This window comes from Enterovibrio norvegicus DSM 15893, from assembly GCF_900115495.1.
Lineage (GTDB): Bacteria > Pseudomonadota > Gammaproteobacteria > Enterobacterales > Vibrionaceae > Enterovibrio > Enterovibrio norvegicus.
In genome coordinates, this window is record NZ_FOWR01000001.1 from 103,340 (window position 1) to 161,010 (window position 57,671).

Sequence of the window (57,671 nt, forward strand, 5' to 3'; positions counted from 1 at the left end):
TGACGCACTTGATCAACTTGTCACGTCAACCAATCAGTTGGCCTGTGTTATCGATGAATACGGCGGTTTTGCGGGTGTGCTGACCATTGAAGATTTGGCGATGGAGATCGTTGGTGAAATCACTGACGAACACGATGCAGATAGCGGTGAAGCCGTTGTCTCTGAAAGTGACAACATTTGGTTGATGGAAGGGGATGTTCACATCGATGAGGTGGAACGTGCCATTGGTTATGACCTGCCAAGAGGTGATGTTGAAACCATCGCAGGTATGTTGATCTCTGAGCGCGGTGCGCTACCTGCTGAGGGCGAGACGGTAAACATTGAGCTACCTGTAGACCCGTCAGAATTCGCGTCTGGTGAACTGTTCAAGCGTCACCTTGAAGTTGAAGTATTGCGTATTGAGCGACATGTGCCGACAGAAGTGCGCGTAAAACTGGTAGAGAATCTTGTTGAGGAGGGTGAAGAATGATGACCGATCCGTTGATTGTCACACTCGTGACAACTGCCCTCATCGTTCTGAGTGGCTTCTTCGTTATTATCGAGTTTGCCTTGATGGGTGCTCGTCGTCACCGCCTAGAAGAAATGGCGGTGGAAAGTGCCTCAGCGCGAGCAGCATTGCGTGGTATGAATGATCTTACGTTGATGCTAGCGGGTGCTCAGTTAGGTATTACCTTCTGTACGTTTGCCTTGGGTGCGGTGACCAAGCCTGCGGTTGACCTTTGGGTCAGTCCTGTCTTTCTCGCGATGGGCTTGCCGGACTGGGCGGCTGGCGGTGCATCGTTTGGCTTTGCACTGTTTGTTGTTACCTTCCTTCACCTCGTTGTGGGGGAAATGGCACCAAAATCTTGGTCTATTGCGCACCCTGAAAAATCGGCACTTGCCATTGGTATTGTTGCACGCGCTTACGTTTGGCCGCTGCGTCCGTTGCTGAATTGGATTAACCGCATTGCAAACCATTTGGTGAAAGCGTCAGGCGTTGAACCTTATGAAAGTGCGGCGGTTGGTGGGCAAAACGTTGATACCATTCGCCAGCTCGTTGAGCATTCTGGCAAGGTGGGTACGCTGAAACCGAACATTCAAAAGCAACTCTCCGGCCTTATCGACTTGAGTACCATTCCGGTTGAAACCTTGGTAACAGAAGGGCAGGTAATGGCACACGTTGATAAGCATGCAACGGTTGCCGATGTGCGTGTTGCGGCGATGGAGTCGGGTCATTTGCGTATTCTGGTGTTTGGAAAGCGTGGCTTGAAGCCGCTTGTTGTTCACGTGCGAGATACTTTGCTAGAGCCTGCTGACAGGCCGGCTCGAGAGGTTGCGCGTAAAGCCTATGTACTGGATGCAAACACGCCTGTTTATGAGGCGCTGGCACGCATGCGTGAAGCGAGTGTTCAGTTAGCGGTTGTGAGCAAAGGCGACAAGATGATCGGTGTAGTGACCTTAGCAGATATCTTGAAATGCGTTCTACCGACGACAACTGCAAGTTAATCACACAGCCAGTCTGACGATAAAAAACGCCACCTGAAGGTGGCGTTTCTGTTTATCTATTGAAGTTTTGGCAATGTCGCCCAAATGGCGGCGAGCATGTCATGACCAAACATGGCGCTGCGCTCTGGCGACCAACCATAAAGCTCATCAGCTTGGCTGATATGATCTTTAAAGGGCATCTCAACGGTGTAAGACAAACATTTGAAGGTTTCACCCACCCAGTTTGAACACAGGGTAAGGTTAGCTTTACCGGGTTCGTCTTTGTCATACCCAAATTCATCTTGGAATTCTGGTGTGATGGTCAGCAATGCTTGTTTGAAGTGATTTTCCAGCGCTTCTAACTCTTTGCTGTAGGAAGGAATGCCTTCGCTACCCGCAACAAAGTTATAAGGGATGGCTTCATCGCCATGAATATCCAGCATCATATCAACGCCCGTTTCTAGCATGCGCTCACGCACGTAGTAAACTTCAGGGCTGTTTTCGACCGAAGGGGTTTCCCACTCGCGGTTCAAGTTCACGCCAATGGCATTGGTACGTAGGTGACCACGGATCGCGCCATCTGGATTCATGTTTGGCACCACGCGTATCACCGCGTTGTCTATCAAAGCACGTCCAACTGTGTCAGTTTCATCAAGAAGGCGTAGCAACAAACCTTCGATGAACCACTCAGCCATGGTCTCCCCTGGGTGTTGGCGACCGATGACCCAAATGTTCTTTTTGCCTTCAGCAGGTTCGCCGATTGTCAGCATGCTGATGTCATTACCATCAAGGGTTTGGCCCAGTGTTTCTAGCTGACAGGCGTAGTGTACTTGTGCGCTGTGAATGAGATCTTGGTGGCGGTCGTACGAGTAAGGTGCAAAGTAGGCAAAATACATCGAGCCGCACTCTGGAATGGCGGTGAAACTCAGTGTGTCGCCATCAAATTCTGCTGGAATACGGAACCATTCATCGCGGTCGTAAGAAGCAACAACATCGTAATCTTTCCACCCTTCTGGGTAGGCAGATTTCGCGAGATTTAAGATCTTAAAGGAATGTGGTGTTTGTGGCGTGCTTTCTAGACGGAAGTGAAACCATTGTGCGATATCGGTTTGATTATCAACGGGAATGGCGAGCTGAATGTCGTTAGCTGTATCGGCTTTAACAACTTGAATGTTACCGCTTTCGAAATTGCTGAATATTTTCATGTGAATGCACTGGTCAACTGAGAATAGTGACAGAGATTAGCACAGTTTTTGATGGTGAAAAGGGGGATGCCATCATTCGTTATAGACACATCAATAAAGCCGTATTTGAGTGTTCAATACTTGCTCTGATGGCGCAATACATACCGGTGTTTATTAGTACATTGTAATTAAGCGTCTAATATTGCGTCTTTCATGTCTCAAATAAAGGGCATGATTTTTTTAAGTTTTTGTGTCTACTGGTTATCTGGTTTAATGCTATCCACATAACCAGAAGGTACCGAACTCATCAGATTTGCATTATGACGTATAAATGCCAGTCACGTCAGGCTGCTGGGTATGGACGTATTCATAGAGAAAAATAGTTAGGGAAGTAGACATGCATTCATTAGACATTCATGGCAAGAAGATGGCATATCAGGACGTGGGTAACGGCCCCGTTTTGGTTTTTGGCCATAGTTTTCTCTGGGACAGTGCCATGTGGAAACCACAGGTTGATGTACTCAGTCAGCATTATCGCTGCATTGTGCCGGATCTCTGGGCGCACGGCGCGTCCGATTTCGCCCCTGACAGTACGACGAATCTTATAGATTATGCCGACGATGTGCTGGCATTGATTGATGCGCTTGAGATTGACACATTTTCGATCGTGGGTCTTTCTGTCGGAGGAATGTGGGGAGCAGAGCTTGCGATTACAGCGTCTTCCCGCGTCAATGCATTGGTGTTGATGGACACTTTCATTGGTTTTGAGCCTGAAGTTACGCATGCGAAATACTTTGCCATCATGGACATGATCGAGAGTGCAGAGATGGTTGCTCCACCGCTGGTGGATACGGTGGCGCCGATGTTTTTCTCGCGCAATGCCGCTGAAACTGCACCAGAGCTCGTTGCAGGGTTTCGTGAGAAATTATCAAACCTGAAAGGTGAGCAGGCAAAACAAGTGGTCAGAATTGGACGTATGGTGTTTGGCCGACGTGATACCTTTGATGATATCGCCAAGCTGACTGCACCGACGCTCATCTTAGTGGGTGATCAAGATATGCCGCGTCCACCGCTTGAATCCCAGTTGATGCACGATGAAATCAAGGGCAGCGAATACCACGTGATTCAAGGGGCAGGGCACATCAGCAACCTTGAACAAGTGGACAAAGTGACCGCTTATCTTTCTGATTTCTTGGCGCGTCAGCATGCGTAAATTGTCCTGTATAGCAATGAAATAGTGAGACACAAAAAAGGCCGAACATAGCGTTCGGCCTTTTTGTGTCTTGATGATCTTTAACGCTCTAAGAGAATGTTGTCGTCACTTAGTTATCATTCGAAATCCATGCCATGGCTTCTGCTTCTGTGGCAAAGGTTTTCATTTCCCCTGAGATAAACCAACTGCCCACTTTGGCTGCGGCTTCCTGCCAAGTTTTACTGCCAATCATGGCGATTTTGCTGAAGTTTCTGCCATGTTTGAGCCCAAGTTTGAAATCGTCCCACGCTGCTCGAAGCTCCCAACCTTCAAAATGTGTCAGATCAACCACCACGTTGACCTCGGTATTAGGTACTTCTTTGATGGCGGAATCTAGCATTGGGGTGAAGACTTCATAATCTTCATGGGTAAGTTTCCCCACGACTGACAGTTTGACAAACAACTCACCATTTACACGTTCAATGCCGACAGATAAACCATGATTGCTCGTTATCATATAAACCTCTGTGTTTGATGGTCGAAAAGAGAAAGGAAAAAACGTTTTCGTCTGATTAGTTAAACAGAGAGGTGGCATATTGCTATCTATACTCCTTGAAAATTTGATTCTCTGCGCATTTGTTACGGTGTCGCAGAGGGCGAATAAGCCCTTTTAGAAAACACTATGTAGGAGATAGGGATGTTTGTATTGCGCTGCTCTTTTGTGATGGCACTCAGTGCCAGCCTTGTATCTCTTCATGCCGTCGCAAGCATTGAAGATTTGACGGCTCACCGAGATAACTATTTTCTCCCTTTCTACAAAGAGCAAAAGGTGAACCAAGCACGTTTTGAGGCGCTAAATCCGAACGATACGCCTGCCAAAGACACCTTCATTCAATTCCAAATCAGTTTGAAATACCGCTTGCTTGACCTTGATAATGAGGGAGACAGCGGAAGAGGTGGCGACGGACTGTATGTCGCGTACACCCAACGTTCCAACTGGGAGGCCTATGATTCTTCAGCTTACTTTCGGGATTCCGACTACAACCCAGAATTGTTCTACCGACTGACCTTTGAAAACTGGCAGACATCCATTGGTTTTGAGCATCAATCAAATGGCGCGGGCGGCGATATCGAAGTGAGTTGGAACCGTGCATACATTGACGTTCAGTATGATTTTGAGCACGGTTTTGTTCGCTTCAAACCGTGGGCGCGGGTTGGTAGTGTGGACTACAACCCCGACATAGATGAATTTCTTGGCTATGGCGAAGTCGAACTTGGCTGGTTGCCGACACAAAATAATGAAATCAAATTGCTAGCGAGGAATGTTTTTACCCAGGACTTTGAGCGTGGTTACTACAACTTAAGCTGGAATTTCCCCATTTATCAGGGGTTAAGAGGGTATGTGAAAGCGGAGACAGGATACGGTTTGACGATTTCAAATTACAATTTCAGGGATTCTGCGTATGGCCTGGGAGTTGCGTTTGATCTCTAGTTTTACCTGCTGTTAAGCCAAGAAAAATGCCCTCCGAAGAGGGCATTTTTTTTCTAAACCAACACTGAACTAACGCTTAGAAATACGATGGCGCAGTAAACACCGTCACGCTATTGATAGCGAGTGGGTTACGCGTTGGTTTTGGCAAGTTGAGTGCAGCAACGGCCTTTTTACCTTCTGACGTTATACCGCCTGTGTACTTTGGTGTTTGTTAAATTGAAATAAGAGGTTGTCACCTTGTACGGGTGATGATTTTCTGTTTCTTTTTGGTGTGTTAGTCAGTGTCGGAGTGAGCGTGTTTAGTGTGAGAGCTTCGGTGTGAGAGTCGATGCTTTGGCAGAAGAAGGATATGAAATGACAACCGAGCTTTGTTAAACAATATCAATAGTTGTTACTAGTATCAAAATCAGAAGGTATGCCATTTGGTCATTACATGAATTGACGTTGATATCGTTGTTTTATTTTCGCTAAAAATGGATATTTACTAAATTGTCTATAGATAAATATGTTATTTAATTGTTTTCCCTATCTTCATTTTAAGTGCTGTGTTTCATAAATAATAAAGCGCGACTGAGGTCAGAGTTTTATATTTTACGACTATAATTTAGTACATTTGATCTTGTAGCGCATCGTATTCTTGACTCATTATAAGGCCGTGGTCTGATTGGGTGTGTTAGCTTACTTTTCATTGTTTCTCTCAGACTGATAAAAAATAATTAGAAAATTGATGGTGCACAGTGTCTGTGTTCCAAACAGAGCATCAAAAAGATGCCATTGTAGTATTTTTAAGTTTTTCAGGTTGGCAAGGTTCTTAGGTGGTATCCATTAAAGTTCATTTATAACAATGAGTTGCGATTTCGCTCTCATGCATGTAGTTGTTGGTCGTCGTTCTTTTTGAGATGCTCGATGAATTAGTGCTTTTTGTTTGCACCTACTGTTAAAAGTGAACAACCCCCCTTTTATATCCCTCTGCTTGCATATGCTAAAGCCTTTTTATGTTTCTAAGGTTTAGTTTCACTAATTCTTGATTTAGGCAATGTGAAGTTATCTTCGTCCTTGTATTGACTTTTTTGTTTGTTAAAAATGTAAGACATTTTTCCTTTTTAATACATGAAGTCTTTATTTGGTCTGGATATTTATTTTGTGATTAATGACTCAACTGACAAGTCGAATCATCCTCACCACCCGGTGATATTTCTCTAGAAAAAGGAGAGCGAAAAAATGGCGAAAGAGGGAAGTGTAGCGCCTAAAGAGCGTATTAATATTAAATACGTTCCAGCCACAGGCGATGCCCAAGCGGAAATCGAACTTCCGTTGAAACTCGTAGTTCTTGGCGACTTTAAAGGTCACCCAGAAGACACCTCTATCGAAGAGCGCGAAGCGGTCTCGGTAGACAAAAACAACTTCACATCGGTCATGCGCGAAAGTGACCTTTCAGTTTCGACGTCAGTGCCGAATGTGATGACTGAAGAGGAAGGTCAAGAGCTTCCTGTTGAACTTTCATTCAAATCTCTGGCTGATTTCTCACCAGACTCCATTGCCAGCCAAGTGCCTGAGCTCAACAAGCTTGTTGAACTTCGTGAAGCACTCGTGGCGCTAAAAGGCCCACTAGGCAATATCCCAGCCTTCCGTGCTCGTCTACAGGAGCTTCTCGCTTCTGAAGATTCTCGCGAGAAACTTCTTGCTGAACTCGATCTCGTGGGGGCTGAAGAGCAACCCGCAGACGACGCATAACCCACGAAGAAAGAGAAAAGGATTTTGTTAATGTCCGTAACAGAGAAAGCGCCCGAAAGCGCGGACTACGCTACTGGTAGTCTGCTCGACGACATCATGGCGCAAACCCGCATGGCTCCGAGCGAAGAAGGCTATGACATTGCCAAGAAAGGCGTGGCAGCTTTCATCGAAAACCTTATCGGTTCTGACCAAGATCAAGAGCCAGTAAACAAAGCATTGGTTGACCAAATGCTGGTTGAGCTGGACAAAAAAATCAGCTCACAGATGGATGAAATTCTTCACAGCGCGCCTGTGCAAGAAATGGAATCGTCTTGGCGTGGTCTGAAGCTGCTTGTTGACCGCACTGATTTCCGTGAAAACATCAAAGTCGAAGTGCTTCATGCAACCAAGCAAGAGCTTCTTGACGACTTCGAATTTGCGCCGGAAACGACCCAAGCGGGTCTTTACAAGCACGTTTATTCTGCTGGCTATGGTCAGTTTGGTGGCGAGCCTGTTGGCGCGCTAGTCGGTAACTACGCATTCACACCGTCTACCCCTGACATGAAGCTTCTTCAGTATGTTGGTGCGGTAGGTGCAATGGCTCACGCGCCGTTCCTTTCATCGGTTGCGCCAGAGTTCTTCGGTATCGATTCATTCGAAGAGTTGCCAAACCTGAAAGACGTTGCTGCAACGTTCGAAAGCCCGCGTTACACCAAGTGGCGTGCGCTGCGTGAATCAGAAGATGCACGTTACCTCGGTTTGACTGCTCCGCGTTTCCTACTGCGCGTACCTTACGATCCAGTAGAAAACCCAATCACGTCATTCAATTACCGTGAAAACGTGAGCGAATCACACGAAAGCTACCTATGGGGTAACACTGCGTTTGCCTTGGCGTCTCGTTTGACTGAAAGCTTCGCGAAGTACCGCTGGTGTCCGAACATTATCGGTCCTCAAAGCGGTGGTGCGATTGAAGATTTGCCTGTTCACCTGTTCGAATCTTTGGGAGCGCTACAAGCGAAAATCCCAACGGAAGTGCTGATCACTGACCGTAAAGAATTCGAATTGGCGGAAGAAGGCTTCATCTCGTTGACCATGCGTAAAGGCAGTGACAACGCAGCATTCTTCTCTGCAAATTCTATTCAAAAGCCAAAAGTGTTCCCGAACACCAAAGAAGGCAAAGAAGCGGAAACCAACTACAAGTTGGGTACGCAATTGCCTTATATGATGATCATCAACCGTTTGGCGCACTACATCAAAGTGCTGCAGCGTGAGCAGATCGGTTCTTGGAAAGAGCGTCAAGATCTCGAGCGCGAGCTGAACACGTGGATCCGTCAGTATGTTGCTGATCAGGAGAACCCGCCGGCAGAAGTTCGTAGCCGTCGTCCACTTCGCGCAGCGAAGGTTGAAGTGAGTGATGTTGAGGGTGATCCAGGTTGGTACCAGGTGTCACTAGCAGTACGTCCACACTTCAAGTACATGGGTGCCAACTTTGAGTTGTCACTGGTAGGGCGTTTGGACCAGGCCTAATAGATGGCACTTCCTGACGCAGAAGACAGTGCGTATGGCGTCAGTTTCTTCCAACGGTTAGAAGCTGACGCGCCAAAACGCTCTGTGACACAAGGGCCCGATCCGGCCGACGTGTTTGAGTCGTTGAAACACAATGTGTCGAACCTGCTTAACGCGCGCATTGGGGAATCCCTCAGTGCGCCCGAATTAGGCCTTATCGACTTCAACGATGCATCGCTAAGTTCTCACGATCTTGCTGTGCAAATCCGTCGTGCAATCCGGCATTGCTTGCAAACCTATGAACCCCGTCTCAAGAACATGGACATCATTGTTCAGCCTGATAACGGGTCACCGCTTAACTTGCGGTTTCAGATCGTCGCGTCGGTCAATGTGGGTGCGCTTCACCGCAAATTCCAGATTGATCTGCTTTTAGATAGCAATCGAAAATACAGAGTCGTATAAGTGTCAAGGAATCGATATTTCAGGGATGAGCTTGCTTTCCTAAGAGAGCAGGGACTCGAGTTTACGGAAGTCTATCCGCAGCTTGCCCGTTTTTTAAACAGTCGAAACACAGACCCGGATGTCGAGCGTTTGCTTGAGGGTTTTGCGTTTCTGACGGGACGGCTTCGCGAAAAAGTGGAAGACGAGTTCCCTGAGCTGACGCACTCCATCATTAACATGCTGTGGCCGAATTATCTTCGTCCTGTGCCCAGCATCAGCATCGTTCAGTTCTCGCCTGACGAAAAGGCGATCACCTACGGGCAAACGGTAGAAAAAGGCACGCAGCTTGATGCGAACCCTGTCTTTGGTACGGTTTGTCATTTCAGGACCTGTCGCGACACTGAGGTATACCCGCTGCGTCGCAATGGTGTGAGCACCGTGCACACTCGCGAAGCGTCGTTGGTTGATGTCGATATGACGATTCTGGGCGATCAAAGTGCCGGTCAAATCGGCTTAAAATCGTTACGCTTTTTCTTAGGTGGTGAAACCTACAGCGCAGAGATGTTGTATCTCTGGTTGAGTCACTACCTTGATAAAGTCGAAATACTGGTCGGTGACCACGTCGTTACCCTACCAAAAAACAGTTTCCGTGCCGTGGGCTTCGAATCTGAAGACGCCATTCTTCCTTACCCGAAAAACGTCTATGAAGGCTATCGCATTCTTCAGGAGTATCTGTCATTTCCTGAAGCCTTCTTGTTCTTTGAGGTGAAGGATTTAGGTAAGTATATTCCGCCGACAGCAACGGGTGATTTCACGTTGCGCTTTAGCTTCTCTAAGACGCTGCCACCGGATGTGCGTGTAAAAGATGACAGCTTTGAGCTGTATTGTGTACCGGTTATCAATCTCTTTACCCATGATGCAGACCCCATTGATCTCACAGGGAAAAGCACCGAATACAAAGTCACCCCATCCAGCCGTTATGCCTCACATTATGAGGTGTTCTGTGTCGATCAAGTGCAAGGGTGGCAAGAAAACAATGTTGGGCGCATTCGTGGGCAAATAAGAAATTACACCCCATTTGAGAGCTTCCAGCATGAAATCGAACGCGCGAGAGATCGTAAAGCGTTGTATTACCGCGTACGCGTTCGAGACAGTATTCACAGTGATGGGTTTGATCACCACATTTCATTTGTGCGCAGCGATGAAACCGAGTGTACGGGCTTCAGCGAAGCGATATCGCTCTCGCTGACTTGTACGAACCGCCAGCTCCCACTAGAGCTTGGTAAAGGTGACATTTGTGTGCCGACAGACACCTCACCTGCGTATGCCAAGTTCGCTAATTTGACCGAGCCGACGGCGCCAATGCGCCCAATGCTTGATGGCACCTTGCTTTGGACGTTGATTTCCAACCTATCGCTTAACTACCTGTCGTTGTTATCCAAAGATGCGTTGTCGTCAGTGCTTCGCGCATACGATTTTCGCGCCTTGGTGGATCGCCAGGCTGAGCGTGTTTCGCGTCATCGATTAGACGGGATTGTCGATATTCAATCGGCACCGATTGAAAAACTGATCCGAGGGCTACCGGTGCGTGGATTACGCTCCGAAATCACCTTGGCGCAATCCGCGTTTGGCTCCGAAGGCGAGCTTTACATTTTTGGCACAGTGTTAAGTCGATTCTTCTCGCTGTACGCCAGCATCAATTCGTTTCACGAGCTTGTCGTGATCAACGCAGATAACCAGGAAAGGTACACATGGGGTATTCAGAACGGTCAGCAACCTCTGATCTAGAGGGAACTGCGCCTCCCAATGTGCCGATGAAACCGGACGGCAGTGGAGGCGACAGCGTAACACCCGCGTTGCCTCGTGATGTGCGGGCATACAACTTTTATCAGTTGGTGGAGTTACTCCACCAAATCAAAGACGAAGACCCAGAAGGGGAATCGTCTGATTCGTCGAGCAAATTATTGTTCGCGTCAAACCCGAGCCTTGGTTTTGCATCAAGCGACGTAACTGCGCTGGATCACGTTGGGCTCGATAAGCTCCGTTTGGAGACCACCTTTTTCGGCATGAGCGGCGCGCAATCGCCGTTGCCGGGTTTCTTCTTAGAAGACATTTTGACGGAGGATGCGGAAACCGGGCTACGTAAGCCGTTTCTCGATTTCTTCAACCACCGACTGATTTCGCTGATTTACCAGATTTGGCGAAAGTATCGTTACTACATTCGCTTTCGCGAAGATGCATCCGATGCCTTCTCAGCACAGCTGTTTGCGCTGGTGGGGTTGGCCGACGAAAACCTGCGCGGTGATACGCCAATCAACTGGTGCAAGATGCTGTCTTACGCCGGCATGTTGGCAGGACGAAGCCGATCACCACAAGTGGTTTCAGGGATTGTTGCGCACTGTTTTGATTTAGAGGATGTCACGATTCGTCAATGGGAATTGCGACATGTCGAGATTCCTGACGATCAGAAAATGTGCTTAGGACGCGCCAATGCAAGCATTGGTATGGACTCCGTGATTGGCGACAAAGTGGGCGATCGCAGCGGGAAATTTGTGATTTGCATTAATGGGTTAACGCAAGAGAGATTCAAAGATTTCTTACCATCTGGCAAAGAGTATTTGCCGCTGTTGACCCTGGTGGAGTTCGTGCTGCGCGAGCAAATGGCGTTTGATTTGGAGTTAGGCCTTAAGCAAGCCGAAGCGCCACCGATGCAGTTGAGTTCATCCAATCCAGCCTCTCTAGGTTGGTCATCATTCACCGGAGAGGTGAAACACTCCCGTTTCGTGCGGATTCAGCTAAGGCAGTAGAGGGAAGTATGTCACAACAACTTACGGATGCTTCGGAAACGTCGTCAAAACAGCAAGTCTTGCTGGTGGTGACGAACACCCAATTCCTTGAAGCAGGCCTTTCCGCAAAACACACCTTCACCCATGAAGGCGGCTCAATTGGTGCCAGTGAAGCCGATGATTGGTATTTGCGAGACCGAGAAGGGCGAGTGTTTACCCATCACGCAGAGATTTTGTCGATTGATGGCGAACTGTGTTTGCTCGACGTGCGCGGTGCTTGCTACATGAACGGCGCAACCATTCCTGTTGGTGGCGGTAAGCCCGTCAGGCTAAATGAAAATGATGTTGTCCTCATTGGCCCTTACAAAATCCGCATACACCTTGTGGAAGCGGGTCAAGAAGTGGTGAGCGGTCAACACGGCTTGGAACAAGTCTTCTTTAGCGAGCCTAATGCCTTGGACATTGGTTCAGAAAAGAAACAGTCAGACAAAGAGCCACCAGAAGATGACGTGATTGATGATCCTTTGGCGGCGCTGGATGCCCTCACCGCGGCATCGCTTGAAACCTCGCCGTTGGACGATGAAATTGCCTCTTCATCCCCCGCGCAAGAGAAAGAAGATTACTTGCTGGCCCGAGACACGGAATGGCATGGAAGCGAAAAAACAGTGCATGCGGACAGCGAGTATGAAATGAGCTCCGCCATCACGTTGAAAAAATCATTAATGAATGAGGAATACCCGATGGATGACAAAACCCTAGAACGCCTGGAAGAAGAAGTCGGGCGAAATTTCTCGGAGAACACGAAAGGCGAAGCGAAATCAGACTACTCAAACAGCGACTATGCGGCTGGCGCGGGTGCTGATTACGGCACAAGCGGCGCTGCATTGCCTGATGATGCAAATCACCTAGTGGTCGGCCCAATTCTGCGCGGCCTCGGCGCGCAAGCGGGCAACGCTGGCAACATGGCGGAAATGCAGGCGCTTTCTGAAGAAATGGGTGCGTCGCTGCAAGCCGCGATCCGTGGCCTTCTAGAGCTGCACACGCAAGTTGAAGAAAGCCGTTACGGCATGATGAACAAAAACCTTCAACCAATTGAAGACAACCCGCTGCGCCTTGGCCTTGATTATAAAAACACGGTTGAAACCATGTATGACCGTCAACGCAGCGCCGTTCACCTGTCAGCGCCATCGGCAATCAGTGAAAGCTTGACCAATGTTCGTCACCACAATGAAGCGGTGCAAATTGCGACGACAGAAGCGCTGACGCAAATCCTTCGCGCACTCTCGCCAGATGTATTGATGCGCCGCTTTAGTGCATACCGCCGTCCTGGCGAAACAACGCCAGAGTCTGCGGATGCATGGGCTTGGAACATGTACAAAAGCTACTACGGCGAATTGACGTCTGATCGTCAAAAAGGCTTTGAAAAACTGTTCTGGGAGATTTTTGACCAAGCCTACGACAGAAAACTCCGTGAGAAGCAATTGGAGGTCTAACGTGATAGTCCGCCTGCTCTCGTGCTTTTTAGTGCTGCAACTGGCTGGTTGCGGGGTGTTTGGGGGTTCTGACGAACCTCAAGATCAGCCAACAACCGTCACCTTCAGTATGGTGGCTACCGAGCAAGTAAACCCAAACATTAGTGGTGATGCTACGCCTGTAGAGATTCAGGTGTTTGAGTTAGAAGACGACTCAATGTTCTTGTCTGGTGATTTCGAACAGCTTTCGGATGACGCCGAAGATGCACTAAAAAGTAATTACATTGACCATCGCGACTATGTGTTGGTACCGGGACAATTCAAGTTCATCGATCCCTTTGAGATCGAAGAGGATACCCGCTACATCGCCATCATGGCGCGTTTTTCCGACCCTGATAACAGTGATTGGAAAAAGGTCATCAAGATCATTCCTGTGGGCAGGCAGTATCACTTGCTGATGCACCTCGACAAGAACGACGTACTACTCGACAAAGTGGAATAAAGGATGTCATCGAGAAACCGGGTTGTTTGGAACGAAGGGCTGTTCGTTAAGCCACAGCATTTTCAGCAGCAACAACGCAACATGGAATATCAGCTAGATGAACGTATGTCAGCGGTTAGCCGCTATTTGTACGGCATCACTGAAATGACGCTTAATGCGGAATACCTGAGCTTCGGACGCATTGCACTTGATAGTGCATCTGGCGTGATGCCAGACGGTACCGTCTTTCGCATTCCTCAAGAAGACATGCAGCCAGAAGCATTGGAAGTTGCTGACAGTTCGCTGGCTAACCAAATTGTGTATCTCGCTATCCCGCTTCGTAGTGATTCGATCACCGAAGTGACGTGGCCTGAAGCCGCAGGATCGGGGCGTTACCAATCGTACAGTCAAGAAATTCGTGACATTCACACCTATCAAGGCGACATGGCACCGATTGATGTCAGCCCTGTTTGTTTGCGCTTGATGCTTGAGAAAGAGGATCGCAGTGCGTATGCCTCTATTGCCATTGCGCGTGTGTTAGAAAAACGCCCAGATGGCAGTGTGTTGTTGGATGACACTTTCCTCCCCTGTCACCTCAACGTCAGTGCCGTGTCTGTGTTGCACCGCTTCATTGGTGAAATGGCAGGCTTGATGCGTGAACGCGCCAAGAACATTTCGCAACGTATTGGCGCGCCGAGCCAAGGTGGTGTGGCGGATGTGTCTGATTTCATGTTGTTGCAATCGCTTAACCGCATGCAGCCACAGCTTCAGCATTTATCTCGTCTACGCAGTTTGCACCCAGAGCGCTTGTATGAAGCCTTGTCTTCCATGTGTGGCGAACTGGCAACCTTTACGGATGAAAGCCGCATGGCTCCCGAGTTTGGCAGTTACCAACACGATGCACCGGTGGAATCGTTCCGTCCTGTAATGACGCGTCTACGTCAATCGTTGAGCATCGTCCTAGAGCCTCGCGCTGTTTCTATCCAACTGCATCAACGTAAGTACGGCCTTATGGTTGCGCCGCTTCAAGATCCATCATTGGTTCGCGATGCTGACTTCATCATTGCCGTTCGTGCACGCATGCCGATGGACGAACTGCGTAAGCTCTTCGTGCAGCAAACCAAAGTGGCCTCTGTGGAGAAAATCCGCGAGCTTATTTCATTGCAATTGCCGGGCATTCCAATTTCGCCATTGCCAGTGGCACCACGTCAATTGCCGTACCACGCGGGTTACACCTACTACCAACTGGATAAGACCAGCCAAGCGTGGTCAATGCTCGCCAACGCAAGTGGATTTGCGTTCCATGTGGCAGGGCACTTCCCAGATATTGACCTACAGTTCTGGGCAATAAGGAGTTAGTCATGGCGGAAATGTACATAGATACACCGAACCGCGAACGTCACTACGATGATTTGTTGTTTGATGAAGCAGCCAACATCGATGCGGATCAGGATTACTGGTTCAAACTTCGTGGCGACAACATCAACCCATTGATTGATGCAGCCACCCCCTTGCTGGGTATGGCATTGCGTGTGCGTAAGCTCACCGAATGCCACAACGTGGATGTGATTTACAAGCAAGCGGTGGAAGAAGTGAAAGCCATCGAAGTGGAGTTGAGCGAGCAAGGTTATGACCATGCCGTGATCTTGGCGTATCGCTATGTGCTTTGTTCGTTTGTTGATGAAGCCATCATGAGCACCCCGTGGGGCGCAGACAGTGTGTGGGCCGAACACTCACTGCTAACGCGCTTTCACAACGAGACGTGGGGTGGGGAGAAAGTCTTCACCATTTTGTCTCGATTAGAAAACGAGCCAGAACGTTATAAATCGCTGCTCGAATTCATTTTCCTTTGTCTCACGCTTGGCTTTGAAGGCCGCTACAAGGTGATGGAGAAAGGGCGCGAAGAATACGAAAAAGTGATCATCAAGCTGCATCAAATTTTGCGTCAGCTTGATGACCAAGAACCGCTCGCGCTAACCAGTGCTGCCGACAATGTGGTGTCGACGAAATATCGACTGTCGAAGCAAATGCCTGTCTGGACGATTTTTGCGGGTTTCGTGACCGGCCTTGTCGTCATTTTCATTGCTTATTCGATTGCGCTCAACAACAAGTCTTCGAGCGTGCTAGAGCAACTTAATCAAATTCTTCAATAACAGGTGAACCAGTGATCCGCATTGAACTTCACACGCTAATTGGCAAGTTAAACCCACAAACCAAGCTGGCTTTGGAACAGGCGGGTGCATTGAGCATCAGTCGCCAAAATCCAGAGGTGACGTTCGAGCACTTGCTCTTTTCTTTGCTCGAAAACCCGCTTTCAGACATTCGTGTGCTGCTAAAAAGCGCAGGGCTTGACCATTCTCAAATTCGTCAAATGACGGGCGATGCACTTAGCCGCGAAACGCAACTAGAAACCACGCCATCATTTTCTCCGCTGTTGGTTGAACTGCTTCAAGATGCATGGCTATTAGGATCAACAGATCTTGGCCACAACGAAATCCGCTCTGGCGTGATTTTCCTTGCCGCATTGATGCGCCCTGATCGTTATTTGCCGATGAACCTGATCCGTCAGCTTGATTCTGTAAACCGCGAAACCATGAAAAAGCATTTCGCGCGCTTGACGGAAGAGTCTTCAGAAACCGCAGTGGCTTCGTCCTCAAAGGGCAATGCCTCGCCAGTGCCGAATGAAGCAGATACGGCGCTAGGTCGTTTTTGTACCAATTATTCCATCATGGCTAAAAATGGCGAGCTAGACCCTGTTTTGTGTCGTGATGACGAAATCAATCTGATGATCGACATCCTATGCCGCCGCCGCAAAAACAACCCGATTGTTGTGGGTGACGCGGGTGTGGGTAAAAGCGCCATGGTTGAAGGTTTGGCGCAACGTATCGTGGATGGCAATGTGCCGGATTCATTAAAAGGCATCGATGTGATGTCGTTGGATTTGGGTTTATTGCAGGCCGGTGCGTCGGTGAAAGGCGAGTTTGAAAAGCGCCTAAAAGCCATTATCGATGAAGTGAAGACCTCACCGATTCCGATCATCCTGTTCATTGATGAAGCACACACCATGATCGGTGCGGGTGCGCAGGAAGGGGGCGGTGATGCCGCGAACTTGCTAAAACCTGCACTTGCCCGCGGTGAGTTGCGCACTGTTGCTGCAACCACATGGAAAGAATACAAAAAGTACTTTGAGAAAGATCCTGCGCTGAGCCGCCGTTTCCAATTGGTGAAACTGGACGAACCAACGGTTGAGCAAGCGGTCGATATCATGCGCGGTCTGCACGGGGTGTATGAAAATGCCCACAAAGTGTTGATCAGTGACGATGCGCTGGTCGCTGCGGCTGAGTTGTCTGAGCGCTATGTGTCGGGTCGTCAACTCCCAGATAAAGCGATTGATGTGTTAGATACCGCCTGTGCGCGTATTGCCATCAATTTGAGTGCGCCGCCGCGCCGTTTGGCTGAGCTTGAAACCAAAACCATTCAGCGCCAGCGCCAAATCGACATGCTAAATCGCGAAGTGCAATTGGGTCATGACATTGACGACGAATTGTTGGCCAAATTAGAAGCCGATGAAAACGTTGATTTGGAAGAACAGGCCGCATTGCGCGAAGCCTGGAGCACACAGCAAACACTGATTGCCGACATCATTGAAAAACGTCAGCAAGTATTGGCGAAGCCTCAAACGGCTGAAGACGGCGAAGAGGCGGTCGAACCGCTGACAGAAGACGAAAAAGTAGAACTGCGCACTGAGCTGAAAGCGTTGTATGCAGAGCTAGCCGCCATTCCTCACGACGAGCGCTTGGTTCACCCGCATGTCGATGCGCAGCAGATTGCCGAAGTGATCGGCGATTGGACAGGTGTGCCTGTTGATCAGATGAACACTGACGAACTGAGCCGTATTACGCACCTTCCTGATCTACTCGGTGCGCAAATCAAAGGCCAAGACGTGGCGATTGAATGCATCCACCGTCACTTGCTGACGGCACGTGCAGATTTGCGTCGTCCAGGTCGTCCAAAAGGGGCATTCCTGCTTGCAGGGCCGAGTGGTGTCGGTAAAACCGAAACCGTGGTGCAGCTTGCAGAGATGCTTTACGGCGGCAAACAATTCCTTACCACGATCAACATGTCGGAATACCAAGAGAAACACACAGTGTCTCGCTTGATTGGGTCTCCTCCGGGCTATGTCGGTTATGGCGAAGGCGGCATTTTGACAGAATCAATCCGTAAAATGCCTTACTCGATTGTGCTGTTGGATGAAGTGGAAAAAGCCCACCCAGAAGTGTTGAACCTTTTCTACCAAGCGTTTGATAAAGGCGAGTTGGCAGACGGTGAGGGCCGTGTGATCGATTGCCAAAACGTGGTGTTCTTCCTCACGTCTAACTTGGGTTACCAAACCATTGTTGATTACGCAGAACAACCAGAGCTGCTCGAAGAAAAACTGTACCCAGAATTGGCTGCGTTCTTCAAACCTGCATTGCTCGCGCGCATGGAAATTGTGCCGTATTTGCCACTGAATGGCGACACACTCAAAGCCATCATTGCAGGCAAGTTGAAGCGTCTCGTGAATGTGTTTGAGCAACGCTACAAAGCCGAAACTGAAATTGATGATGCCTTGATTGGCGAGATTTCTCGCCGTGCTACGCGCTCGGAAAATGGTGCGCGTATGTTGGAAGCCATTATTGAGGGGCAGCTCTTGCCACCGGTTTCTCTGGCGCTACTCAACAAACTTGCGGCGCGTGAGCCTGTCACTCGCGTGTATCTGACTGCCAAAGACGGGCAGTTTGTTAGCGAGGTGGAGTAATCCATGAGCGATTGGCTTTCATTAGCAGTGTCTTTAACCAATACCCGTGATCAATCCGATCTCACGAGCACCTTCGTGAACGAGATTGAGGCATCGCTGGGTGTGTCACGCGCTTGGGTGATGTTCCCAAGTGCGCAAGGACGCTCGCTGAGTGTGACGCAAGACGGGAACACGTTTGAATGGAAAGTCGATGATTTCACCCATCCGTTTGCACATGTGCTTCAGTCAGCGTCACCGATGCTGCTCGATCCATCCAAGCTTAATTACTGGTTAGAAAACGACGATTTTGTTGCCCTTATGTCGGCACGCAAACGTGGTGAGAATGTACTCATCATGCCGCTGCCGCCGGGTGTTAAGAAGGTGAAAGCCATCTTAATGCTCACAGGTCCATCGTCGGTACTTAGCCAGCTGTTGGCTGACAAACAATGGCAAAAACTCTGCGAGATCTATATCAACCAAAGCCAGATGGTGGCGGAATTAGGTAAAGAACATCGCCAAATTTCTGCGCTTAGCTCGTCTATAGCGGAGATTCGCCGTGACGAGAAGAAGCGCGAGAAAGCGTACGAATTGAAAAGCGTCTTGATTGGGGAAAGTTCACCCATGCAAAAGATGCGAGACAAGGTTGTTACAGCGGCGCAGTCCTTACTCAATGTGTTGGTCTGTGGTGACACAGGCACGGGCAAAGAGTTGGTGGCGCGTGCGGTTCATGAGTTGTCTGTCCGTCGGACCAAACCTTTTGTGGCCATTAACTGTGCTGCCATTCCTGACACCTTGTTGGAGAGTGAGCTCTTTGGTCATGTGAAAGGTGCGTTCTCTGGCGCAGACCGCGCCAAAAGTGGTCTGTTGTTAGACGCCGATGGCGGCACCTTGTTCCTTGATGAAATCGGCGATATGCCGTTGTCGTTGCAAGCCAAATTGCTTCGCGTACTTGAAACACGCTCATTCCGTCCTGTGGGTGGTTCACAAGAAATCAATGTGGACTTTCGTCTGGTCGCGGCTACCCATGTCGCGTTGCCCGCCCGCGTAGAGCAGGGTGAGTTTCGCCGCGATTTGTACTACCGACTCAATCAATTTCCTATTCTTGTGCCGTCGTTAGTGGAGCGTCTTGAAGACATTCCTGAATTGAGCCGTCATTTTATCGCGGAATACAACGCTCGCTCTGGGGTGAACATTGCAGGTCTGCGCTATGCAGCGTTAGATTTGCTGAATCGCCATGCTTTCCAAGGCAACGTGAGAGAACTGCGTAACTTGATTGAGTATGGGTGTGCAGTCACGGCCAGTGACGAAGAAATTCTGCCTGCTGCCTTGAATGAACGCCTCAATGAGCAACCTGAGTTCAATATGACGGGTGCGCTCGCTAGCAATGATGATGTGGTCACGGACAGCTACATTGGCGTGGATTTATCCAACATCGATAACCTTAAAAATGCCGTGCAAGATTTTGAAGTGAATGTGATCCGTTCACGATTAACGGTGTTTGATGGTGACCGCACGAAAGCAGCGGAAAGCTTGGGTTTGCCTAAGCGAACGCTGGCGCACAAGTGCTTAAAAATGGAGATTGATTGACCATGAAGCGAAGCGGTTCCTTGAATGTTGGATTGCTGATTGGCACCACAATGCTCAGTTGTGCAGGGTTGAACCCAGTTTGGGCAAACACTGTAACTGAAAACGCAAATGAGCGATCTGATGCGTCACTGGTGAGCCAGGCGCAAACGTGTGCAGCGATTCCCACGCGACTTGAACGATTGGCGTGCTTTGATGGGGTATTCAACACCCCCCTTGATGCTGATAACAAACAGACCATTGCGAACATTAAACCAGAAGCTTATCAACGCGCTCATGCAAGTGAAGCGGCGCGCGGTGAAGATGAACAAGGCTTTGTTGTGCGTTATTCCGATCCTGAGGATCTCAGCAAAGGCATCTGGATGACGGCAACGGCCATTCCTGATCGTGGACAGCAGCGTGAAGACATGCCGATTTTGATGCTGAGTTGCATCGACAGTATCAGCCGTATGGAGTTGGTGCTCCCTACGACCACATCGGCGGGTAAAGCCATGATATTGGTATCAGGCAGTTTTGCAGTGACAGACCGATGGTTAAGCGATGACAGTGGCACCATCATGCATGCAGGGCGCGGTATTCCAGCCATCAATGTGATGAAGGCATTGATGTCGAGTTCAGGCGCGGTGTTGCGTTCTGAATTGGATGAGATTGGCAACCTGACGTTTGACACCGAAGGGTTAACGTCTGCTATCCGTCCTATGCGCAATACCTGTCGTTGGTAGGGGGGGAGATGGATATTCAAACCTATCGCCAACGTGCGGCAAAACCTATTGAGGGAAGCAACCCTGTCGGAGAGCGACTTCTTGATGATGCGCTTCTGGATTTTGTCGAAGGACAAATGATGAAGGTGGGTTCATTGTCTCACGGCGACGTGCAGTGGGTGGAAGCCGAGCAAAGTGCGCTCAAGCTGATGGAGACCCATACCAAAGATCTCAAACTGCTGACGCACCTTTTACAGTGCTTGCAGTATCAAGCGTCCCCTGAAAGATTCACGTTGTCCATTTATGTGTTGGCAGATTTTGTCGCCCAGTATTGGGAGACGTGTCATCCCGCGCCGGGGCCTCGTGGTGTGTTGCCACGCAGAAAATTCTATTCGCAGATTGTTCAACGAACGCTGAAGACTGCTGAGAAAATTGACGTTTCCATGTTTGATGTGGAACAAAAAACTGAACTTGAAAAAGCCTTCACAACCCTCAGTGAGGCCGCGTCCGAGAAAGATTTGCCGACAGACGGTGTGCAGGAAGTTGATGCGTTAATAAAGCGACGCATGGCGTCCAATGTACCGACTGAACCGCAAACAAACAGTGCAGCCCCAGCTGTGCAAGGTGGTGGAAATGCCAACCCAATTTCTGCGGCGAAACCTAATTTGGACATTGATGGCAGTTCTGACAGAGCCATCAAACAAACATTGTTAAAGGTCGCGGAGTTCGTTTCAGAACTTGATGGAGGCATTGGGTTGTCGTTAAGGCAGCGTCGCTTCGCGGTGTGGTTTTCTATTACATCTGCACCTGAAGCAGAAGCTAACGGTGAAACCCAATTGATGCCAGTTTCAACGGATCGCATCGCCGAGTACGAAGAGCAACTGACACGGGGCGTCGATCATGCTTTGTGGCGTAAGGTCGAGCAAAGTGTAACGGTCGCGCCGTATTGGATTGATGGGCACTTTCTGAGCTATCGCATCGCGCTTAAGCTGGGCAATGCCGAGTGGGCAGAGGTGATTGCCAGTGAAACCCGTGCGTTTGTTCGCCGATTGCCCGTTGTACTTGATTTGCATTTCAAAGGCGGCGCGCCGTTTGTCGGTGCGGATACACGACGGTGGCTTGAAGAGGGCGAATCGAACGGTGGCGCAAGTTCTGGCGGCGGCACTGATTGGGAAGACAAACGTAAAGAAGCCTTTGTATTGGCAGACGAAGGCGGCCTTTCTGTCGCACTCGCCATGCTGAACGACGGTTTATCTGGCGCCAAAGACCCAAGAGATCAATTTTATTGGCGCATGTTATCAGCCGATGTCATGCGTCGTTACAATCTGTCAGCCATGGCAGATCAGCAATACCGGATTTTGTTGGATCAAGCGACAACCACGTCGCTGGTGGATTGGGAGCCGTCTCTGATTCAACGGCTAGAAAATATAACAAAAACGGATTAAAAGCAGGGATCGAAAAGTATGTTCAGCAAGTTAAAAACGCTTCTAATGAAAATGCTTCCAGCGCTAAAGGCCTCGCTGCCGATTTTGCTGGTCGCCATTTTTGTGCTGCTAAATGTGGCGATTTGGTGGGCGGGTCCTTGGCTCACGATTGACGAGAGCAAGCCGTTATCATCTGTTTCAGCGCGCGTTATCACCAGCGTGATCTTCTCTCTTGCCTGGTTGGCATTGTGGGGCTTTATTCAGTGGCGCAAGCTCAAGGGTTACCATGCCGAGCAAATTCGCGAACAGCGCCTTCAAGAAGATCCAATTAAACGCTTCGAGGAGCGCCAAGAATCTGAACTCAATCAGGTGATGTCTGCGCTTCACAAAAGCCTTAACAAACGAAATTACTTGTATGCACTGCCGTGGTATCTGGTGCTTGGCCCTGAAAATGCGGGTAAGACCAGTCTGATTAACCGTTCAGGTCAGAACTTCGTGTTTTCTTCTGTGATGCGTGCATCGGGCAAGAAAAGTGAAAACCCTTACTCCTTCGATTGGTGGATTGGTGACGACTCTGTGCTTATCGACCCTGACGGTGAATTGCTGACGCAACGCGCCACGTCGAATGATGGTGAAGGGGAAATGGAGCGCCGCCTTTGGGTTCACTTTATCCAATGGTTAGAGAAAACCCGCAGTCGTCGCCCGTTGAACGGCGTTGTGATCGCGCTAGACGTTGCGAACCTTGCTACCGCGACCACCAGTGAGCGCCGTGCCTATGCAAACCTACTGCGTGCACGTCTGCGTGAATTGATGGAGACCTTGTCCACGCGTTTGCCAGTGTATGTCTCTTTAACCAAGTTGGATTTGCTTACCGGTTTTGAACCCTTTTTCCGCAATTACACCAAGGCGGAACGTGAAGAGGTGCTGGGCTTTACCTTTACACTAGATTCTGTTGACGATCTCGATAGCTGGTTAAACGAGTTTGATACTGAGTTTGGTGCGTTTGTGGAGCGTGTAAATCACATTCTCCCAACCGTATTGATGCAAACATTTGATGCTGAAGATCGCACCGCGATTTATAGCTTCAGCCGTCAAATGGCGGGCTTGCACGATGTGCTCAAGCAATTCCTGCAAGATGCCTTTGGCAGTGACCAATTTTCGACCTCTGCATTGGTACGTGGCGTTTACTTCACTTCTGTGTATCAACAGGGTGTACCGACTAACGCATTTATCGATTCAGCATCGCGCCGGTATGGCATTTCTCATGCGGTGAATACGGCGCAAAATGCTGCTAACTCCACCATTTACTTCACGCAGCGTCTATTCAGCAAGGTGATCTACCCGGAAGCAGGCTTGGCGTCTGATAATTTCCGCGTGGCGAAAACCAAACGCCGCGTGATGATTTTATCTGTTGTGGCGTGTTCTATTGCTTCTCTGTTGTTGATCGGTTCTTGGCACCAGTATTACCTGAAAAACGTCAAACAAGCGGACGCTGTTTTGACCAAGGTAAATGACTACCAAGAAGACTTTGATGCGGAATTGGGCATGGACAGCGGTCTCGATATTCTTGCGCCGCTGGACACCATTCGTCAGGCAACGTTGGAATTTGGTTTCTTCCGTGAAAAACCTGAATTGGTTTCTGATCTTGGCTTATACCAAGGCCATGTGATTGGTCCTGAAGTTGAGCGCACGTATTTGAGCTTGCTGGAAGACCAATATCTGCCAGCTCTTTTGAAAATGGCAGCGGCAGATGTTGCGGGTGCAGAAACGGAAGAGCAGCAGCTTGGTTCGTTACGTGTATTCAGAATGATGACGGATGACAAAGGCCGTTATCAGGACATGGTGCAGAACTACTTTGCCGCTAAATGGCAGGAAATGTACCCAGGTGATCGTCAAACGCAAGAGCGTTTGATGCAACACTTAGACTATGCGATGGAGCACACTGACCTGCAGGGTTTGCGTGCAGAAGGTGACGAGCGTGCAGAGGAAACTCTGAAGCCATATGACCGTCTGATTGATAATACCCAGCAGTCGCTCAGCCGTATGCCGATCGACCAACGTGTATACCGTAACTTGAAGCAAGCATCTGCATCGGTTCTTGGTTCTCCGGTTGACCTCGCAACATCGATTGGTCCTGTTTTTGATGTGGTGTTCGCGCAGCGCATTGAAGACAGTGAAAACCTGATGATCCCGCGAATGTTGACGAAGAAAGGCTTTGAAGGTTACTTCATCCCTGAATCTGACTCAGTGTCTGAATTGGCGCTGGTTGACAGTTGGGTGTTGGGGCAAACCGAATCGATTGATTTCTCAGACGAAGACAAGCGTGTACTGCGAGACAAAATCCGTAGCCAATATGTGGCGGATTACTCCGATAGCTGGCGTCGTGCGATGAACGACATCGACATCAAGTACTTCCAAGACATCCACAATGCAGTTTTGGTGTTAGAAAGCATCACGGGTAACAACCAACCGTTACACCGCTTATTGGAAGAAGTGACGGACAATACCAAGTTGTTCCCTGCATTGCCTGAAAATGACACCGCGCGTGAAGAATTAGTGAAATCACCCCGTTACCGTGTTGCAGCGCTTGTCGATAACCAATTTGCTGAATTGAATGGTCTTGCGACTACTGAAGAAGGCAAGCCAATCTATTTGGACGAAGTGATTGATTCTGTTACCCAGTTGCTGGCGTACATGAAATCCATCAACGATGCACCAGATGTGGGTAAAGCCGCGTTGGAAGCGACCAAATCACGTTTAACACTTAACAGTGCTGACCCGATTTACGTGCTTGAACGCATCGCTGCGGGTATGCCTCAGCCATACGACAACATGTTGAAGAAACTGGCAGAAGAAAGCTGGTATGTGATCAAGCAAGAAGCCATTCGCTACTTAGAAGTGCTTTGGGCGGAAGACGTGTATTCACAATTCCAAACGAAACTGGCATCGCGTTACCCGTTTAACCCTGCATCATCAAAAGACGTGGCACTGGAAGATTTTGAGGCCTTCTTTGCGCCAAACGGTATTTTGACTAGCTTCTATGAAAACAACTTGCGCATGTTCTTGGAAGAAGCGGGCGAGCTGAATTCTGGTGCGGACAATAAATCATTGATCCGTAGAGATGTGCTGAGTCAGCTTGATGCTGCTGAAGCCATACAAAGCGCATTCTTTAACCGTAAAGGTGTGTTGGATGTTGAATTCACGCTAGAGCCTGTTGAACTGAGTGCTAACAAACGTCGCTCAGTCATTAACGTCGATGGTCAATACGTGGAATACAGCCACGGTCCACGTAAGAACGTGGGTCTGATTTGGCCAAATACGTTACGTGATTCAGCGATCAGTAAAGTGACACTCGTACCGTCTCGTACTAATCGTTCTCCGCGTAGTATTTCCATTCAAGGGCCGTGGGCATTCTTCCGTTTGCTTGAAGAAGCAGAAGTCGTGGGCTCAACAGCAACCAGCGTGGATTATCGCTTTAATATCGACCGTGGCAACGTGTTGTACCGCTTGCACTCAGAGGCTGACAGCAACCCGTTCACCGCGTCGATCTTCAAAGGCTTTAAACTTTCTCGCACGTTGTATTAACGGTGATGACATTCATGCACCACAAGGACACTGATTGAGCAATGCAAGGGCTGTATGCAGATATCGAGGGCTTGAAACCGGCGGGAGACACTTCCCGCCTACGAGATTCGTCTGATTATCAGAAAATCCGTAGCGAAATTAACCGTAGGTTCAACCCGCTCGCCGGTCTTACTGACTGGGAAAAAGTAAGAACCCTTTGCGAGAAAGTCGCTCAAGAGGAAGGGGTCGACCTATTGGTCGCCATTTATTACACCGTTGCTGCGATGAAAACCCGTGGTTTGGCTGGTTTGGCGAATGGACTTGAACTTCAAGTGTCCGTGCTAGGCACAGGGCATGAAGACAACGACATGCCAGCGGCGCGCCGCCTCGAGCTGTATCGCTGGATGTTGGGTCGCATTGGTGAAGAAGTGCGCGCGATGCGCCCCGAACAAGGGCAAATCCGTGAACTTTATCGCTGCGAACGATCGCTGCAAGCCATCGATGCTTTTTTGTCTAAGCAAAACGGGACAAAGGTAGATGATCTCGACGCGTTAGGCTTTACGATTTTTGAGCATATCGATCGCTTGGAAAGCCGCAGTGCTTCGCGGGCACCCGCAATGCCTGTCGAAGTGGAAGTGAAAAAGCAAAACGTCAACGCGTTGATCTTTTTCGTTGGCTTAACGGTGGGGGCGGTGGCGATTTACGTCTTACTCCAGCTACAAGGGACACGACCTAACCCCACCACTCAGCTCACCACTGCGTTACCTGAACCTAAAATTATCACGCTAGAAGAAGCGCAACAGATTCATAAAGAGTTTGGCACTGAGGCGCTATCGTCTCATCGAGAGCGATTGCTGACAGCGTACACGGACAAAGTGTCCGTACTCACTGCAAGTACATCAGGTGACAACTTGTTGGAAGGGATTGAGTTGGCGAATAGCTTGGCGTATGTCTTCCCTGAAGCGCCTGAAGTGACCTTGATGAATCAAAACCTCCAGGATTGGCGGGAGGGATTGTTGGCGGAGGTAGAGGAACTCAAGCAGCGTTTTGTGACCGCAAGAACGCGGGCCGCTAATTTGAGCCTATCTGCAAAGAATGGCAACTTCTCTCAAGTTGAAGCGCTTGCAACCGGGCTTGAAAATTACGCCATCAGCTTATCTCCATTAATAGGGCGACTGACGTTTGTTGAACAGCAAATAGCAGAAGGAAATTTGGAAAGGGCGAAACAAGAACTCGCACTTTTGGATGCCGATTTGAAGGCGATAACATTGGAAAAGGCGTTGTTAGAACGAGAAATCGAAGCGAGTGATGCCGAGCCAGAAAGCTAATGTGTATAGATGCTAAGTCTTGCTGATAAGCAATTTAGTCATTCGCACTTTTTAAACCGTCATTTCATGGCGGTTTTTTTGTTATTAACGATATTAAATTCATAAATAACAGAAGGTTGCTCTCAGTTGTTCTCTGGTGAAACAGGTGTTTTTTCGTGGTATGTATGAGGGCGTATTCATAAGTGAGAATGAGTGAAACCCAAATGCATTATTCGAACTACGAATGTGATCAAGGTACACCTTCGCAATGTTAAAGGTTGTTTTATAGAACTGTTGTGGCATAAAACGAAAAGAAAGCGCTTTCTTTTCAATTTAAAGAACGCGTTTAGCTTCAAAATTGGGTAAATAAATAAGCGCTTTGAAATTAACACACTGATAAATAATCATTTTTAGTACCAATAAAATCGCGAAGAGATGGAAAACCACGGAGAGTCGCGATTCACACTAAGTCCATAGGGAGTGGGAAAGTGTCAAATATCTACAAAACAGGATCTGCATACCAATTTGAGCGTGAAGGTGTCAGTGCTCTGCGAGCGCAGACGCGTGATCTTGTTGACAACAAAATTCATGGCTTGTCGTTTAGCCCATACATCGACGGTCAAGGCCCAGGTACTGAAATCAGTGATGAGCAAATTCGCGAGCGTTTGGAGATTATCCGTCCGTATGTGAATTGGGTTCGTTCATTTTCTTGTACGGAAGGCCATCAAAACATTCCTAGAATCGCCCGTGAACATGGATTGAAAACCATGGTTGGCGTTTGGATTGATGGCGACAAAGAAAAGAACGAAATCGAATTGGCCAATGCCATCGAAATCGCGCAGCAAGGCTATGTGGATGTGCTTGCTGTGGGTAACGAAGTCATGCTTCGTGGTGAACTGACAGAAGATGAGTTGGTGGACTACATCAACCGCGCTAAAGCAGCGTGCCCGAATGTGGAAGTGGGATACGTAGATGCGTACTTCCTGTTTGAAAATTACCCACGTGTGGCTGATGCCTGCCAGGTGATCTGCACGAACTGCTATCCATTCTGGGAAGGCTGTCCTGTTGATTATGCGGTTCCTTACATGAAAGAAATGTATCGCCGTGCACAAGCTGCTGGCAAGGGCAAGCGTGTGATCGTTTCTGAAACGGGCTGGCCAGATCAAGGTGTTGCGGAGCGTGGCGCTGTGCCATCAGAAGAAAATGCGTTGCAGTACTTCATCGACACGTGTAAGTGGGCGAAAGAAGACGATATTGAGGTCATCTACTTCTCATCCTTTGACGAGGCTTGGAAAGTAGAAGACGAAGGTGCCGTAGGTGCTTACTGGGGGCTGTGGGATAAAGACGGGAATTTCAAATATACCGAGTAACTCGGGTACGTTGGTCTCCCATAGCCACATCAAAAGACACGGGAGCATGTTTTACTTTCCCGTGTCTTATAAAAAGAGAAAGGAAATAAGTTCATGGAACTGAGAAACGCCATTTGTTATTCAGGGTACCGAGAAGGCCAAAATCCCCGCGAAGGGATTTATCCAAGTTATGACGAAGTCAAAGAAGACCTTCAGATTTTGTCAAAAAACTGGGGCGCACTCCGACTCTATGATTGCAGCCATCACGCAAGATTGGTGCTGGATGTTATCGAGAACGAAGGAATGGATTTCAAAGTGATGCTCGGCGCGGACGTTGCTGCTGAAATGAATAACCCTGGGTGCCCGTGGGGTGCACAATTCAGTGAGGAAGAACTCGCTGCTAATCGTCAGAAAAACAGCGAAGAAATTGATCGCTTGATCGCGTTGGCAAATGAGTATCCAAATAGTGTGGGTTATGTCTCTGTGGGTAACGAAGCGAGTGTTGAGTGGACGGATCATCTGATCTCAGTTGAAAAGCTGGTTGAACACGTTGAGCGCGTTAAGAGTGCAATTTCACAGCCAGTAACATTCTGTGAAAACTATGTACCATGGACCTACAAGTTAGGTGCATTGGCGGAAGCGTTAGACTTCATCTCTGTTCACACGTACCCAATCTGGGAATACAAGACGATTGATGAAGCGCTCGAATACACCAAACAAAACTACTACGCAGTAAGAGATTGCAATCCAGGTAAGCCTGTTGTGATCACAGAAGCTGGTTGGGCTACAGCTTCAAACGGTCGTGGTATTGAAGCATGGAATGCTAACCAAGAGCTTCAAGCTGCATACTACGAGCAACTAATGGAATGGACGCGTGCAGAAAACATTCTAACCTTTGTTTTCGAAGCGTTTGATGAACCTTGGAAAGGCGATTCACACCCAGAAGAGCCAGAGAAACACTGGGGCTTGTTTAAGGTAGATCGCACACCAAAATTGGTGATGCAGTCGTTGTATGGCGAAGTTGAGCCTGCGTAAGCATGGACATGCACCGTTGACTGAATAAGTCAGTGCCAAGCAACGAGAAAGGGCGACGTTAAGTCGCCCTTTCTACGTTTAATGAACATGAAGATAGATACATTCTTCATCTTTCTGTAGTAAAACTGCAGCAATATAATAGGTCGTGTAGATGACAGCGGGATCAATCGGTATTCAATGCCGTTTGATCCCGCTGTTAGCAAAAAAATTTTGTTGATTTAGGGAAAAAATATGACACATCCAACATGGGAACTGCCTGTAGATAAAGGCGCATTGATCCTGACACCTTGTCCGGGAACAAAAGGTGAAGGGTTAACGGAAAGCCTTGAGCAGTTGCAACGTCAAGGTGCAACCGTCATCGTTACCGCGATTAACCATGAAGAAATGGCTGATAAAAACGTCGCTGCACTGGGTGAAGAAACCCAGCGTTTGGGCATGCAGTGGTTCCATGTGCCTATTGAAGACGATTGTGCGCCTGCAGAAGATTTTCAAAACAACTGGAAGGCGAGCCGCGAGGCACTTCATCAAGCTATAGAAAATGGTAACAAAGTTGTGATGCACTGCATGGGAGGCTCAGGCCGCACCGGATTGCTTGCTGCGCACTTGCTTCTTGAACGTAACTGGGAGCTTGAAGATATCGTCCGTGAGGTGCAAGCACTTCGCCCAGGTGCATTTACCAAACCGCTTCAAGTGGAATATATTGGTACACTTGTTGAGTAAAAATTTAATTAAATCCATATTTATAAAAAGGCTGCTATGTGCAGCCTTTTTTAATGTTTTAATTTTATCCATTAAAGATGTCATCAATGATACAAAGTGAGATTTTTAAATGATAAATAATATCGCGGTGCGGGAATGTATATCGCACGTATCTATTCTAATAAAGCAAACTTCTATTTTGATAACGACAGTACTAGGTGTATTAAAACTCTAATACTCATTGTTGAATAGGAATATGCAATTATATTAAAAAGGAAAGTAGTATAATGTTAAAACTATCAGCTGTATTTATGTCATTAGCGCTTGTTTCTGGCTGTTCAACCATCGTAAGCGAGAGTAGCTATCCAGTTTCTATTTCTAGCAGCCCATCGCAAGCTGACTTTGTTCTTGTGAACCGTGAAGGACAACAGGTCCACACCGGAACAACACCAGACACTGTCACACTCAACGCTTCATCAGGTTTTTTCAAAGGTGAAACGTATCAACTGATTCTTAACAAAGACGGCTACGAAGAAAAAACCATTGAAATTGAAAGCACTGTCGATGGTTGGTACTTTGGCAATATTCTGTTCGGCGGCTTGATCGGAATGCTTATCGTTGACCCAGCAACGGGTGCAATGTTCAAACTGCCTGAAGGGGCTGAAGCACAACTTGACGAAAAAGCGGTAGATGCAAGCACTGTGACCATCGCGATGATAGATGCGATTCCAGAAGAGCAACGTGCATCACTTATTCAGGTTAAATAGTACTACAGCTATCGATTTTTAATTGTATGCCTTTAAATAAGTGATAAGTCTCATATCGCTTACTTCATATGTATGAAGTAAGCGATTTTTATTTTTGGAAAGAAAAAATTATGAGCGAAAGCCAAAGTGTTATGGGTCCAACATTATTTATGTTTACGGTAATATTGGCAGCTTTTGCAATGTATTTTGAAGCACCCGCAATGATGTTCTACTTGGTTTTTGTCAGACTGATTTATGCTATTTTTGTGTCAATAGTCATTGATGGATGGAAAAATACACTGCCAGTGTTGGTAGAAACATCGAAGATTCGGTGGAACAGAAACATCAATGGCATTCCGGTAAGTGACACGACCAATGCTCTTGTCAATTTGCACTTTAAAAGTGAGCGAGAACTGAAGCGTGCTTTTTTGACGTTGCTGATACCGAAAGCCATCATTGTCGTGGCCTTGGCTGTTTTGGCCATGGTCAACGTTTATCAAAACGTTGATGGCATGATCAACTCTCCGCTTCATGCAATATCAATCGTTGTCGTTTGCTACATCCTTGTTAAGGTTTGTTGGGTCTTCCATCTGTTAGCGACACTGAAATCGAGCAGATGGTACTTACACAATGCAGCGTTCGGTGAGGACACGTATTACTCCGCTTACTTGTCATTACCTGACACCTTGGAGCCATACTTAATAAAAGTCTTCGAATGAAATCGTGGCGTATTGAAAGTGTGCATAGAAGAGCCTTTGGGCTCTTTTTATTATGAAAAACGAGCTCTATTCTGAAGGGGATGAATTTTTACATGGGGGCCACTTGGTATATTCAAAGAATAGTAGTAGGCAAGGTACGAACGAAGGTTATTGCACGGCTGTATTGTCGTTATTAATATTATTATAACCACCTGTTAAATTAATGATGCTATTACTCTCTGAGTGAGAGTGTTATTTGTTGAAACAATTATTAATCAATAATACTTGGTTCATATATTGAGTGCTCTATCAAATTAAGTGAAATTAATTGGTACGTTTGCAAATAATATCTTGATCTACTGTTGAAAACTTTTAAGTTACTTCCGATAATCCCCGCACTATTGGTGAGGTGTCATGTGATTTATCTCGTTAAATATATTCACATCACGCAATAAACTGTTACTTGACTCGAAATGATTGCCTTCTTTGATTATACCGACAACTCGGACGTTTTCGTTAGCCTGTCCATAATTCATCGATGGCGTCATTGGTAAGGGCGTTTAAGACGAAATGAAAAACATAAACAAAAAAATGTTCATACGAGTTCTACCTATGGTGTTTTTCCCCGTCCTTTTCTCGGGTTGTCAGTCCACCACACCGCCTGATTGGTATGCTGTTGAACAGGTTAATCATCCTGAGTATGTCTATGCCGTTGGTGAAGGTCGTAGTTTAAATCTAGCTAAAAAATCAGCACTTAGCGGTGTTAACTCACAGCTGTGGACACAAGTGGATTCGACGTTTTCGATGAATGATGTCTATAAAAGAATCAATGATGATTCGACATCATACGAAACCACAAGCAACAAGATTAATGCCAAAAGTGCACAAGTGACCTTGACGGGCGTGGAATATGTCCAGTCTGAAAAGAACGATGTGGCTTATTATGTCCAAGCAAGAGTAGGGCGAGATAATATTAAATCGCAACTATCTTCTGAGATAAAACAAATAGAAAGCGCTGCGAAATCAAAGATCGAAAACTTGAGTCACCAAGACAAATTACTTTGGTGGTTAGACAACAGAGGCTCTGAGGAAAAGCTTGAAGATCTTTATGTTCGTCTCGCGATTCTTTCTTCACTAGGCAGTGATGAAGAAAACAGCGTTGTTTATTTGCCAGAACTGCTTGGTGATATTTCAAAAGTAAAATCTGAACTTCTGGTATCTATTCGTCCAGATAAGAAAGACAGAAAAAGTGCCGCCTTTATTTCTGAGAAATTCTCTGTTGAAGGTATCGCTACCACGCAATCGTCTTCTCGCCAAGCAACACATATTTTGACCATGAAATCGGAATACCGTCGCGGCATGGTAGGCGATGCGTATATCACGACAAAATTGACGGACCTGGTACTAAAAAACAAGGCCGGCAAAACCTTGGCTAACAATGAAATTATCTCAACAGGTAATTCAATGACCAGTTACAAGTTGTCCCAAGAAGGCGCTGAACGCCATTTTTCAGCATTGCTCGAAGAAGCAGGCATTTGGCAAGCTGTTGGGCTTAAAAAGTAGAAAGATAAATTCACACTGGAGTATCTAAAGTGTTTAAGAAAGGGTTAGTGGCAGTCGCGCTTACAACAGCGCTAACAGGTTGTGGTGTAACGGCAGTATGTCCTCCGGGTACCGAAATCGAGATGGAAACAGCAGGTATTCCTGCGAAAGCATCTGACGAACTGAAAGTGATCGTTCTTCCGGTAGACATGGAATTTAAAGACGCTGCTAAAGGCCGTCTTCAAACCGTATTCCGTAACGACTTGGAAGCCACCATTGAAGGTACGGGCGCTAAACTGGTTGATCGCAAACTGGCTAACAAGCTGAAAGGCGAAATCAAACTGGCAGAGCAAAGCGGCCGTTACAACAAATCGGGTGTGCCAATCGCTGACCTAGCAGTTATCACAGAAGTGACTGCAAGCAACCTGTCTAGCTCTTTCTCAGAAGCTTACTCTTACGAGAACGATGACGGCGAGACGAAATACGTTCCTGCTAAATGTTCGTTCACCACAGAAGTGAAAGCCGTTGCGAAAGTGGTTTCACTTCCAGACATGAACCTCGTTCAGCGTATTGAGCTAGGTGCGAGTGATTACAGCTCGACTGAAACAAACAACTCTCGTTGCCCAATTTCAAACGCACAATACAAAGGCATGGCGAGTGAAGCAGCAGAGAAAGCGGTAGCGTACAACTTTGAGCTTCAAAAGCTGCTAGCACCTTCTGCTCCTGTTACTGCGATGCGTCAGTGTGAAGCGGGTACCATGGTGAAAGTCGCAATGGGTAGCAAGAAGAAGCTAGAGCCAGGCACATACATCACCCTTTCTCAAATTCACAAATCTGACGAGGGCGACATTGAAACGTTCACTCTAGGTGAAGGTTATGTTGTGAAACATGAGCAAGATGCCGTGAAGCCAAACTTCTCATGGGTTGCTATCGACGAAGAAATGTCTCTGCGAATCCGTAAAGGCGACTCAGCGAAAGTGGTACCTGAAGAGTGCCCAATCTTGAACCCAATGTGTCACCTAAACCAGCTAGGCCTGTAATAATGAAAAAAACCATTGTCGCCACTGCATTAGCACTGATGCTTTCTGCATGCTCAAGCAATAACCAAACCGTCGAACAAAGCCAAAACTTTGCGGCGTGTACGTTCCCGGATTCTCCAAAAGACAACGCACCAGGCTGGATTTGTGACGTGATGCCATCTGACATCGCTACTGCAGCGACCGGTTACGCGAAGAAAAGCGCAGCGGGCATGAGCGTAATGCGCAGAATTGCGGCGAGTGAAGCGCGCGTTGCGCTGGCTTCTCAATTCGAAACTGACGTGAACAACATGTTCAAGCAAGCGGTTGAGAGCACAGTGCAAACTGACGCGACGGTTGGCACGACTGAATCTGTTATGGAAGTGTTTGAGAACGTTACCAAGACCGTTGTTTCTCGCACCCTGACTAACAGCAAAGTGTTGGTGAGCCAAACCAGTCCTTCAGGCGGCCTTTACGTGCTAGTGGGGATGGATGACGCGGCTTACAAAGTCAACATGAACAGCGTGATCGATGCTGTGACAGAAGATTCAGCGTTGTGGGACCAATTCAACAACGAAAAAGCGGCAGAAGACCTTGCTAACGCGCTTGAGTCTCTGAAACAGCTTTAAGTTGGAATCTTGTTAGGCACTTTGCGGTTCAGCAGGGTGCTTTCAAACCCTTACCTTATGAGGTTATCGCCAGATAGCCTCTTTTTCTATGTGGCTAGGAATTACCAGATGTCATTGGGTCGAATGAAAATTGTCGCCGCATGTATTGCTGCGGTTTTATCAACCACTTCTGTTTTGTCAACCAATCTTGCATACGCATCAGATTCTTTTGATGAGCTTGAACGTGAATCTAAGCGTGTAAACATGTCTCAATCAGAGAAAAAAGCACAGTTCCACGAATGGCTAGATGCTTACTTGTCAGAATATGAAGCGTGGCGAGAGGCATATACCAAAGACATCGATCAACAGCGTGAAACGCTGATCGATCATTGGGGCAGTGGTGAGCTGTCTGATCAAACAAAACACGTTGAATACGCAAAAGACAACACAGTGAAAAAAGTTGTCGATTACGAGAATAATACCGCTGTGGTGTCAGTGCTTATTGACGCAGACGGTAACGTTGATCAATCAACCTTGCCGAAGGACAAGATTGAGATTGATGGCCAAGTCATCGAATTGACGAAAGCAGAAAAGCGCATTGATGTTGTGGATTATTCTGCAGAACAAGAGAAGAAAGAGAAAGCCTTCATCGTTGATCATGTCTATGCACAAATGCAGGAATTGGACGTACAAGCGGAACGATTGATTCGTTCAGGCACGGGAATTCCCGACTCGTTCATCTACGAGCGTGCATATAACAAAAAACTGGAACTGTTGGCATCAGCAAAAACGCGCATCTCGGCATTGTCAGCGCAGTTCAAGCAAAAGCGCTTAGCGCTTGGCATTCCTGAGTCAGTGGCTAAAACACCAATTTCAACAGAAAAACCACAGACCAAACCGGCTGTGAAGCCTACTGTTGAGGCAGAGAAGCCGAAGAAAGAAGCTGCCGTGGTTGTTGAAACCAACAAACCAGATCCAGTGATTGCAGAGCAAGCGGTTGAAATTGAAACGCCCGTCGAGGTTAAGGCACCTGCTGTTACTGAAAAACCTGTAGTAGCGGTAAAACCTGAGAAGAAAATTGTCAGCTACACAGTGAAGTTGCCAGAAAACGCATTGAAATCTCGCGCATCGACATTCCAACCTTTGGTGGAAAAAGAGAGTGAGCGTTGGGATGTAGAAGCCGCGTTGGTGATGGCAATCATGCACAGTGAATCGTCTTTCCGTCCTGATGCGAAATCACATGTTCCAGCGTATGGCTTGATGCAAGTCGTGCCAACCAGTGCGGGGCATGATGTGAACAAGCAAGTTCACAATATCGATGCGCCGATGAAGGCGGATGATCTCTATGTGCCGCCATTCAACGTTGAAGCAGGCACGGCATATTTGAACATTCTCAATACCCGTTACCTGCGTTCTATCACCAACGAAGAAAGCCGCATGTATTGCGTAATTGCCGCCTATAACACGGGTGCAGGTAACGTGGCGCGCGCGTTTAACGCAGACCGCTCAACCAACATTCGTAAAGCAGCACACGTGATCAACGCGATGACGCCAGACGAAGTGTATGAGCACATGATTAACAATCTGCCATACGACGAAACAAAGAATTATTTGAAGAAAGTGAGCGGCCGTATCGCGCTCTATAAGTAGTGTCGGAGAACATAAATGTTGAAATATATTGTATTTGCGCTGGTTGGGTTTGGCGTATTTATCGGGGTAAGGTTTTCTGACGACATTACACGTTACATCAGCGAAGACGACATCGAAGCCATCAGTGAGCAAGTGATTGATACTGCCATTGAAAAACTTGAAGATCTGAAGGGGTAAGCGACATGTCTTTGGTTGAGAACAACGAACAACTTTGCCCGGAAGCGCAAGAAGAAATCATTGAACGTAACCTGCGTCAGCGCGTGCGTGAAAAATGGGCGAAGATCATTACCTTCGTTTCCATCATCGCGATTGCATTGGGCGGGTTGAATGACACCATGGATGCGCTCGAAAAAGTGTATACCCTCTCTTTGTCGCAGTTCACTGATATTCCTTCGCACAACAAGCTTGATCGCATATACATTCGCGCATCAGAAGACGTGTTGGAAGAAACGTTCGGTGCGCCTGTATACATGAAGAAAAGCATGTCAGGGGATTTCATCAGATACTACCAAGACAAACGTTTTGTGTTGTCAGCAGTGACGCGTGATGGCGCAATTTCAGCATTCTTGGTTTTTCCTGAAGAGGGCTTTTTACCCAACACCAACGAGCATTCAGGCGGGGAGTTTCTTCTTGAGCAAGCCTTCTCTGCACATGAAATGGTGAATGACATTCGCTTGAACTCATCACGTTCGGTTAGCTATTACATTGAAGAAAACAGTGAAGGTGATTTCAGTAACTTGTATAACTCTGTAGCGGGTTATAGCGAGTTTCTTGGGCCGTTAGATGACAACACGAAGCGTCTTTTTGATGCGCTGTCAGAAAGCATGATGCTGGGTGATGACGTAACAAAACCTGCGGTCGCACTGCGTGATGCCATTACGCCGAACTTTTACGGCTACAGTATTCTTGGTCTGGACGTACTGGAAAGTGCCATTTTGACCTTGTCAGAATACCGCTTGATCACTGAACAATGATCACCGAGCAATGATTGCTAGCGTTTAACGCTGTCTTAAAAAAGGAGCCAAATGGCTCCTTTTTTGTCTCACTTTCTCTTATTCGTATCAGCCGGAAAACTGAGCAAATTAGTGGGTGAATGTGTCACAAAATGCCCAGTAAAGTAGTCTTTCTCATTTTGCGTAAAAAAAGTTGGACTTAAATAAGCAAAAACTGATGATAAGGATTACATTCACGCTATGCCTTTGAAATTAAGGCCGTAAAACGAACGTTCTTTTTTGCGAAAATCCAGCGTTCAGAGGAGACTCTCTTAACTCCGCGACAAACGTCCCGCCTGATTTCGCCCCATCCTTTGTGTATCTATTCACCAATACTCTTCAAGGGTGTTTCTAAATCTAACGTTTAAAACGTTGTGATATGCCAAGTTGCTTTTCTGCTAAGCCACCCCCTTGGTGATTGAAACGCTTTCCTTTGAGTGCCGATGTGTTTAGAAGGCGTGCAGAATTGGGTGGTGTTTACATCCCTCACTTCGCACCAGAGGTAAAAAGGTTTTGCGCCAATTGTCTCGATTGAGGAGGTATTCCATGCCAGTCGCACTGACATACCCGGGCGTTTACATTCAAGAAATCCCCAGTGGTAGCCGCTCCATCGGTGGCGTAGCTACATCCATCGCCGCGTTTGTCGGCGGCTTTTCTCGAGGACCACTCAACTCGCCTGTGACCCTGTTTCATGTTGGTGATTTCGACACCCATCTCGGCGGTGTGCATACCGACAGTGAAACCAGCTATGCCATTTCTCAGTTCTATCTCAATGGCGGTGGTCAGGCAGTTGCCGTTCGGGTTGGTGGAGGTACAACGGGCGACATGACAGTGCAAAGCTGGAATGGCCTTACATCACTCCGTTTTACTGCAGGTCGCCAAGTTCAAGACGCACTGGTTGAAGATCCGGGCCGATGGAACAACCACATTCGTGTTGATATCGATTACCTTACGTCTGATCCCGCCAATTTATTCAACCTTTCGGTATCGGAAATCCGCCATGTCGATGGGGTTGAAGTCCCTGTTCGCAGCGAAACTTTCTCCAATGTTTCAATGGTGACCACACACCCCCGCTATGTGCTGAGCGTGGTCAATGACGATTCCCTTATGGTGCAGTTGCGACTTCCTGCTCCAGGTACGGATATGCCTGCGCCGACAGGGTTTTATTCTGGTGTGCAAGACACCACGACATACGCTGCAATGGCAGACGCTAATACGCTTCAAGTGGATTTAGGCACAGGCGCGTTTGATGTGGTTGTTGATGCGACAACCAAACCCACCACGATAGCTGAAGCTGCCCTGATAATACAAAACGCCATTCGAGACACACGACCTGCCGATCCGCTTTGGGCGCAATGTCAGGTTGTGGTGCGTGGTGATCGTATGGCGATTTTCTCGGGAAGAAGTAGTCCGGACTATCGATCAGGTCAGGTGGTGTCTGTCGCAGAATCGGTGGGGGATGCTGGCTCAGTATTGATGCTTGTTGGCAGCACCGAAGCCAATGTTCAGCAATATGCCATGAACAATGTAGTAGCTGGCCATCAAACTGCTGCAACAGCCGGAACAGATGGCATTGCGCCAACCGCTGCACAGCTTCGTGGTAATCGGAATTTGCGGACGGGCATCTATGCGTTGGAAGACGTTGATCTTTTCAACATCATGATGATCCCTGAAGCCTCGGATTTAGGCAGTGTTGCGGCTATGTCGAGCGTGATCAGTCCTGCGATAAGTTACTGTGAAGAACAACGCGCATTCTTACTGATCGATCCGCCAGATGACGTTAACAGCGTGGAAGAAGCGAGCGATTGGCTCGATGAAGTGGCAGGAGCAGGGCTTCGTCATCGAAACACCGCCGCCTACTATCCGCGTGTTCAAGTGCCCGATCCGAATAACGAAAATCGCCTCAGAACCATCGCACCGAGCGGAACGGTCGCGGGGCTCTATGCCAGAAAAGATACTGAGTCTGGGGTATGGACTGCCGCCGCAGGCATTACCGCAGGTCTTCGAAATGTTATCAGCTTCAATCACTCCCTCACCAACAATGAAATTGGTCTACTGAATCCTATTGGTCTTAATTGTCTTCGAAACGGTGGCATCAGCGGCAACATAGCATGGGGTGCCAGAACCCTTCGAGGTGCGGATGCACTCGCTTCTGAATGGGCGTATATCCCTGTTAGACGTACCGCACTTTTTATTGAGGAATCCCTTTTCCGTGGTCTGCAATGGGCTGTTTTCCAACCCAATGATGAGCCGCTCTGGTCAGAGATCCGCATCGCGGTGACCAATTTTATGCAGGGACTCTTCCGTCAAAAAGCGTTCCAAGGCTCTGCGCCTGAACAAGCCTTTCTCGTCAAGTGTGATGCAGAAACGACCACACCCGCTGACCGCGCGGCAGGGCGTGTGAATGTACTCGTGGGATTCGCACCGAAAAATCCTGCGGAGTTTGTGGTGGTGAGTTTGCAGCTCATGAACAACAGTGGCAGCTAAAGGCATGAAGGGTCGCGCCTCATTAGGCGTGTTTAAGGCAAGCGAATTCGAATAATTGCGAGGAGGCGACATGTCGCAGCTGAATGTAAATGGTCAACGCATTGTTCCGTATCCCGGCTACAAATTCATCGTGAAAGAGATGGGTGGCGACGTGTTGGCAGCGGTTCAAAAAGTCTCTGGACTGAGTCGCTCTGTAGAAGTGTTGGAATACCGAGAAGGGGGCGACCCGTCCCACACCCGTAAATCCCCCGGACAAGCCAAGTTTGAGGCCATAACGTTAGAACGCGGCGTGACAGAGAATCTGCAGTTTGAACAATGGGCCAACAAAGTATGGCGCATCGGCACAGACCTTGGGGGGGAAGTGTCACTGGCTGATTTTCGTAAAACGCTGATTTTAGACGTGCTCAACGAAGCAGGTCAGAAGGTGATGAGTTACACCATTCACGCCTGCTGGATATCAGATTACAAAGCCATTCCCGCACTGGATGCGTCGAGTTCGGCGTTCATGATTCAGTCAGTGAAGTTGGAAAACGAAGGGTGGGAGCGCAATGATGTTAGCGTGCCGAAAGAACCAAGCTTTGTTTATCCTGAATCGTGATCCTGCGCTGAGTGTTGAGTAAGAAAAATGCGAGTTGGTATCGCGTCATTAGACGACAATCAGCGTGTTGCCCTTTGGGAATCGGCGATGGAGTTATCGCCTGCTCAACGTGCAATCACCATTTTGGCGGCTCATCTGCCGACAGTGCCGTTCGACGCATTGCAGCGTTGGACGCTGGTAGGGCGAGACCATGCCTTGCTGTTGGCATACCGCAGCCAATTCGGTGAGGGCATTCAAGTTGAAGGGCGTTGCCAAGCTTGTGATACTAAAACTCAGCTGGCTTTCACGGTGTCAGACTTACTTGAAAGCAGCTCTGATACATTAAAAGCCGCGGTATATTGTATTGGCAGCCGCGATGAAAGTGGGAACCAATACAAGCACCAACATACACAGGCTTCATTAGTAGACACCGATGTGTACGTGCCGTCTTACTACCTTATTGCGTTTAGCGGCAACGAATATCGGTTTCGATTACCGACAACACAAGACCTTGTGCTCATTCAGGCGTCTTCCAGCAGTTCGAATAACTCTGGCGGGATAACCACTAAACACGTGTGCGAACGATTGCTGGATCAAGCGAGCTTCAACGATCTGTGTGCCGTGTTTGCTGATAAACACAGCCAAGGTAGCGCGACAGAACGGACAAAAAACGAAAGGGAGCAACAGGACAAAGGGTTAGAGAGCGAAGAGCAAAAAGCATGGACCAGCACCTTGGATGCGTTGGAACAAGAAATGCTGCGTATCGAACCGCTGACCATCGTTTCGCTGAATGCGTCGTGCCCCGAATGCGGGGCACAAACGCAGCATCAATTTGACATTGGTCACCAGTATTGGGCACTACTCGCCGCTGATGTTGAGAAACAACTGTGGGATGTACATATTCTCGCTACCGCTTATGGCTGGTCGAGTGATGCCATCTTATCGATGAGTCCGGCGCGTCGTCGCCAACATATCGCAATGGTGATCTCATGAGTCGTCTATTCGGTCAATACCTCTCGCGAAACCTACAAGGTCAACAAACCTTGAAACCGATGATCCCGTCTTACTATTCGGGGATCTCAGTGGGCATGCCTTCACGCCAATCTATTTCAGGAACGCAGGCACCTAGCCAAGGGAATTCGGGGCAATCAGAAGGGAGGGAAGGCGATGCGTTTTCGTCGCCAGCATCGTCTTCTTCATTGCTCTCGAACGCGTATCACGCGTCGAATGTTGTGGCCATTTCACCGTCTGGTTCGACGTTGTTCCACGACGCAATGGATAGCGTCAGTGCGTCCCCAGCAACGGTTCGCGATATTGAAAATGACCATGAAAGCAGTGTTACTCAAAATAGTCTTACCCAAAAAAAGGGCACCAATAGCGACGCAACCGAAGGATATGCAGACAGCGCGACGCATCCAACCCCAGTCTCGCCAATGTCTGAAGCTCAATCACTTTCGCAACATGGCTCGAGCCTTGCGCATTCATGCTCGAGCAACATGTCGTCGCTACATTCAAGAAGCCCAATAAGTCAGGGCTCAGACGGGAAAGCCATCACATCGGCTGTTCAACACACTCACCATGACCAAAGACGCGGAGAACGCGGAAACGAAGACGCTGACGTAGCATCGGCAAATACCCCATCTCATCAAACGTCACCGAGCCGTGGCAATTACACGCAGGACATGGCCGCTTCAATTTTGTCGCCGATGTCTCCTCCAGCTCTAACATCGACCATGAACGCGGCCTCTCAACCGAGCGTTACGTCGGTGCAAGCCAGCCATTCTCCGCTCACTGCAGATGTGTCTACTGCCTCGTTGTCAGAGCGTGTTCAACAGATGGAGCAGGCAAAGCAATTTGCCGCGAAGCGCCGACATGCAGAGAGCAATGTGTCGGTGAATGTCACTATTGGGCAGGTAACAGTGACCACATCAGCGCAGCCTCAGTCGTCTACGCATTCACCTCAGCACGTTGCCCGCGAGCGACCGGCGTGGAAGCCTTCAATGACGCTTAATGACTACCTTCGTCAGCGTCAGGATGGTGAACGATGAGCAGTGCATTAGCGATTGCAGGCGTCACCCAATTGATGCGTGACTTGCTCAACGACGGCTTGGTGGATCACGACGTGGCGGCAGTGGTGAATACCAATGTGCCCGTGCACGCTTTACCGCCAGATCAGATGTTGGCGCAAGAAGAAAATAACGCGCCAGCGTTGAACGTGTTTCTGTATCACTCCGAAGTGAACGGCGCGTGGGCGAATCAAGGCTTACCGACACGAAACAGTGATGGTCAAAGGGTCAACAATACGCCGCTGGCCTTAGATCTGTATTACCTTGTCAGCGCCTACGGCACGGCAGATCTGCACAATGACGTGCTCTTAGGGTATGTAATGCAGATTTTGCATGAACACCCTGGGTTTACGCGTTCTGAAATCCAAACGGCATTGAATCCCTCTCCCGCCATTGCAGCGGGCTTACCGCCTTTACTGCAAGCACTGGCTAACACTGGCTTGGCCGATCAAGCAGAAGCACTGCGTATTGCGCCTCATCCTTTGCCAGTTGGCGAAATGTCGTCATTGTGGAGTGCGCTTCAAAGCCAATATCGTCCGTCCATGACCTACCGCGTGTCCACCGTGATCATTCAATCGAGCGCACCAGCCCATAACGTGCTGCCTGTGTTGACCATTGGTGACGACAATTCAGGGCCAATGGTGATCGCGACCCTCGCGCCGGACGCGCCCTTGATTCGTCGAGTGATCACGCCAGCCTTGCAGTCCAGCGCGCGCGTCAACGATGTGTTTGATGTGGAAGGCGTAGAAATGGGCGGGGCGAACCCAAGGTTTTCATTGTCTCACCTACATCCTTCTTTAAACATTGAACACACTGTCATGGCACAAGCAGGCGGCGATACACGTGGGCAATCCATGCAAGTGCCTAATGCTCTCGCCAGTTGGGCGTCGGGCACCTATTCGTTGCTGTTCCATCAAGACGTGGCGGGCTCTGCGCAAACGTCGAATCAACTCACCGTACAAATCGCCCCGGTGCTGACGTTGCCACCGCTGAGCATTGTTCGAGCCGCATCGAGTATCACGGTCACCATCCGTGTTTCGCCGCATTTTCACCCCGGCCAACAAGCGACGTTATGGCTTGGCAGTGAAGGGGCAAGCGCCCAAGAAATCACCACCGCGACAGATACATTGACCTTTGTTTTCTCCGCCCTCGCAGCGGGCAATTATCCGGTTCGAATCCGTGTAGACGGTGTGGACAGTTGGTTCATTGAGCGTGATCGTCCGCCCATTGCCCCTGACTTTACGCCGCGCCCGCCGATTTATGATCCAACGCAAATCGTGGTGGTGCCAGCATGACCGACATCCTTCGATTCGATGCAGAAAAAGAGAACGCCAATGCTACTTCCAGCGTCAGTGCGGAACATACTCGCGAATCCGCCTCGTTTATGAGTTGGCAACAGGCGAATCACAGCCACATGGTTGACGTTATCGCGTGGGTGCAAGAAGGGTTGGCCATTCTTTCAAAACCTTCCCTTGCAGGGCGGGGTGAGCGTAAAAATATACGTCCTTTGAGCGAGATCCATCGTCAGTATGTCACTGAGCCGCCGACCGCCTTTACCCTTCTCGTGCAGCAATTTGGCTTAAATGGTGTAGATCAAACGGCATTGGCGCTTTCATTAAGCGCAGCACTGGACAGCGATGTGAGTAAGATCTGCGCGTCGATGTCCGGAAATCCGCTGCAAACCAATCCAAGTATCGGGATGGCGCTCTCTTTACATGGGTTAAGTGACCAAGGTGGTGAGAGCGACAGAAGTGTATTTTCACCGCACTCCCCGCTGCGGTATTGGTTGCTGATTGAGTGGCAATCCATTGGCGCGAGCGATGCCATCATTTCCCCAGACGAGCGTATTCTCAATTTTGTTCGTGGCGTGAATTACTTGGATGAACGCCTGAGCGTGATGTTAGAGCCGACAAGGGATCACGCCGCTCAACGGCCACTTAGCGCCTCACAAGAAATCCAACGCATCGGGGCCTTGCGCTTTATTCAGCAAATGATGCAGGTACACACTCAGTCGCATCGCGCAATTATCGAACTGTATGGCGAAGACAAAACCAGCAAGCGAAACATGGCACACACACTTGCGGCAAGTGTCGGCATGAATTTGCACCGCTTGCATGCGACGAGCTTGCCGACCCATGCCAACGACCTCGATGCGCTATCTCGTTTGTGGCAGCGTGAAGCAGGGCTATCACCGCTATTGCTGGTGATTGAAGGCACGGACGATCCGTCACGTCAGCATGTGGTTGAGCAATTTGTTGAACGTATTCACGGCGTGGTTGTGCTCGAAGCGGGGGACTCGCCCATGGGGATTTTTCCACATAGTTTCCCGCTTCATGTAGCGCGTCCATCCGTGACAGAACAAGAGCAATATTGGCGACAGTTGTTACCCCATGCCGATGCTGATTTGCCACTGCGTTTGTCGGAGCAATTTTCCTTTAGCCAATCCGATATTCAGCAATTGGTCACGGTTTCTTCGCTTCATGAACAGGGCGGATTGCACGTTGAGCACGTGCTTTGGAAAGCGTGCCAACGCCATTCTTCGACAGCATTATCGCGCCTTGCGCAGCGCATTGATTGCAAAGCCAATTGGGAAACCTTGGTACTGCCGCCGAAGCAAACCACCATGCTTGAACAACTCACGGCGCAAGTGGGGTTACGAAATCGTGTTTATCAACAATGGGGATTTCGCGAACGCATGAGCCGAGGCATGGGCATCAGCGCCATGTTCTGTGGTGACAGCGGTACGGGGAAAACCATGGCGGCAGAAGCCATTGCCAGCGCGTTGGAACTGGATTTATACCGCATTGATTTGTCGAGCGTGATCAGCAAATACATCGGCGAGACTGAGAAGAAAATGCGTGAACTGTTTCAGGCGGCTGAGCAGTGTGGGGCGATCCTGTTTTTTGATGAAGCCGATGCCTTGTTCGGCAAACGTAGTGACGTGAAAAGCAGTAACGACAGATACGCCAACATCGGCATTGATGATTTGTTGCAGCGTATCGAAAGCTATCGTGGGCTGGCGATTTTGGCGACCAATCTGAAATCTTCTATCGATAAAGCCTTCCTACGCCGATTGCGGTTTGTGGTGGATTTTCCCTTCCCAGGGCCTGCCGAGCGTGAACGCATTTGGCGCACCGTGTTCCCACCACAAACACCGCTCTCAGACGATGTTGATCCCGTGCGTTTGTCGCGTTTAAACCTGACGGGCGGCAGCATTCACAATGTTGCACTCAACGGCGCCTTTCTCGCCGCGCAGCATAACGAACCCGTGGCGATGCGTTTTTTGATGGAAGCGGCATCGGCGGAATTGCAAAAACTCGATAGACCAGTGAAAGCGGGGGACTTGGATTATGGCTGAGCACGCAATCACAACTAAACCAAGACCTTCGAGCAACACCAACAAGACAGTTGAACGCAAGGCCAACAAACCAGCAGTGCCACCAGTGGTGCCGCAACGCGAACCGTCTTTCTCGAACTTGGCAATTGTGCAGCGCAAATGCGCGTGTGGAAACGTCGCGCCACAAGGCGGTACGTGTGGGGCATGTGCTGCAAAATCCGCTGCGTCCCCGTTAGCCAGCAACGCGTTTCTATCTCGCCCATCGTCTTCCACGTCATCGGTTCAAGCGGGCAATCTGTCTGAGGCACTCCGTGCGCGCGCCGAACAAATCTTTGGCACTGTGCTGCCTGACGTCAATATCCACACCGGCGCAAAAGCGCAAACGTATGCAAGTGCTTTGCAGGCCAAAGCATTCACCACTGGGTCCGACGTGTATTTCGGCGCGGGCTTTTACCAGCCAAACACGACATCAGGTTTGCAGCTTATTGGCCACGAACTCACCCATGTGATGCAGCAGCGTAGAGGGTTGTCGTTCGCCAAACTGCAAGGAACAGGCGACGCATACGAAAAAGAAGCCGACCGCGGTGGTGAAGCCTTTGCGGCGGGGAAAGCCTTTCAACTCGCCACCCCATCAGGCCCCGTTGGACGTTGGGCACAGCGTGATATGGATGCCTCTCAATCGGCGCAAGTGGTGGGCATGGACGATCCTGACCACGATTTGGAATTTCTTGGTGAAGCGTTTGACCAAGATGAATTACAGAGCTTGTTTGATGGTTTGCGCGAATATGAAGACGCGCAGCACAGCCTGTATTTGATCCCCGAATCTGCCATTGATCAAATAGGGGGAGACCCTGCGCCATCGAGTAACTTGGTGTCTCAAGTTGGGGCAATCCCGAATCAAGGCGTCGGTGTCGGGCAAGATATTGGGACAACTGGCATTGCCCAAGCCAAGGCACTTGATGGTGTCACCCATAGCGCGGAGCAATTGCTCGGTGGCGCGTCAGGTCAGCCTCGTGTTGTGCAGCGCGCCGTCGTTGCGGGTTGTAATGTCCCTGCGATGACCATGGGGCAAATAGGGATTGCCGCACACCGTCAAATCGGCGGGTTTTGTGGTTTGCTCTATCAAGCCATTTCACCCAGCACGCCCTGTTTGGGGAATGGTCACCCGGGTTTTCAAATTCCCGGCTCAACTCGCCCAGACATGGTGAAGCAGTATCCGCCTACCGCTACGCCGCTGGTGGATGAATTAGGGGAAATCAAACCCGCATCTTGGCTCAACGGTCGACAGGTCGATGCGGAGGCACAATTAAACCGAGATTTGGCAAATTACACCCGAATCATCGGCCCTGCAACTACCATGTGGTCATACGCGTTTCCGACCATGCCGTTTGTCGCCAATCCGCTGCAAGATTTGTCCGTCTGGCCGCCAACAGGCGGGGCGACCTCTAACGGTGTGTATTACTACCGTTGCCGAAATACACAACGTCGCCGCGCACCAAGGCGTATCCGTATTCGCATCCATTTGCCTGTGCCGGTTGTGTTGCCGCAACCACAATCTGTGCCGCGTGTCGCTCCTCAACCGCAGCCACAGCCGCTACCTCAACCACAACCACAACCTCAGACGCCGCGACCCACCAATCCGGTTTCACCGCCAACACATGCACCAGATTTGCGTCCAGTGGCAGGTGCTGTCGCAGCGGTCGGGTTGGGATATTTTATTTATCGCGGGATCCGGTTGATCCCATCGTTTGCGCCACCGCTGTGGTGGACGATGCCCGCGAATTTAGCAATGCCTTAATGGAGTGAGTGGGGACATGGGAGAGAAAAAGATGAAGATAAATCTCCATATTGATGACATTTCGTTGCCGGATAACGCCACGTATCACGACGTGTATCGTGCCTTATCGCATGCCGTTGTTGAGCAATGGCCGAGCGGGTTGTCTGACGGTGCGACGTCCATACGAGAGCACGCAATTGCGCGAGAGCAAGCCATCGTCCGAACGACGGAAAGCGTGATGCATCAGTTGCAAACCCTTACACAAGTAGGAAGGGGACGCTAAATGTTATCGAGTCAGCCGAACTTCCTCAAAGGTGGCATTGTGTTACTCGACCAGCAAAGCGGAGAGCCGATTGAGGCCATTCCTTTGCTGATTAACCCTGCCACGCTCAGCACCCAATTTGAGGTGAAATCCCCCGCCGGTGCGCAAACGCGCTCAGAACCGATGCGCTTGAACGGGCCACCGAAAGAGTCCATCAGTTTCGAAGCGACCTTGGATGCCACCGACGCGATGGAACGCGGGGATCGCGATGCGTTGAATTACGGGATTGGCCACTACATCGCCGCATTGCGTGGGCTGATCACGCCAAGCCGCCGGCAATTGATGGATAACGACACCCTCGCCAGGCAGGGGAAGCTCACCATTATTCCCATGGTTCAGCCATTGCCCGTGTTTAGTTGGGGGATGAACCGCAGAGTGCCAGTGCGGTTTACCAGTCTGTCGCTGCAAGAAGAGTTCTTTAATTCGGCGCTGAACCCGCTCCGCGCGAAAGCCAGCGTGAACCTGCAAGTGCTAACCGTTGATGATTTGGGGTTTGACCATCCTGCATCATCACTGTTTCTGCATTATTTGGCAGGGTTGGAACGTCAAGCCAGCAAGGCAACCAAACCCGCACTAGACAACTGATTCGCTGATTAGAAGAAGGACATCAAGATGACCGATCTTTCACACTATTTGCTTAGCAACACGGAAGAGACCGCAGACTTTACGCCGAACAGTCGTTACGTCGGGTTGCCGTTGCGTGTGATGACAGATGCAAATGGCACGGAAAGGGTGTTTGTGAGTCGTCGTTTCCTTCCCCAGCCTGCGTCAACGGAACGCTTGCAAAGCCTTGTGATTCGGGAAGGAGACAGGCTCGACATGCTCGGCGCGGCGTATTATGCCGACGCGTCAAAATGGTGGTGTATTGCCGATGCAAATTTGGTGCAACACCCTGATGAGCTTGTCAGTCAAATTGGGCGACGCATTGCGCTGCGTTCTGATGACACTGAGAACGGTTCTGGAGGGCGCTGATGTCTGATGTTGTCATGAGTTTGTACATTGGTCCTGTTGCGCCTGTGCCGGTTACCAAAGCCGTGATTCATGCGTTCATTTCCTGTGAGGTTCGCTCAGTGACCACGGGTAAATCAGGGTTTCAGTTGGTGTTTGAAATCGATAACAACTCGCCACTGCATACCGTGTTTCTGCTGTCGGCGAATAGCCCTATCCCAATGGTTCGCACCGTGATTGCGGTAGAAATGTTCGGCAAGAAATCCGTATTAATGGATGGCGTGGTGACTGATCACGCAGTCTCACCCGGTGCAGTGCCAGGGGTGTCTCGATTGACGTTAACGGGGGAGGATTTAAGCCGTGTATTGGATTACATCGATTTCAGCTTTATGCGGTATCCCGCCATGCCTGATTTTGCGCGCATCAACTTGGTGTTGGCGAAATATGCCTTTATGGGGCTGATCCCCAAAGTCATCCCTTCCGTGCTGATTGATGTGCCTGTTCCCACCCAGCGTATTCCCGCGCACCAAGGGACAGATCTGAAATACATCATGTCGTTGGCAGATCGCGTGGGGTATGTGTTTTATATCGAACCCACCGACCAAGTTGGCGTCTCTGTTGCCTATTGGGGGCCAGACGTGCGCCTTGGCAAAGTGCAAAAACCGTTAAACGATGATTTGGATGCCCACAGAAACGTCGTTTCGTTATCGGGGAGTGTGGATACCCAAAGTGCAGTATTGCCGACGATTACCATCATGAACCCTCAAACCAAAGTGCCGATCACCCTTCCTGTGCCAGATGTTAATCCCTTAAATCCGCCCTTGGGCATCGTGCGTCCTATTCCGTTGCAGAAAGCGCCAATCACAGGCACGGCCAAATATTCCCCTGTTCAAGCGGCGCTGGTGGGGTTAGCCAAAGCCGCCAAATCGGCGGTTCGTGCGGTGAAAATGACAGGCACCTTAGACGTATTGGCGTATGGCAGCTTGTTGGAAGCGAGGAAGAACGTCTCGGTGCGCGGCGCAGGGCATGCCTTCAATGGGCTTCATTATGTGGATTCTGTCACCACCACGTTGAGCGAAGGTGAATTGAAGCAGACGTTTGAGCTACGCCGAGATGGCTTGTTGTCGACAGTGAGTAGGGTGCCGCTATGACCCATCACATGTATGAAATGGAGACAATGACACGGGGAGAGAAAAATGACCGAAAAATACTTCGGTAAATACCGCGGCACCGTGGTGAATAACGTCGACCCTATGATGCAAGGCCGCATTCTGGCTACCGTGCCTGATGCGACGGGCATGCCGCCGGGGAGCTGGTGCTTACCCTGTTTGCCCGTGCTTGGCCTGAATTCGGGGATCTTCTCGGTGCCGCCCATTGGCGCGGGGGTCTGGATTGAATTCGAGCAAGGGGATGTTGATTACCCCATTTGGACGGGCTGTTACGCAGGGGCCGCGTCAGACATTCCCAGCTTGGCGAAAACTGCGATTGCGCCGATTTCAGCCATCACGCTTCAAACCATGGCAAAGAACGGCATTGTTATCAGTGACGCGCTAGGACCAATGGGGCTGGGTGGCATCACGTTACAAACCGCCACGGGCGTAACGTTGTCGGTATCGGATGCTGGCATTTTCATCACCAATGGGAAAGGCGCGCAGATCAATCTTGTTGGGCCGACGGTGGATATTAACAGCGGGGCGCTGACGATTACTTAGGGGCAGGGAGGGCGAGAAGCGAGAGGAGAGATTCGAGGAAGAGCAGGGACGAGAAGCGAGAGAAGAGATTCGAGAAAGAGCAGGAAGAGCGGAAAGAAAAAAAAGCAAAAGCAAAAGCTAGAGAGAAAGAAACGTGTTGTGGCAATGGAGTGAGGTGAGGGTATGCCAGGAAATTTGCTACATGTCGGTGCCACCGTTATGTGTTCTCACGGCGGGCAGGCGAATCCGACAGTACCGAATCCCAGAGTGATGGTGTCGGGCAATGCCACGGTATTGCAGACAGCGCCTTACACTGTGGCGGGTTGTGCGATGCCACCACCAACGGCAGGTAACGGCCCATGTGTGACTGCGCAGTGGGTAACGGGAACGGTGCGCGTACTTTCCTTAGGGCAACCTTTAGTGTTGAACACGAGCCAATCAGTGTGTGCGCCGACAGGGACACCGCTGATCCCATCCGTGGTGCAACCCCGCGTGGTGGCGTCTTAGGCTCTTTGCATTGGCAACAGCCACGGTGTTGTATCGCCGTGGAATAACAGCGACAGAGGTGAACGAAACATGAGTTACCCTGACTTTCCATATCGCATAGATACACAAGGGCGAACCGCGACCACCTTGCATCCGGATTTGATCCGCGATCGCATCGAGCAAGTGCTGTTCACGCAACCCGGCGAACGGGTGATGATGCCAACCTTTGGCTGCGGATTAGGCCGACTGCTGTTTGCGCCTGCGGGCGATGTCGTGGCGGAAGAAACCCGCACATTGGTCGCCACCGCATTACAAACATGGATGCCAGACGACATTGAACTGACGGAAGTGACGGTGAATTTCATCGGATCAGCCTTGCAGATTGATGTGGGCTACAACCTGCTTCCCTCGGGCGATCCGCAATCTGCCAGTTTCACTCGGGAGGCCGCAGGATGATGTATTTCTGTTGCGACCAACGTCGCCGTGAAGCGGTTCGAGGCACCTCCCTCAATGGCGTCGACTTTGTGGAAGTGTTGGATCGTGCCGCCGCTGTTCCGCAAGACCGACAACGTTTTCTGCACCTGCACCTTGTCAATGCACCTAACGGTCTCGTGCTCGATGCTGACAACATCCGACTTGAAGGTGGCGCGGCCGTTGAAGTGGTGGGTGTGAGCATGGGGTTGGATGGGCAAACCAATGTTGTCGTTATCGAACTCGCGCAGCCGGGGGATTTCTCGCCGTATACGCTGAACATCGTGACCAGCACGCTCAATCCTGCTCCGCCGCCTAGCTTTGATCCTGTGCTGTCTTCCATTACCTTTTCGTTCAAAGTGGAATGTCCTACACCGTTTGATTGTTTGTCTGACTGCGATTGCCCTGATGATCCAGTGCCTGAGACTGACATTGATTACACCGGGCGAGATTTCCACTCTTTCCGCCGAATGATGCTCGATCGCATGGCCATCGCATCGCCTTCCTTTGCCACGGGTCACCCCGCGGATTTGTCCAGCGCGCTGGTGGATATTCTGGCGTATACCGCCGACCAAATTGCTTACCAGCAGGATGCCGCACAAACCGAAGCCTATCTGCATCATGCGCGTTCTCGCATCTCCCTCAGTCGCCTGACACGCATTGTCGATTACGCGGTGGATGAAGGTTGCAATGCCCGTTGTTTTTGCCATTTATCGGTTTCCAGCGATGTGTTGCCGATGGCACCAAGCACCGTGGTTGTGCCTCAAGGCAGTGCGGTGTGTACGCGATTGAACGAACAACCTGTGACCTTCGCACGGGACGATGCATTGCTGATGAAAAGCCGCGCCGTGTATGAAACGTGCCATGATGTTGCTGGCCTATTTGCCGCTCACAATGAGATGCTGTTTTACACCTGGAGCGATGCGCGTTGCCATTTACCACGAGGGGCTACACAAGCCACCTTGGCGGGGCATTTACCTGATCTTGATGCGGGTATGTATCTCGCCATTGAAGAAATCACAGGTGCGAATACAGGCAACCATGCCGATGCGGTTCTCAATCATCGCCACGTCGTGCTGCTGACGGAGACTCAAGCCTTTGATGAAGGCGGCGATCCGCTGACTGACCCTGTAACAGGGGATGAAATCACACTGATCCATTGGCATTCCAGAGATGCACTTCGCGCTCCAGTGTGCGTTTCATCTGAAACCGCTATCGAAGAAGGTCGCCGTTATATTGAGCCTGTCAGCGTGGCGCGCGGCAACATGGTGTTGGTCGATCATGGACAGACCTTGAGCAACGAAGCCTTGCCTTCGGTACCTGAACCTTATCTGGCGTGGGCGCCCGGGAAAGGGCGCGAGGCCAAACAACGAAAATCAGGCAACTGCGCCGAAACGGGGTGTGAACCTCGCCAAGCCGAATTGCTCCCGCCGCGTTATCAACCGCTTTTGGCCTATGCCCCTTTGACTTTCAGCCCCGATTATTTCGCGCAATCGGAAACCGTCGCCGCGTCAGATGTGTTGCGCACGCCCATTCCTGCTGATACCTATCCCAATATCGCTTTGCAAAGTGATGACGGGATGGAAACCCTGAGTTATGAGCCCGTGCGCGACATCCTTGTCAGCGACAGTGCGGCGCGGGTATTTAAACCTGAAGTGGAGCGCGACGGGGCGGTGAGTTTGCGTTTTGGCGATAATGTGTTTGGTCGCCGCCCGTTATCAGGCACCGCGTTTTCAGCGACCTACCGCGTGGGCATTGGTTCTGCAGGGCATATCGGAGCTGACAAACTTCATCACCTCGCGCTTGCACTGCCCGAAGTGAACGCGGTCAGAAACATCACGGCGGGCGCGGGTGGCCGAAACCCAGAAACCAACGCTAACATTCGAAAACGCGCGCCTTTCCTGTTCAAAACCCAAGAGCGCGCCGTGACCCGTGAAGACTATAAAACCCTGGGGCAACGCTTGGCGTGGATTCAAGATGTCAGCTGCGCCTATGTCCATACTGGCAGTTGGATTACCACCTTCGCGCTGCCCGATCCCAAAGATCGTGTCGGCATGCTGGATGAACAGCGCACCGAGCTGCGTCATCACTATGAGAAATATCGCCTTGCAGCGCACGATGTTGAAGTGTCAACGCCCGTGTATGTGCCGCTCGAAATCACCTTGCACGTTTGCCTCGCCAAGAATGCCTCCAAATCGCATGTTCAGCAGGTGCTTCTCAAATTGTTCTCGGCAAAACGCCTTACGAATGGGCGTTTGGGTTTGCTTCATCCTGACCAGTTCCGCGCGGGGGAAACCTTGCATTTGTCACCGTTGATCGCCGCCGCACAAAACGTGGAGGGTGTGATTGCCGCAAAGGCGACCCGTTTTCGTCGCTTCGGCGACCCGAGAACCAGCGGCTTGTCTGAGCGAAAACTGAAATTCTCTAGAACCGAAATTGCGCGAGTGGATAACGACATGAGTCATCCCGGCAACGGCGTGTTCTTGTTAGACATGGAAGGAGGGCGCTGACATGGCAAATTCTTACGCCGGACATTCATCCTGTGGCGCGTGTGAAGGCACGTCAGTGTTGACGCCAGATGCACCGAATAACGCATCAGGGTTATACCGCGTCGATTTTCGCGCAGGGGAGCACAACGCCTTTTATCAAAGCATGGTGGCGCGACTTTCCTCATCAAAATATGGCGAGCTTGGCACATTAACGTCGCGCGATTCAGAAGACTTCACCCTTGCCTTGATTGATGCATGGGCGGCGAGCTGCGATGTGTTGACGTTTTACAGCGAACAATGGCTTAACGAAGCCTACCTTCGCACCGCACAGGAAAATACCTCGCTGCATGACATGGCCGCCTTGATTGATTATGTGCCGCACCCGGGTGCAGCTGCGACGGCAGATTTAGCGTTTCACATTGCAGCGGGTGAGGGCATTCCAGAGCTGATTACCATTCCGGCGGGGACGAAAGTGCAAAGCACGCCGGGGCAAGATGAAACGCCCGTTATCTACGAAACCCTCGACGATCTGCCCGCCCGTGCGGCATGGAATGCGATTCGCCCTAAACTCACCGCGCCGCACCCGTTAACCACCACCACAACACGGTTGCCGTTTGAAGGCACGAACACGCGCTTGAAAGCGGGCGACGCAGTGTTCTTTTACGCCGACGATGGCAAGGCTGTCTTTGGTTTGGTCAACGCGGTAACGCCCGTGATTGCGGATATTGCAAACGACCCCGATGCGAAAGATCTTACATGGGTGACGGTCTCGCCATTGGCGTCTGAACCTGCGTCGTTGCCCGGCAGCGCCGCGGCGATTGCGGTGCCAAAAGTGCTCGTGGGGGGGGCGGGTGAACACACAGACAAAGCCATGGATGCCGCCGAATTGCTGGAAGTACTGGAGAAAGAAAAGGTCGAAGAAAAAGCCTTTTTTGCCCCCCTGATTGAAATGAGCGGCGCAGACAAGCAGGTGCTGGTGTTTCGTGCATCGGCGGCCATTTTTGGTAATGCCGCACCGCCCTTATCTAGCTTGCATCATTCACTGACGGGTTCCGTGCCAGTGTACAGCGAAAACAGTTCAGGCGTGGTTGTTGAAGGCATTGAACCCGGGCCTTATGCCGATAAAACCGAAAACACATGGGCAGATGGTGGCTCGCTGCAATTGATGGACGAAGGTGACAACCACATTTTCCTCGATCGCCCTGTGGCAGAGATTGCGGTGGGTAGCGACATTGTGTTGCGCAATGGCGATCAATGGGCACGCTATCGTGTGGAGGATGCCGCCGATCTTTCCGTGTCTTTCTTTGCCGTCACGGGAAAAAGTACCCGATTGAGGTTAGATCGTTCACAGCACTTCAACCGTTTTGCGATTCGAAAAACCACCGCGTTTGGTGCGAGCGAATGGCTGACCTTGGCAGAGCCGCCGATTGAAGCGCCCATGGATGAAAATACCCACACCGTGTTGTTAAACGTCTGGTATCCGGGGCTAGAAGCAGGGCGAACGGTCATGCTGCACGGGCTAGCGGAGGGGTTTGGTGATGCGCCTGAAATTGCTTCCCGCACCGTTCAAACCGTGACCCACGATCTGACACTTGGTGCGGGAACCGAGCTGATTTTCACTGAAGCGATCGGCGCGCCGTATTTACCGCAAAGTCTTCGCATTGCAGCCAACATTGCTTATGCCTCGCAAGGTGAAACCGTCGCAGAAGTGCTGGGCGATGGGGCGGCTGTACCGCACATGCATTTTATCACCAAGCAAGCACCGCAAACCTTTATGCCTGCTGAAACGGCGACGGGCGTAAAACCGACGCTGGAAGTGCGGGTGAACAACATCCTTTGGCATCCTGTTCCGCATTTCCTCCATGCGTTGCCATCAGACCGTGTGTATACCTCTCGCATTGACGAAGAAGGCTATAGCCACATTGCCTTTGGCGATGGGGTTCTCGGTGCCATGCCGGGGAATGGTCAGCAAAATATTCGTGCGCGATACCGGAAAACCCACGGGTTAATGGGGCGGGTAAAAGCGGGGCAACTCAATTTATTGATGAGCCAACCCCTTGGTGTGGAATCGGTGAAAAACCTGCTTCATGCCGATGGCGGCGCAGACCCAGAAGGCAAAGAGGCCATTCGTGTCAGTGCGCCTTTGTCTTGCCGTACCCTAGGGCGCGTGGTGTCGCTCACCAACTATGCGGATTTTGCGCAAGGTTTTGGTGGCATCGCAAAAGCCAGCTCTCAATGGCTGCATTTGCCAACCGGCCCGCAGGTGATTGTCAGTGTGGCGGCGGAAGAAGGTGCAACCGTGCCAGAAGGCAGCGACTTGCACACCACGCTCACCGATGCACTCACCGCCGCGGGTGATCCCTTTGCGCGTTTCTTACTGCGCAGTTATCGCCAAACCTTTTTCAAATTGGGGGTGCGTCTTCAAATCCATCCCGATTATTTGCCAGATGAGGTTGCTACGGTAGCCGAAAGCGCACTGCGACTGGCGTTGTCGTTTGATGCACGCCAATTCGGTCAGCCTGTGTTTGCCAGCGAGATCATCGCGATCCTTCACGAGATAGACGGCATTGATGCGGTGGTGATCGACCGTTTATACAGCGGCGCAACGCCAGAACGACGAGATGGATTGGCCGCGCCGATGGCGGAATGGCTCGGTGATGACGTTGTTGGTGCATCCATCCTCAGTTTGCACCCTGCGCCCCTGGATTATCTGGAGACCAGCCTATGAGCAGCATGATGTCTTCAAGCGCGTTATCGCCAGATGCTCTTTATGCGCGATTGCCCGACGTCTATCGCAAGCGCGATGAAGAACAGGGCTTTCCGCTAAAAGCGTTAATGGAAATTCTGGCGGAACAAGCGGCAATTGTGCGCGATGAAGCCGACAGACTTTACGACAATCAGTTTATTGAAACCTGCGACGAATGGGCCGCGTCTTACATTGGTGAGCTGGTGGGCTATCGCTATGGCCCAGAAATTCCCGGTGTCAGCCAGCGTGCTGCTGCGGCAAATCAGATTCGCCTCGCTCGTCGTCTTGGCGTCGCGCTAACGCTAGAACAATTAGCGACAGACACCACGCGTTGGCCGTCTCGTGTGGTCGAATTTTTCCGGTTACTCGCACGACCAGAGCACCTTGCGGCCCCACGACCCCACGAACATTACACGTTAGACATTCGAAACAGCCGCCAATGCGATGCGTTAGGCACCGCCTTTGATACGGCCAGCTACACCATTGACACAGGGCGCATCAGCCAAGGGGAAGGGCGACACCATTTTCGACATGTTGGGCTGTTTTTGTGGCGACTTCGCCCGTATCGGCAACCACTCGTCCCCGCGTTCAGGGTGGCGGCGCGGCGCTACTTGTTCAACCCCTTGGGCATCAACACCGCCATGTTCAACGTGCCCCTGACCGAGCAAGACATTAACCACATTGCCCGCGAAGAAAACCTGCCCGTGCCGCTCGCTCGTCGTCGTATTTCGGGCGCGCATCTCGCGGCGTTTTACGGGCGTTCTTTCACCCTGTTCTTAGACGGAATAGAGCAAACCCATGACATGATCCAGATCTGTAACCTCAGTGATGACGGAGTCAATTGGGCACAT

Annotated in this window: 49 protein-coding genes (2 of these 49 running past the window's edge); 47 read left to right on the forward strand and 2 right to left on the reverse strand. The window is 49.9% G+C overall.

Annotated features, from left to right (window positions below):
• Together BM082_RS00420 and BM082_RS00425 are read left to right on the forward strand one after the other, a co-directional pair.
• A protein-coding gene (locus BM082_RS00420) for a hemolysin family protein (protein WP_017008373.1) crosses the window boundary here: on the forward strand, nt 1-469 show its 3' end. Its footprint begins 908 nt before the window's first position; the window shows 469 of its 1,377 coding nt (coding positions 909-1,377); the start codon falls outside the window, past its left edge; it ends in the stop codon at nt 467-469.
• Nucleotides 469-1,485 (forward strand): CNNM domain-containing protein, encoded by a 1,017-nt coding sequence (locus tag BM082_RS00425; protein WP_026025009.1) that lies wholly within the window; start codon nt 469-471, stop codon nt 1,483-1,485. The genes BM082_RS00420 and BM082_RS00425 overlap by 1 nt, the downstream gene beginning before the upstream one ends.
• Nucleotides 1,486-1,541: 56 nt before the next feature.
• Here the strand turns inward: BM082_RS00425 and BM082_RS00430 are convergent, their stop codons facing one another.
• Entirely contained in the window at nt 1,542-2,669 is a 1,128-nt protein-coding gene (locus BM082_RS00430) for a M14 family metallopeptidase (protein WP_017017846.1), read from the reverse strand.
• Nucleotides 2,670-3,045: 376 nt separating this feature from the next.
• Between BM082_RS00430 and BM082_RS00435 the strand changes: the two genes are divergently transcribed.
• Complete coding sequence (locus BM082_RS00435) at nt 3,046-3,861, forward strand: alpha/beta fold hydrolase (RefSeq protein ID WP_017017847.1); 816 nt, start codon at nt 3,046-3,048, stop codon at nt 3,859-3,861.
• A 109-nt stretch (nt 3,862-3,970) separates the two neighbouring features.
• Here the strand turns inward: BM082_RS00435 and BM082_RS00440 are convergent, their stop codons facing one another.
• Nucleotides 3,971-4,357, reverse strand: a complete 387-nt coding sequence (locus tag BM082_RS00440) for a SpoIIAA family protein (RefSeq protein WP_074924814.1) — start codon at nt 4,355-4,357, stop codon at nt 3,971-3,973.
• Between the two features lie 180 nt (nt 4,358-4,537).
• Between BM082_RS00440 and BM082_RS00445 the strand changes: the two genes are divergently transcribed.
• The 44 genes from BM082_RS00445 to BM082_RS00655 form a co-directional block, all read left to right on the forward strand.
• A complete protein-coding gene (locus BM082_RS00445) occupies nt 4,538-5,332 on the forward strand; it encodes a phospholipase A (RefSeq protein ID WP_017015379.1) in 795 nt (264 codons plus the stop codon).
• A gap of 1,221 nt (nt 5,333-6,553) precedes the next feature.
• Entirely contained in the window at nt 6,554-7,066 is a 513-nt protein-coding gene (gene tssB / locus BM082_RS00450) for a type VI secretion system contractile sheath small subunit (RefSeq protein ID WP_017008366.1), read from the forward strand.
• Nucleotides 7,067-7,096: 30 nt separating this feature from the next.
• Nucleotides 7,097-8,572, forward strand: a complete 1,476-nt coding sequence (tssC, locus tag BM082_RS00455) for a type VI secretion system contractile sheath large subunit (RefSeq protein ID WP_017008365.1) — start codon at nt 7,097-7,099, stop codon at nt 8,570-8,572.
• Nucleotides 8,573-8,575: 3 nt separating this feature from the next.
• Nucleotides 8,576-9,013: a type VI secretion system baseplate subunit TssE gene (tssE, locus tag BM082_RS00460; protein WP_017015380.1), complete on the forward strand. Its 438-nt coding sequence runs from the start codon at nt 8,576-8,578 to the stop codon at nt 9,011-9,013.
• Complete coding sequence (gene tssF, locus BM082_RS00465; RefSeq protein ID WP_017015381.1) at nt 9,014-10,780, forward strand: type VI secretion system baseplate subunit TssF; 1,767 nt, start codon at nt 9,014-9,016, stop codon at nt 10,778-10,780. It begins immediately after the preceding gene.
• A complete protein-coding gene (gene tssG / locus BM082_RS00470; RefSeq protein WP_026025010.1) occupies nt 10,744-11,799 on the forward strand; it encodes a type VI secretion system baseplate subunit TssG in 1,056 nt (351 codons plus the stop codon). The genes tssF and tssG overlap by 37 nt, the downstream gene beginning before the upstream one ends.
• A gap of 8 nt (nt 11,800-11,807) precedes the next feature.
• Nucleotides 11,808-13,271 (forward strand): type VI secretion system-associated FHA domain protein TagH, encoded by a 1,464-nt coding sequence (tagH, locus tag BM082_RS00475; RefSeq protein WP_017015383.1) that lies wholly within the window; start codon nt 11,808-11,810, stop codon nt 13,269-13,271.
• 1 nt (nt 13,272) lies between these two features.
• On the forward strand, nt 13,273-13,752 hold the full coding sequence (gene tssJ / locus BM082_RS00480) for a type VI secretion system lipoprotein TssJ (RefSeq protein ID WP_017015384.1): 480 nt from the start codon (nt 13,273-13,275) through the stop codon (nt 13,750-13,752).
• Between the two features lie 3 nt (nt 13,753-13,755).
• Entirely contained in the window at nt 13,756-15,090 is a 1,335-nt protein-coding gene (gene tssK / locus BM082_RS00485) for a type VI secretion system baseplate subunit TssK (RefSeq protein ID WP_017008359.1), read from the forward strand.
• Nucleotides 15,091-15,107: 17 nt separating this feature from the next.
• Nucleotides 15,108-15,884: a type IVB secretion system protein IcmH/DotU gene (gene icmH, locus BM082_RS00490; RefSeq protein ID WP_371734790.1), complete on the forward strand. Its 777-nt coding sequence runs from the start codon at nt 15,108-15,110 to the stop codon at nt 15,882-15,884.
• A gap of 11 nt (nt 15,885-15,895) precedes the next feature.
• Entirely contained in the window at nt 15,896-18,529 is a 2,634-nt protein-coding gene (gene tssH / locus BM082_RS00495; protein ID WP_074924816.1) for a type VI secretion system ATPase TssH, read from the forward strand.
• Nucleotides 18,530-18,532: 3 nt separating this feature from the next.
• Nucleotides 18,533-20,095: a sigma-54 interaction domain-containing protein gene (locus BM082_RS00500; protein WP_074924818.1), complete on the forward strand. Its 1,563-nt coding sequence runs from the start codon at nt 18,533-18,535 to the stop codon at nt 20,093-20,095.
• Nucleotides 20,096-20,097: 2 nt separating this feature from the next.
• Entirely contained in the window at nt 20,098-20,814 is a 717-nt protein-coding gene (gene vasI, locus BM082_RS00505; protein ID WP_241814570.1) for a type VI secretion system-associated protein VasI, read from the forward strand.
• 8 nt (nt 20,815-20,822) lie between these two features.
• Entirely contained in the window at nt 20,823-22,238 is a 1,416-nt protein-coding gene (tssA, locus tag BM082_RS00510; protein ID WP_074924820.1) for a type VI secretion system protein TssA, read from the forward strand.
• An 18-nt stretch (nt 22,239-22,256) separates the two neighbouring features.
• The gene (gene tssM / locus BM082_RS00515; protein ID WP_017015389.1) at nt 22,257-25,802 is read left to right on the forward strand and encodes a type VI secretion system membrane subunit TssM; all 3,546 of its coding nucleotides are present in this window, start codon (nt 22,257-22,259) and stop codon (nt 25,800-25,802) included.
• Between the two features lie 41 nt (nt 25,803-25,843).
• Nucleotides 25,844-27,109: a type VI secretion system ImpA family N-terminal domain-containing protein gene (locus tag BM082_RS00520; protein WP_074924823.1), complete on the forward strand. Its 1,266-nt coding sequence runs from the start codon at nt 25,844-25,846 to the stop codon at nt 27,107-27,109.
• 467 nt (nt 27,110-27,576) lie between these two features.
• Nucleotides 27,577-28,458 carry a glycoside hydrolase family 17 protein gene (locus tag BM082_RS00525; protein ID WP_017009854.1) on the forward strand — a complete coding sequence of 294 codons (882 nt, stop codon included), beginning with the start codon at nt 27,577-27,579 and terminating at the stop codon, nt 28,456-28,458.
• Between the two features lie 93 nt (nt 28,459-28,551).
• Entirely contained in the window at nt 28,552-29,472 is a 921-nt protein-coding gene (locus BM082_RS00530; RefSeq protein ID WP_017009853.1) for a glycoside hydrolase family 17 protein, read from the forward strand.
• A 231-nt stretch (nt 29,473-29,703) separates the two neighbouring features.
• Nucleotides 29,704-30,192 (forward strand): cyclin-dependent kinase inhibitor 3 family protein, encoded by a 489-nt coding sequence (locus tag BM082_RS00535; protein WP_017009851.1) that lies wholly within the window; start codon nt 29,704-29,706, stop codon nt 30,190-30,192.
• Nucleotides 30,193-30,458: 266 nt separating this feature from the next.
• Nucleotides 30,459-30,938 carry a hypothetical protein gene (locus BM082_RS00540; RefSeq protein WP_017009849.1) on the forward strand — a complete coding sequence of 160 codons (480 nt, stop codon included), beginning with the start codon at nt 30,459-30,461 and terminating at the stop codon, nt 30,936-30,938.
• Between the two features lie 110 nt (nt 30,939-31,048).
• The gene (locus BM082_RS00545) at nt 31,049-31,636 is read left to right on the forward strand and encodes a hypothetical protein (RefSeq protein ID WP_244275870.1); all 588 of its coding nucleotides are present in this window, start codon (nt 31,049-31,051) and stop codon (nt 31,634-31,636) included.
• A 591-nt stretch (nt 31,637-32,227) separates the two neighbouring features.
• Nucleotides 32,228-33,178 (forward strand): LPP20 family lipoprotein, encoded by a 951-nt coding sequence (locus tag BM082_RS00550; RefSeq protein WP_017009847.1) that lies wholly within the window; start codon nt 32,228-32,230, stop codon nt 33,176-33,178.
• A gap of 29 nt (nt 33,179-33,207) precedes the next feature.
• Nucleotides 33,208-34,197: a hypothetical protein gene (locus BM082_RS00555; protein ID WP_074924828.1), complete on the forward strand. Its 990-nt coding sequence runs from the start codon at nt 33,208-33,210 to the stop codon at nt 34,195-34,197.
• A gap of 2 nt (nt 34,198-34,199) precedes the next feature.
• Complete coding sequence (locus BM082_RS00560; protein ID WP_074924831.1) at nt 34,200-34,802, forward strand: LPP20 family lipoprotein; 603 nt, start codon at nt 34,200-34,202, stop codon at nt 34,800-34,802.
• A gap of 108 nt (nt 34,803-34,910) precedes the next feature.
• Nucleotides 34,911-36,431 (forward strand): transglycosylase SLT domain-containing protein, encoded by a 1,521-nt coding sequence (locus tag BM082_RS00565; protein ID WP_074924833.1) that lies wholly within the window; start codon nt 34,911-34,913, stop codon nt 36,429-36,431.
• A 15-nt stretch (nt 36,432-36,446) separates the two neighbouring features.
• Nucleotides 36,447-36,608 (forward strand): hypothetical protein, encoded by a 162-nt coding sequence (locus tag BM082_RS25025; RefSeq protein WP_017009843.1) that lies wholly within the window; start codon nt 36,447-36,449, stop codon nt 36,606-36,608.
• A 5-nt stretch (nt 36,609-36,613) separates the two neighbouring features.
• Nucleotides 36,614-37,405, forward strand: coding sequence for an ETEC_3214 domain-containing protein (locus BM082_RS00570; RefSeq protein WP_017016002.1), 792 nt, complete (start codon nt 36,614-36,616; stop codon nt 37,403-37,405).
• Between the two features lie 564 nt (nt 37,406-37,969).
• Nucleotides 37,970-39,910: a phage tail sheath family protein gene (locus BM082_RS00575; RefSeq protein ID WP_017016001.1), complete on the forward strand. Its 1,941-nt coding sequence runs from the start codon at nt 37,970-37,972 to the stop codon at nt 39,908-39,910.
• 70 nt (nt 39,911-39,980) lie between these two features.
• Entirely contained in the window at nt 39,981-40,508 is a 528-nt protein-coding gene (locus BM082_RS00580; protein WP_074924835.1) for a phage tail protein, read from the forward strand.
• Between the two features lie 27 nt (nt 40,509-40,535).
• On the forward strand, nt 40,536-41,480 hold the full coding sequence (locus tag BM082_RS00585; RefSeq protein ID WP_074924838.1) for a hypothetical protein: 945 nt from the start codon (nt 40,536-40,538) through the stop codon (nt 41,478-41,480).
• Complete coding sequence (locus BM082_RS00590; RefSeq protein WP_074924841.1) at nt 41,477-42,535, forward strand: hypothetical protein; 1,059 nt, start codon at nt 41,477-41,479, stop codon at nt 42,533-42,535. Before BM082_RS00585 ends, BM082_RS00590 begins: the two co-directional genes overlap by 4 nt.
• Entirely contained in the window at nt 42,532-43,848 is a 1,317-nt protein-coding gene (locus tag BM082_RS00595; RefSeq protein WP_074924844.1) for a Pvc16 family protein, read from the forward strand. Before BM082_RS00590 ends, BM082_RS00595 begins: the two co-directional genes overlap by 4 nt.
• The gene (locus BM082_RS00600; RefSeq protein WP_074924846.1) at nt 43,845-45,911 is read left to right on the forward strand and encodes an ATP-binding protein; all 2,067 of its coding nucleotides are present in this window, start codon (nt 43,845-43,847) and stop codon (nt 45,909-45,911) included. Before BM082_RS00595 ends, BM082_RS00600 begins: the two co-directional genes overlap by 4 nt.
• Nucleotides 45,904-47,688 carry an eCIS core domain-containing protein gene (locus BM082_RS00605; protein WP_074924847.1) on the forward strand — a complete coding sequence of 595 codons (1,785 nt, stop codon included), beginning with the start codon at nt 45,904-45,906 and terminating at the stop codon, nt 47,686-47,688. The genes BM082_RS00600 and BM082_RS00605 overlap by 8 nt, the downstream gene beginning before the upstream one ends.
• A gap of 31 nt (nt 47,689-47,719) precedes the next feature.
• A complete protein-coding gene (locus BM082_RS00610; RefSeq protein WP_241810428.1) occupies nt 47,720-47,950 on the forward strand; it encodes a hypothetical protein in 231 nt (76 codons plus the stop codon).
• Nucleotides 47,951-48,574 (forward strand): CIS tube protein, encoded by a 624-nt coding sequence (locus tag BM082_RS00615; RefSeq protein ID WP_074924848.1) that lies wholly within the window; start codon nt 47,951-47,953, stop codon nt 48,572-48,574.
• Between the two features lie 27 nt (nt 48,575-48,601).
• Nucleotides 48,602-48,961: a hypothetical protein gene (locus BM082_RS00620; protein ID WP_074924849.1), complete on the forward strand. Its 360-nt coding sequence runs from the start codon at nt 48,602-48,604 to the stop codon at nt 48,959-48,961.
• Nucleotides 48,961-50,088 (forward strand): hypothetical protein, encoded by a 1,128-nt coding sequence (locus tag BM082_RS00625; RefSeq protein WP_074924850.1) that lies wholly within the window; start codon nt 48,961-48,963, stop codon nt 50,086-50,088. The genes BM082_RS00620 and BM082_RS00625 overlap by 1 nt, the downstream gene beginning before the upstream one ends.
• A 45-nt stretch (nt 50,089-50,133) precedes the next feature.
• Nucleotides 50,134-50,649 (forward strand): phage baseplate assembly protein V, encoded by a 516-nt coding sequence (locus BM082_RS00630; RefSeq protein WP_074924851.1) that lies wholly within the window; start codon nt 50,134-50,136, stop codon nt 50,647-50,649.
• Between the two features lie 162 nt (nt 50,650-50,811).
• Nucleotides 50,812-51,135 carry a hypothetical protein gene (locus tag BM082_RS00635; RefSeq protein WP_074924852.1) on the forward strand — a complete coding sequence of 108 codons (324 nt, stop codon included), beginning with the start codon at nt 50,812-50,814 and terminating at the stop codon, nt 51,133-51,135.
• A 69-nt stretch (nt 51,136-51,204) separates the two neighbouring features.
• Nucleotides 51,205-51,570 carry a GPW/gp25 family protein gene (locus BM082_RS00640; protein WP_017009905.1) on the forward strand — a complete coding sequence of 122 codons (366 nt, stop codon included), beginning with the start codon at nt 51,205-51,207 and terminating at the stop codon, nt 51,568-51,570.
• Nucleotides 51,567-54,095, forward strand: coding sequence for a baseplate J/gp47 family protein (locus BM082_RS00645; protein ID WP_074924853.1), 2,529 nt, complete (start codon nt 51,567-51,569; stop codon nt 54,093-54,095). The genes BM082_RS00640 and BM082_RS00645 overlap by 4 nt, the downstream gene beginning before the upstream one ends.
• Before the next feature lies 1 nt (nt 54,096).
• Nucleotides 54,097-56,802 (forward strand): baseplate J/gp47 family protein, encoded by a 2,706-nt coding sequence (locus BM082_RS00650; protein WP_074924854.1) that lies wholly within the window; start codon nt 54,097-54,099, stop codon nt 56,800-56,802.
• A protein-coding gene (locus BM082_RS00655) for a hypothetical protein (RefSeq protein WP_074924855.1) crosses the window boundary here: on the forward strand, nt 56,799-57,671 show its beginning. 1,230 nt of this gene lie beyond the right edge of the window; the window shows 873 of its 2,103 coding nt (coding positions 1-873); its start codon is at nt 56,799-56,801; its stop codon lies beyond the right edge, outside the window. Before BM082_RS00650 ends, BM082_RS00655 begins: the two co-directional genes overlap by 4 nt.

Coding starts and splice junctions, on each gene's coding strand:
- BM082_RS00425 (WP_026025009.1), top strand. CDS start 469: ATGACCGATCCGTTGATTGTCACACTCGTGACAACTGCCCTCATCGTT.
- BM082_RS00430 (WP_017017846.1), bottom strand. CDS start 2,669: ATGAAAATATTCAGCAATTTCGAAAGCGGTAACATTCAAGTTGTTAAA.
- BM082_RS00435 (WP_017017847.1), top strand. CDS start 3,046: ATGCATTCATTAGACATTCATGGCAAGAAGATGGCATATCAGGACGTG.
- BM082_RS00440 (WP_074924814.1), bottom strand. CDS start 4,357: ATGATAACGAGCAATCATGGTTTATCTGTCGGCATTGAACGTGTAAAT.
- BM082_RS00445 (WP_017015379.1), top strand. CDS start 4,538: ATGTTTGTATTGCGCTGCTCTTTTGTGATGGCACTCAGTGCCAGCCTT.
- tssB (WP_017008366.1), top strand. CDS start 6,554: ATGGCGAAAGAGGGAAGTGTAGCGCCTAAAGAGCGTATTAATATTAAA.
- tssC (WP_017008365.1), top strand. CDS start 7,097: ATGTCCGTAACAGAGAAAGCGCCCGAAAGCGCGGACTACGCTACTGGT.
- tssE (WP_017015380.1), top strand. CDS start 8,576: ATGGCACTTCCTGACGCAGAAGACAGTGCGTATGGCGTCAGTTTCTTC.
- tssG (WP_026025010.1), top strand. CDS start 10,744: ATGGGGTATTCAGAACGGTCAGCAACCTCTGATCTAGAGGGAACTGCG.
- tagH (WP_017015383.1), top strand. CDS start 11,808: ATGTCACAACAACTTACGGATGCTTCGGAAACGTCGTCAAAACAGCAA.
- tssK (WP_017008359.1), top strand. CDS start 13,756: ATGTCATCGAGAAACCGGGTTGTTTGGAACGAAGGGCTGTTCGTTAAG.
- BM082_RS00500 (WP_074924818.1), top strand. CDS start 18,533: ATGAGCGATTGGCTTTCATTAGCAGTGTCTTTAACCAATACCCGTGAT.
- vasI (WP_241814570.1), top strand. CDS start 20,098: ATGAAGCGAAGCGGTTCCTTGAATGTTGGATTGCTGATTGGCACCACA.
- tssA (WP_074924820.1), top strand. CDS start 20,823: ATGGATATTCAAACCTATCGCCAACGTGCGGCAAAACCTATTGAGGGA.
- tssM (WP_017015389.1), top strand. CDS start 22,257: ATGTTCAGCAAGTTAAAAACGCTTCTAATGAAAATGCTTCCAGCGCTA.
- BM082_RS00520 (WP_074924823.1), top strand. CDS start 25,844: ATGCAAGGGCTGTATGCAGATATCGAGGGCTTGAAACCGGCGGGAGAC.
- BM082_RS00530 (WP_017009853.1), top strand. CDS start 28,552: ATGGAACTGAGAAACGCCATTTGTTATTCAGGGTACCGAGAAGGCCAA.
- BM082_RS00535 (WP_017009851.1), top strand. CDS start 29,704: ATGACACATCCAACATGGGAACTGCCTGTAGATAAAGGCGCATTGATC.
- BM082_RS00540 (WP_017009849.1), top strand. CDS start 30,459: ATGTTAAAACTATCAGCTGTATTTATGTCATTAGCGCTTGTTTCTGGC.
- BM082_RS00545 (WP_244275870.1), top strand. CDS start 31,049: ATGAGCGAAAGCCAAAGTGTTATGGGTCCAACATTATTTATGTTTACG.
- BM082_RS00550 (WP_017009847.1), top strand. CDS start 32,228: ATGGTGTTTTTCCCCGTCCTTTTCTCGGGTTGTCAGTCCACCACACCG.
- BM082_RS00560 (WP_074924831.1), top strand. CDS start 34,200: ATGAAAAAAACCATTGTCGCCACTGCATTAGCACTGATGCTTTCTGCA.
- BM082_RS00565 (WP_074924833.1), top strand. CDS start 34,911: ATGTCATTGGGTCGAATGAAAATTGTCGCCGCATGTATTGCTGCGGTT.
- BM082_RS25025 (WP_017009843.1), top strand. CDS start 36,447: ATGTTGAAATATATTGTATTTGCGCTGGTTGGGTTTGGCGTATTTATC.
- BM082_RS00570 (WP_017016002.1), top strand. CDS start 36,614: ATGTCTTTGGTTGAGAACAACGAACAACTTTGCCCGGAAGCGCAAGAA.
- BM082_RS00575 (WP_017016001.1), top strand. CDS start 37,970: ATGCCAGTCGCACTGACATACCCGGGCGTTTACATTCAAGAAATCCCC.
- BM082_RS00580 (WP_074924835.1), top strand. CDS start 39,981: ATGTCGCAGCTGAATGTAAATGGTCAACGCATTGTTCCGTATCCCGGC.
- BM082_RS00585 (WP_074924838.1), top strand. CDS start 40,536: ATGCGAGTTGGTATCGCGTCATTAGACGACAATCAGCGTGTTGCCCTT.
- BM082_RS00590 (WP_074924841.1), top strand. CDS start 41,477: ATGAGTCGTCTATTCGGTCAATACCTCTCGCGAAACCTACAAGGTCAA.
- BM082_RS00595 (WP_074924844.1), top strand. CDS start 42,532: ATGAGCAGTGCATTAGCGATTGCAGGCGTCACCCAATTGATGCGTGAC.
- BM082_RS00600 (WP_074924846.1), top strand. CDS start 43,845: ATGACCGACATCCTTCGATTCGATGCAGAAAAAGAGAACGCCAATGCT.
- BM082_RS00605 (WP_074924847.1), top strand. CDS start 45,904: ATGGCTGAGCACGCAATCACAACTAAACCAAGACCTTCGAGCAACACC.
- BM082_RS00610 (WP_241810428.1), top strand. CDS start 47,720: ATGAAGATAAATCTCCATATTGATGACATTTCGTTGCCGGATAACGCC.
- BM082_RS00615 (WP_074924848.1), top strand. CDS start 47,951: ATGTTATCGAGTCAGCCGAACTTCCTCAAAGGTGGCATTGTGTTACTC.
- BM082_RS00620 (WP_074924849.1), top strand. CDS start 48,602: ATGACCGATCTTTCACACTATTTGCTTAGCAACACGGAAGAGACCGCA.
- BM082_RS00625 (WP_074924850.1), top strand. CDS start 48,961: ATGTCTGATGTTGTCATGAGTTTGTACATTGGTCCTGTTGCGCCTGTG.
- BM082_RS00630 (WP_074924851.1), top strand. CDS start 50,134: ATGACCGAAAAATACTTCGGTAAATACCGCGGCACCGTGGTGAATAAC.
- BM082_RS00635 (WP_074924852.1), top strand. CDS start 50,812: ATGCCAGGAAATTTGCTACATGTCGGTGCCACCGTTATGTGTTCTCAC.
- BM082_RS00640 (WP_017009905.1), top strand. CDS start 51,205: ATGAGTTACCCTGACTTTCCATATCGCATAGATACACAAGGGCGAACC.
- BM082_RS00645 (WP_074924853.1), top strand. CDS start 51,567: ATGATGTATTTCTGTTGCGACCAACGTCGCCGTGAAGCGGTTCGAGGC.
- BM082_RS00650 (WP_074924854.1), top strand. CDS start 54,097: ATGGCAAATTCTTACGCCGGACATTCATCCTGTGGCGCGTGTGAAGGC.